Origin of the sequence: Halorientalis pallida, assembly GCF_004118325.1 — an archaeon.
GTDB lineage: Archaea > Halobacteriota > Halobacteria > Halobacteriales > Haloarculaceae > Halorientalis > Halorientalis pallida.
The window spans coordinates 649,062-698,741 of record NZ_RDFA01000001.1 but is presented as its reverse complement, the minus strand read 5'-3'; the positions used below and the strand labels follow the sequence as shown (position 1 = coordinate 698,741).

54 protein-coding genes and 1 pseudogene (1 of these 55 cut by a window edge) are annotated in these 49,680 nt (G+C 66.6%); 33 read left to right on the top strand and 22 right to left on the bottom strand.

The features are described 5' to 3' along the window. Window positions 1-1,359: pseudogene (locus EAF64_RS20775) on the top strand (hypothetical protein); the annotation flags it as partial. A 793-nt stretch (window positions 1,360-2,152) separates the two neighbouring features. Next, window positions 2,153-3,190 (top strand): right-handed parallel beta-helix repeat-containing protein, encoded by a 1,038-nt coding sequence (locus EAF64_RS03785; protein ID WP_129067624.1) that lies wholly within the window; start codon window positions 2,153-2,155, stop codon window positions 3,188-3,190. Window positions 3,191-3,213: 23 nt separating this feature from the next. Here EAF64_RS03785 and EAF64_RS03780 read toward each other — a convergent pair whose 3' ends face one another. Beyond that, window positions 3,214-3,432, bottom strand: coding sequence for a hypothetical protein (locus tag EAF64_RS03780; RefSeq protein WP_129067623.1), 219 nt, complete (start codon window positions 3,430-3,432; stop codon window positions 3,214-3,216). 117 nt (window positions 3,433-3,549) lie between these two features. Beyond that, window positions 3,550-5,286, bottom strand: a complete 1,737-nt coding sequence (gene ilvD / locus EAF64_RS03775; protein WP_129067622.1) for a dihydroxy-acid dehydratase — start codon at window positions 5,284-5,286, stop codon at window positions 3,550-3,552. A gap of 142 nt (window positions 5,287-5,428) precedes the next feature. Here ilvD and EAF64_RS03770 point away from each other — a divergent pair, with 142 nt between their 5' ends. From EAF64_RS03770 to EAF64_RS03750, 5 genes are all read left to right on the top strand, one after another. Further along, window positions 5,429-5,776 carry a DUF6114 domain-containing protein gene (locus tag EAF64_RS03770; protein ID WP_129067621.1) on the top strand — a complete coding sequence of 116 codons (348 nt, stop codon included), beginning with the start codon at window positions 5,429-5,431 and terminating at the stop codon, window positions 5,774-5,776. A gap of 39 nt (window positions 5,777-5,815) precedes the next feature. Continuing rightward, entirely contained in the window at window positions 5,816-6,778 is a 963-nt protein-coding gene (locus tag EAF64_RS03765; RefSeq protein WP_129067620.1) for a beta-ribofuranosylaminobenzene 5'-phosphate synthase family protein, read from the top strand. Between the two features lie 63 nt (window positions 6,779-6,841). Further along, the gene (locus EAF64_RS03760) at window positions 6,842-7,678 is read left to right on the top strand and encodes an RAD55 family ATPase (protein ID WP_129067619.1); all 837 of its coding nucleotides are present in this window, start codon (window positions 6,842-6,844) and stop codon (window positions 7,676-7,678) included. Between the two features lie 132 nt (window positions 7,679-7,810). Then, window positions 7,811-8,752, top strand: a complete 942-nt coding sequence (locus tag EAF64_RS03755) for a CopG family transcriptional regulator (RefSeq protein WP_129067618.1) — start codon at window positions 7,811-7,813, stop codon at window positions 8,750-8,752. After that, window positions 8,745-9,377, top strand: a complete 633-nt coding sequence (locus EAF64_RS03750; RefSeq protein ID WP_129067617.1) for a hypothetical protein — start codon at window positions 8,745-8,747, stop codon at window positions 9,375-9,377. Before EAF64_RS03755 ends, EAF64_RS03750 begins: the two co-directional genes overlap by 8 nt. Here the strand turns inward: EAF64_RS03750 and EAF64_RS03745 are convergent. After that, window positions 9,369-9,956, bottom strand: coding sequence for a response regulator transcription factor (locus tag EAF64_RS03745; protein WP_129067616.1), 588 nt, complete (start codon window positions 9,954-9,956; stop codon window positions 9,369-9,371). The two genes, EAF64_RS03750 and EAF64_RS03745, sit on opposite strands and share 9 nt — an antisense overlap. Before the next feature lie 130 nt (window positions 9,957-10,086). Between EAF64_RS03745 and EAF64_RS03740 the strand changes: the two genes are divergently transcribed. Continuing rightward, on the top strand, window positions 10,087-11,100 hold the full coding sequence (locus EAF64_RS03740; protein WP_129067615.1) for a sensor histidine kinase: 1,014 nt from the start codon (window positions 10,087-10,089) through the stop codon (window positions 11,098-11,100). Between the two features lie 54 nt (window positions 11,101-11,154). After that, window positions 11,155-11,478 carry a transcription factor S gene (locus EAF64_RS03735; protein WP_129067614.1) on the top strand — a complete coding sequence of 108 codons (324 nt, stop codon included), beginning with the start codon at window positions 11,155-11,157 and terminating at the stop codon, window positions 11,476-11,478. Here the strand turns inward: EAF64_RS03735 and EAF64_RS03730 are convergent. The 4 genes from EAF64_RS03730 to EAF64_RS03715 form a co-directional block, all read right to left on the bottom strand. Then, a complete protein-coding gene (locus EAF64_RS03730) occupies window positions 11,475-11,933 on the bottom strand; it encodes a pyridoxamine 5'-phosphate oxidase family protein (protein WP_129067613.1) in 459 nt (152 codons plus the stop codon). The genes EAF64_RS03735 and EAF64_RS03730 overlap by 4 nt on opposite strands. Window positions 11,934-12,026: 93 nt before the next feature. Further along, the gene (locus EAF64_RS03725; protein WP_129067612.1) at window positions 12,027-12,326 is read right to left on the bottom strand and encodes a hypothetical protein; all 300 of its coding nucleotides are present in this window, start codon (window positions 12,324-12,326) and stop codon (window positions 12,027-12,029) included. Window positions 12,327-12,503: 177 nt separating this feature from the next. After that, on the bottom strand, window positions 12,504-13,367 hold the full coding sequence (locus EAF64_RS03720; protein ID WP_129067611.1) for a ZIP family metal transporter: 864 nt from the start codon (window positions 13,365-13,367) through the stop codon (window positions 12,504-12,506). Window positions 13,368-13,436: 69 nt separating this feature from the next. Then, window positions 13,437-14,129, bottom strand: a complete 693-nt coding sequence (locus EAF64_RS03715; protein WP_129067610.1) for an SDR family NAD(P)-dependent oxidoreductase — start codon at window positions 14,127-14,129, stop codon at window positions 13,437-13,439. A 107-nt stretch (window positions 14,130-14,236) separates the two neighbouring features. Here EAF64_RS03715 and EAF64_RS03710 point away from each other — a divergent pair, with 107 nt between their 5' ends. Genes EAF64_RS03710 through EAF64_RS03695 form a run of 4 tightly spaced genes read left to right on the top strand, consistent with a single transcriptional unit; the run spans window position 14,237 to window position 17,774 of the window. After that, the gene (locus EAF64_RS03710; RefSeq protein WP_129067609.1) at window positions 14,237-15,751 is read left to right on the top strand and encodes a phytoene desaturase family protein; all 1,515 of its coding nucleotides are present in this window, start codon (window positions 14,237-14,239) and stop codon (window positions 15,749-15,751) included. Next, window positions 15,748-16,650: a prenyltransferase gene (locus EAF64_RS03705; RefSeq protein WP_129067608.1), complete on the top strand. Its 903-nt coding sequence runs from the start codon at window positions 15,748-15,750 to the stop codon at window positions 16,648-16,650. The genes EAF64_RS03710 and EAF64_RS03705 overlap by 4 nt, the downstream gene beginning before the upstream one ends. Continuing rightward, window positions 16,640-17,494, top strand: coding sequence for a bisanhydrobacterioruberin hydratase (gene cruF / locus EAF64_RS03700; RefSeq protein ID WP_129067607.1), 855 nt, complete (start codon window positions 16,640-16,642; stop codon window positions 17,492-17,494). Before EAF64_RS03705 ends, cruF begins: the two co-directional genes overlap by 11 nt. Before the next feature lie 52 nt (window positions 17,495-17,546). Next, on the top strand, window positions 17,547-17,774 hold the full coding sequence (locus tag EAF64_RS03695) for a DUF7860 family protein (RefSeq protein ID WP_129067606.1): 228 nt from the start codon (window positions 17,547-17,549) through the stop codon (window positions 17,772-17,774). Between the two features lies 1 nt (window position 17,775). Here the strand turns inward: EAF64_RS03695 and EAF64_RS03690 are convergent, their stop codons facing one another. Then, complete coding sequence (locus EAF64_RS03690) at window positions 17,776-18,732, bottom strand: phytoene/squalene synthase family protein (RefSeq protein WP_129067605.1); 957 nt, start codon at window positions 18,730-18,732, stop codon at window positions 17,776-17,778. A gap of 188 nt (window positions 18,733-18,920) precedes the next feature. Between EAF64_RS03690 and EAF64_RS03685 the strand changes: the two genes are divergently transcribed. The 3 genes from EAF64_RS03685 (at window position 18,921) to EAF64_RS03675 (ending at window position 20,112) form a co-directional block, all read left to right on the top strand. Beyond that, complete coding sequence (locus tag EAF64_RS03685) at window positions 18,921-19,190, top strand: DUF7553 family protein (RefSeq protein WP_129067604.1); 270 nt, start codon at window positions 18,921-18,923, stop codon at window positions 19,188-19,190. A gap of 50 nt (window positions 19,191-19,240) precedes the next feature. Beyond that, entirely contained in the window at window positions 19,241-19,507 is a 267-nt protein-coding gene (locus tag EAF64_RS03680; protein WP_129067603.1) for a DUF7553 family protein, read from the top strand. 71 nt (window positions 19,508-19,578) lie between these two features. Beyond that, window positions 19,579-20,112, top strand: a complete 534-nt coding sequence (locus tag EAF64_RS03675; protein WP_129067602.1) for a hypothetical protein — start codon at window positions 19,579-19,581, stop codon at window positions 20,110-20,112. A 17-nt stretch (window positions 20,113-20,129) separates the two neighbouring features. On the opposite strand, the gene EAF64_RS03670 is transcribed toward EAF64_RS03675, so the two are convergent. From EAF64_RS03670 to EAF64_RS03625, 11 genes are all read right to left on the bottom strand, one after another. Beyond that, window positions 20,130-20,459: a hypothetical protein gene (locus tag EAF64_RS03670; RefSeq protein WP_129067601.1), complete on the bottom strand. Its 330-nt coding sequence runs from the start codon at window positions 20,457-20,459 to the stop codon at window positions 20,130-20,132. Between the two features lie 60 nt (window positions 20,460-20,519). After that, complete coding sequence (locus EAF64_RS21560) at window positions 20,520-20,642, bottom strand: hypothetical protein (RefSeq protein WP_267899419.1); 123 nt, start codon at window positions 20,640-20,642, stop codon at window positions 20,520-20,522. 84 nt (window positions 20,643-20,726) lie between these two features. Then, window positions 20,727-22,541: a hypothetical protein gene (locus EAF64_RS03665; protein ID WP_129067600.1), complete on the bottom strand. Its 1,815-nt coding sequence runs from the start codon at window positions 22,539-22,541 to the stop codon at window positions 20,727-20,729. A 3-nt stretch (window positions 22,542-22,544) separates the two neighbouring features. Next, a complete protein-coding gene (locus tag EAF64_RS03660; RefSeq protein WP_129067599.1) occupies window positions 22,545-23,558 on the bottom strand; it encodes a right-handed parallel beta-helix repeat-containing protein in 1,014 nt (337 codons plus the stop codon). A 348-nt stretch (window positions 23,559-23,906) separates the two neighbouring features. Further along, window positions 23,907-25,133, bottom strand: a complete 1,227-nt coding sequence (locus EAF64_RS03655) for an ornithine cyclodeaminase (RefSeq protein WP_129067598.1) — start codon at window positions 25,131-25,133, stop codon at window positions 23,907-23,909. Window positions 25,134-25,191: 58 nt separating this feature from the next. After that, window positions 25,192-25,584, bottom strand: a complete 393-nt coding sequence (locus tag EAF64_RS03650; protein WP_129067597.1) for a hypothetical protein — start codon at window positions 25,582-25,584, stop codon at window positions 25,192-25,194. Window positions 25,585-25,695: 111 nt separating this feature from the next. Then, on the bottom strand, window positions 25,696-26,295 hold the full coding sequence (locus tag EAF64_RS03645) for a hypothetical protein (RefSeq protein ID WP_129067596.1): 600 nt from the start codon (window positions 26,293-26,295) through the stop codon (window positions 25,696-25,698). Beyond that, the gene (locus tag EAF64_RS03640; RefSeq protein WP_129067595.1) at window positions 26,292-26,981 is read right to left on the bottom strand and encodes a DsbA family protein; all 690 of its coding nucleotides are present in this window, start codon (window positions 26,979-26,981) and stop codon (window positions 26,292-26,294) included. The genes EAF64_RS03645 and EAF64_RS03640 overlap by 4 nt, the downstream gene beginning before the upstream one ends. 69 nt (window positions 26,982-27,050) lie before the next feature. Continuing rightward, window positions 27,051-29,564 carry a PAS domain S-box protein gene (locus EAF64_RS03635; protein WP_129067594.1) on the bottom strand — a complete coding sequence of 838 codons (2,514 nt, stop codon included), beginning with the start codon at window positions 29,562-29,564 and terminating at the stop codon, window positions 27,051-27,053. Window positions 29,565-29,660: 96 nt separating this feature from the next. Beyond that, window positions 29,661-30,176, bottom strand: a complete 516-nt coding sequence (locus EAF64_RS03630) for a gamma carbonic anhydrase family protein (RefSeq protein WP_129067593.1) — start codon at window positions 30,174-30,176, stop codon at window positions 29,661-29,663. Window positions 30,177-30,220: 44 nt separating this feature from the next. Further along, window positions 30,221-30,541 carry a hypothetical protein gene (locus EAF64_RS03625; protein ID WP_129067592.1) on the bottom strand — a complete coding sequence of 107 codons (321 nt, stop codon included), beginning with the start codon at window positions 30,539-30,541 and terminating at the stop codon, window positions 30,221-30,223. 131 nt (window positions 30,542-30,672) lie between these two features. On the opposite strand from EAF64_RS03625, the gene EAF64_RS03620 reads away from it, so the two are divergent. The 4 genes from EAF64_RS03620 (at window position 30,673) to EAF64_RS03605 (ending at window position 37,324) form a co-directional block, all read left to right on the top strand. Further along, window positions 30,673-31,383, top strand: a complete 711-nt coding sequence (locus EAF64_RS03620; protein ID WP_129067591.1) for a fumarylacetoacetate hydrolase family protein — start codon at window positions 30,673-30,675, stop codon at window positions 31,381-31,383. Between the two features lie 363 nt (window positions 31,384-31,746). After that, window positions 31,747-33,459 (top strand): type II/IV secretion system ATPase subunit, encoded by a 1,713-nt coding sequence (locus tag EAF64_RS03615; protein ID WP_129067590.1) that lies wholly within the window; start codon window positions 31,747-31,749, stop codon window positions 33,457-33,459. A 2-nt stretch (window positions 33,460-33,461) separates the two neighbouring features. Beyond that, a complete protein-coding gene (locus EAF64_RS03610; protein ID WP_129067589.1) occupies window positions 33,462-35,606 on the top strand; it encodes a type II secretion system F family protein in 2,145 nt (714 codons plus the stop codon). Further along, window positions 35,603-37,324, top strand: coding sequence for a DUF7289 family protein (locus tag EAF64_RS03605; RefSeq protein WP_129067588.1), 1,722 nt, complete (start codon window positions 35,603-35,605; stop codon window positions 37,322-37,324). Before EAF64_RS03610 ends, EAF64_RS03605 begins: the two co-directional genes overlap by 4 nt. Before the next feature lie 6 nt (window positions 37,325-37,330). Here EAF64_RS03605 and EAF64_RS03600 read toward each other — a convergent pair whose 3' ends face one another. Continuing rightward, the gene (locus EAF64_RS03600) at window positions 37,331-37,774 is read right to left on the bottom strand and encodes a universal stress protein (RefSeq protein WP_129067914.1); all 444 of its coding nucleotides are present in this window, start codon (window positions 37,772-37,774) and stop codon (window positions 37,331-37,333) included. A gap of 173 nt (window positions 37,775-37,947) precedes the next feature. Between EAF64_RS03600 and EAF64_RS03595 the strand changes: the two genes are divergently transcribed. The 3 genes from EAF64_RS03595 to EAF64_RS03585 all read left to right on the top strand — a co-directional run bounded on the left by EAF64_RS03595 (window position 37,948) and on the right by EAF64_RS03585 (window position 39,977). Beyond that, entirely contained in the window at window positions 37,948-38,199 is a 252-nt protein-coding gene (locus tag EAF64_RS03595; RefSeq protein WP_129067587.1) for an MTH865 family protein, read from the top strand. A 101-nt stretch (window positions 38,200-38,300) separates the two neighbouring features. Beyond that, window positions 38,301-38,708, top strand: coding sequence for a peptide-methionine (R)-S-oxide reductase MsrB (msrB, locus tag EAF64_RS03590; protein ID WP_129067586.1), 408 nt, complete (start codon window positions 38,301-38,303; stop codon window positions 38,706-38,708). Between the two features lie 96 nt (window positions 38,709-38,804). After that, the gene (locus tag EAF64_RS03585) at window positions 38,805-39,977 is read left to right on the top strand and encodes a sensor histidine kinase (RefSeq protein ID WP_129067585.1); all 1,173 of its coding nucleotides are present in this window, start codon (window positions 38,805-38,807) and stop codon (window positions 39,975-39,977) included. Here the strand turns inward: EAF64_RS03585 and EAF64_RS03580 are convergent. Beyond that, window positions 39,974-40,957, bottom strand: coding sequence for a hypothetical protein (locus EAF64_RS03580; RefSeq protein WP_129067584.1), 984 nt, complete (start codon window positions 40,955-40,957; stop codon window positions 39,974-39,976). The two genes, EAF64_RS03585 and EAF64_RS03580, sit on opposite strands and share 4 nt — an antisense overlap. Before the next feature lie 124 nt (window positions 40,958-41,081). On the opposite strand from EAF64_RS03580, the gene EAF64_RS03575 reads away from it, so the two are divergent. Continuing rightward, complete coding sequence (locus EAF64_RS03575) at window positions 41,082-41,687, top strand: GAP family protein (protein WP_129067583.1); 606 nt, start codon at window positions 41,082-41,084, stop codon at window positions 41,685-41,687. Window positions 41,688-41,782: 95 nt separating this feature from the next. On the opposite strand, the gene EAF64_RS03570 is transcribed toward EAF64_RS03575, so the two are convergent. Continuing rightward, a complete protein-coding gene (locus tag EAF64_RS03570; RefSeq protein ID WP_077207119.1) occupies window positions 41,783-41,977 on the bottom strand; it encodes a cold-shock protein in 195 nt (64 codons plus the stop codon). Window positions 41,978-42,237: 260 nt separating this feature from the next. Between EAF64_RS03570 and EAF64_RS03565 the strand changes: the two genes are divergently transcribed. The 9 genes from EAF64_RS03565 to EAF64_RS03525 form a co-directional block, all read left to right on the top strand. Then, window positions 42,238-43,302 (top strand): amidohydrolase family protein, encoded by a 1,065-nt coding sequence (locus tag EAF64_RS03565; protein WP_129067582.1) that lies wholly within the window; start codon window positions 42,238-42,240, stop codon window positions 43,300-43,302. Beyond that, window positions 43,299-43,658, top strand: coding sequence for a metal-sulfur cluster assembly factor (locus EAF64_RS03560; RefSeq protein WP_129067581.1), 360 nt, complete (start codon window positions 43,299-43,301; stop codon window positions 43,656-43,658). The genes EAF64_RS03565 and EAF64_RS03560 overlap by 4 nt, the downstream gene beginning before the upstream one ends. 74 nt (window positions 43,659-43,732) lie before the next feature. Beyond that, window positions 43,733-44,392 carry a hypothetical protein gene (locus EAF64_RS03555; RefSeq protein WP_129067580.1) on the top strand — a complete coding sequence of 220 codons (660 nt, stop codon included), beginning with the start codon at window positions 43,733-43,735 and terminating at the stop codon, window positions 44,390-44,392. Window positions 44,393-44,478: 86 nt separating this feature from the next. After that, entirely contained in the window at window positions 44,479-44,763 is a 285-nt protein-coding gene (locus tag EAF64_RS03550) for a translation initiation factor eIF-1A (RefSeq protein WP_092656660.1), read from the top strand. 118 nt (window positions 44,764-44,881) lie between these two features. Then, on the top strand, window positions 44,882-45,502 hold the full coding sequence (locus EAF64_RS03545) for a class I SAM-dependent methyltransferase (protein ID WP_129067579.1): 621 nt from the start codon (window positions 44,882-44,884) through the stop codon (window positions 45,500-45,502). 84 nt (window positions 45,503-45,586) lie between these two features. Beyond that, window positions 45,587-45,913, top strand: a complete 327-nt coding sequence (locus EAF64_RS03540; protein WP_129067578.1) for a hypothetical protein — start codon at window positions 45,587-45,589, stop codon at window positions 45,911-45,913. A gap of 164 nt (window positions 45,914-46,077) precedes the next feature. Beyond that, window positions 46,078-48,174: a hypothetical protein gene (locus tag EAF64_RS03535; RefSeq protein ID WP_129067577.1), complete on the top strand. Its 2,097-nt coding sequence runs from the start codon at window positions 46,078-46,080 to the stop codon at window positions 48,172-48,174. Window positions 48,175-48,315: 141 nt separating this feature from the next. Continuing rightward, complete coding sequence (locus EAF64_RS03530; protein ID WP_129067576.1) at window positions 48,316-48,831, top strand: hypothetical protein; 516 nt, start codon at window positions 48,316-48,318, stop codon at window positions 48,829-48,831. Further along, a protein-coding gene (locus EAF64_RS03525) for a tyrosine-type recombinase/integrase (RefSeq protein WP_129067575.1) crosses the window boundary here: on the top strand, window positions 48,821-49,680 show its 5' portion. Its footprint extends 76 nt past the window's final position; 860 of the gene's 936 nt are visible here — the first part of the coding sequence; the start codon lies at window positions 48,821-48,823; its stop codon lies beyond the right edge, outside the window. Before EAF64_RS03530 ends, EAF64_RS03525 begins: the two co-directional genes overlap by 11 nt.

Sequence of the window (49,680 nt, the reverse complement as noted above, 5' to 3'; positions counted from 1 at the left end):
TACCAGTACGACAAGTACGGTACCGGCACGTTCGGCGAGTACACTACCCAGAGCACGAGAGTGGTTTCGTACTCCGAACCGGGCACCTACGACCCACAAGTGAAAGTCTGGTCGTACAGCGACGGTGAGAACAGTGACACCGCAGCCTGTGGCACGGTTAGCGTGACCGAATCGACGTCGACGCCTACTCCCACGCCGAAATCTACTGCAGACGCCAGCTGTACGGTCTCGGAGACGAACGTTCGGGTTGGCGAATCGGTGACGATCGATGCATCGGGGTCGGAGAACGCCGACGACTTCCAGTACGACAAGTACGGTACCGGCACGTTCGGCGAGTACACTACCCAGAGCACGAGAGCGGTTTCGTACTCCGAACCGGGCACCTACGACCCACAGGTGAAGGTCTGGTCGTACAGCGGTGGCGAAACGAGTGATACCGCGGGTTGTGGCTCGGTCAGCGTGACCGAATCGACGTCGAATCCCACTGCCACGCCGACACAAACGGACACTCCCACTCCGACACCGGCTGTAGCCGCCAGCTGTAGGGTATTGGAGACGAACGTTCGGGTCGGCGAGTCGGTGACGATCGACGCATCGGGGTCGGAGAACGCCGACGACTTCCAGTACGACAAGTACGGCACCGGCTCGTTCGGCGAGCTCACTGCCATCCGCTCGAAAGTGGTTTCGTACTCCGAACCAGGAACCTACGAACCGCAGGTGAGAGTCTGGTCGTACAGCGGCGGCGAAACGAGTGACCTCGAAACCTGTGGCACCGTCGGCGTGACTGAACCGACGCCGACACCTACGCCGACGCCGACACCTACGCCGACGCAAACGGCAACGTCCACCCAAGTCGAGCCGGAGACACAGTCACCCTCGACCGAGACCCCGCTGCCGACGGCAACCACGACGACAACGACGACAACGACGGCCCCGGCGACGGGAACGGGAACGAACGGTGAGGCGTGGTTCCGGTATAGCCCGAGCGATCCGAGTGCGAACGGTTCGGTCCGGCTCGTCGCACAGTCGGGGGTGTCACGGGCGTCCGCCGAGGCGCACGGCTGGGACGTCGACGGTGACGGCACCGTCGACCGACGCGGACGAGCGCTAGAACTGTCCGCGAAGCCGAGTGGAGAAACGGCCGTCACGCTCTCGATCGAGAGCGCTAACGGAACCACGACGAGTGTCACGAGAGTCGTACCAGCGACCCTGATCCTCGCCAACGAAACAGCGACGCCGGACGAGGCCGGGACGCCACCGACTGACACCGGTGGCGGGGTCCCGGCCGTGGCGCTCGTGGCTCTCCTGCTCGTCGTCCTGGTGGCCGTGCTCGCCGCTCGGTCACGGATGGATCGGTGAATCACCGCCCCGGTTTCCCAAATCGGTCAGACAGTGGCACTCTCGGGCCGGAGAGACGTCCTCAACTTAGACTGTGCCGTGTTCGTCTCAGCGAGGCTGTCGCGGAGCTACACGGACCGCACTTGCTGTCGGGACTTCGGCGTACCGCTCGGTGAGCGAGCGAACTACGATCGGACCGGATGACACTCGAGGACACCGAATCGACGGCAGTGACCGTCGATCACCGTCACATCGTCAGCCGGTGGAGTGGTCCTGATTCCGGGACGGGAGTTCATCGAGACCGTCCCAGCGCGTGCTTTTTTGCACCGATACCACCGCAGACACCGTGGCACGTGACACGGCTTCTGGAACTTCCGGAATCGACCCCACTAGCATCATATCTCTCCCCCTCGTTCGTTCAGTGCGGAGGGCCCTCCGACGGCATCGCCGGCAGTACACGTCCGTCGCCGGCGGGTACGCGAACGGAGACACACATGTACCGGAACGACGTTCATCGATCACGAACCGTACTGCGAGACCATCGCGTCCGGCCAGGACCGGGTGGGAGAGCAGGGCGATGATGCTCCTCGTCTACCTGGCCGCCGGAACGGTCGTCCTCCTGGTCGGGATGGTCCTCGTCGCTATCGCGAAAGCAAACAGGGACGTCGAGATCGACCTCACACTGATCCGGCTGTGAGCGAGCGGCCCGCAACTCGTCTCGACCGCCGGAGCGCCGACACTCCGCCGAAAAAAGCCGAGCTTACTCGCCAACACGCCGTCTGTAACTAACGGTCGGGCAACCGTTGCGGTGGTCATGACGCGACGACTCGGACGGGTCTCCGCACGTCGGCTGTTGGCGGCGGTTACGGTCGCCGCGGTGGCACTTGCCCTTCTCCCCGCCGGCACCGCGGCACAGGCGACACCGGTCGATAGCTGCCGAACCATCGAGGACGCCGGGCGGTACACGCTCGCGGGGAATCTCTCTGCCAACGCCTCTGACCCATGTCTCAGGATCACCACCAGCGACGTGACTCTCGACGGTCGGGAAAACGCAGTCGTCGGGAGCGACACCGACGCCGCCGGCGTGCTGGTCGAGCCAACGAACGACGGCACGCTGCGGAACGTCACCGTCTCGAACCTCACGACGACGGGCTGGGAGGCCGGGTTGGCCTACCGTGGCGGGGTGGCGACCGGAGCCGTCCGCAACGTCACGGCCGCCGACAACCGGGACGGCATCGTGATCGACCCCCGGTTTCGCTTCCAGGCCGCCAGCGGAACGATCTCCCTGATCGACAACACCGCGGTCGGCAACGAGCGGTGGGGGGTCACCCTGCGGCCCGGTGCGGACAGCGACCGAGTCGTCGGCACTCGGGTCCGGGACAACGAGATCGGCCTCGTCGTGGTCGATCTCCGGAACGTCACGCTCGCGGACACCCACGCGGCGAACAACTCCTGGGGCGTCGTGATCGGTGACACGACCGCGACGACGCTCCGGAACACCACGGTCCGTGACAACGAGCGCGACGGCCTGCAGGCCGGCAACGGGTTCGACGACAGCCGAATGGTCGATACCACCGCACGGGCGAACGGCGGTGCCGGGGTGCGACTCGGCCCCGCGTCGAACGTGACGCTCCGGAACGCCACGGCGGTCGACAACGGCGAGAGCGGCCTCGTCGTTCGGGACGCTAGCGACCTCCGGGCGACGACGCTGACCGTCACCGGGAACGGACGGTGGGGGCTCGACTTCGACGGCCTGGCGGACGCGCTGCTGGTGAACGTGACGGCCGGCGAGAACGCTGCCGGGTTCTACACCGCGACCGACAGCGGCAACGTGACCATCGAGTCGGTCTGACGGCCCGATACCGCGGTCGGAACCTACTCCAGGAACAACAGGAAGATGCTCGGCGCGACGAGCAAGACGAGGCCGACGACCATCAGGGCCACCGGCAGGACGAGCAACGACATGTCGGCGACGAGCCACATGCCCGCCCCCGCCAGTAGCGCGAGCAGCCCGATGAGTCGGACGATCCAGGCCATTACACCCTCTAAGCCGAAGTCGGCTGCCACTTCCGCTACTTCGAGTAGTTCGTCCATGGCATCTCGGGCCTGGATTATCTATCCACTTATATCTGGTTGAGGGACTGTATCGTTGGCTGTCGGTTTCGACTGGTGATCCGGACGTGAACCGCCCGCGCGGATGCCGGAGCTGTATCAGTCCTGCTTCGCGCCGGGGTTGGTCACCGCGCCGTTGGCCGCCGAGTCGAACATCTGCCCGTATTTCGCCAGTACACCGTTCGTGTAGTTCGGCTCGGGCAGGTCCCGCTCGTCGAGGCGGCGCTCGATCTCCTCGTCCGTGAGGTCCACCGACAGTTCGAGATCGTCGATGTCGATGGTGATGGTGTCGCCGTCCTCCAGCGCGGCGATGGGACCGCCGACGTAGGCTTCGGGGGCGACGTGGCCGATGGAGAAGCCACGCGTCGCGCCGGAGAACCGGCCGTCGGTAAAGAGCGCCACGTCCTCGGCGTGGCCCTGGCCGGCGACGGCGGAGGTGACGCCCAGCATCTCCCGCATCCCGGGGCCGCCCTGTGGGCCCTCGTTGCGGATGCCGATCACGTCGCCGCTCTCGACGTTGCCCTCCTGGACGTACGCCATGGCGTTCTCCTCGTCCTCGAAGATCCGGACGGGGCCCTCGTGGTGGAGGTGGTCCTCGCCGGTGATCTTGATGACCGCGCCCCCGGGCGCGAGGTTGCCCGTCAGGATCCGGATCGCGCCGCGCTCGTGGATCGGGTCGTCGACGGTTTCGAGGAAGTCGGCGTCCAGGTCGCTGATCGCGGGCGGGTCGTACGCCTCGATGGCGTCGGCCATTGTCTCGCCCGTGACGGTCAGGGCGTCGCCGTGGAGCAGGTCGGCGTCGAGCAGTTCCCGGAGGACGACCGGCACGCCGCCGACTTCGTGGAGGTCGTTCATCACCTTCTCGCCGCCGGGCTGGAGGTCGGCGATCTTCGGCGTGCGGGCGCTGATCCGGTTGAAGTCCTCGATGTCGAGTTCGACGCCGGCCTCGGCGGCCATCGCCAGCAGGTGGAGGACGGCGTTGGTCGAGCCACCGACCGCGACCTGCAGGGCGATGGCGTTCTCGAAGGACTCCCGGGTGAGGAAATCGGAGGGCTTGCGCCGCTCCTGGACGACTTCGACGGCGAGTTCGCCGGCCTCGCGGGCGACCTCGTAGCGTGACTCGTCCTCGGCGGGTGGCGAGGCCGAGCCGAGGGGTGCGAAGCCAAGCGCCTCGGAGATGGAGGCCATCGTGTTGGCGGTGAACATCCCGCCACAGGAGCCAGCGCCGGGGCAGGCGTTACGCTCCAGGTCGTCGAGTTCGTCCTCGGTCATGTCGCCGTCCGCGACCGCGCCGACACCCTCGAAGACGTTCTGGATGGTGACCTCGCGCCCGTCGTGTTCGCCGGGCATGATCGACCCGCCGTAGCAGAACACGGAGGGCAGGTCCGTCCGGATCGAGGCCATCATCATCCCGGGCATGTTCTTGTCACAGCCGCCGATCGTGACCAGGCCGTCCATGCGCTCGCCGAAGGCGACGAGTTCGACGGAGTCGGCGATCACTTCCCGGGAGATCAGCGAGGCCTTCATCCCCTCGGTCCCCATCGAGATGGCGTCGGAGATCGTGATGGTGCCGAACTCGATGGGCATCCCCTCGCCCTCGTCGATGCCGTCGTAGGCCGACTCCGCCACGTCGTCCAGATGCACGTTACAGGGCGTGATGTCGGCGGCCGGGTTGGCGACGCCGACCATCGGCGAGGACAGGTCCTCGTCGTCGTAGCCCATCGCGCGGAACATCGCGCGGTGAGGCGCCTTCTCGGTCCCTTCGGTGACCTCGTTGCTCGGGAGGTCGTCGGGTTTCCCCTCCCTCTGTTCGGGGTCCTGCGGTTGCTGGCTCATGACCGTAGGATTGCCACCCTGGCGCTTTAACTTCCCGGATTCGGGGACCGTCTCCCGCTCTCGTCGCCGAACCGGCTCGGTCACGCACGCCGCCGCGTAATTAATCACTACCCTTTTTGACCGTAATTATCACTGGTGACATATGAGCGAGTGGGTGACGCGGGCCGGCGGAGGTGTGTTGTGGATCGCGAGTGTCATCATCGGAGCGGTCCCGGTGGTGTTTCGCGCCGAACTGGCGGTCATCGGCGGGAGTTTCACCATCCTCGGACTGGTGTTCGCGGCGCTCGTCGGCGCCTGTGGGCTGGTCGCGCTCGCCCGTCCCGGGTACGCGCTCTGCGTCGGACCGCTGGGTGTGCTGTTCTCGCTCCTGTCGATGATCGGCGCGCTCGGTGGCCTCTTCGTGGGGATGTTCCTCGGAATTCTCGGGGGTCTCGCTGTGACGGTCAGCGGTGGCCTCCAGCGGTCCGAGTCCGATTCCGACCCGGCCTGACCCGCAACTGCCATGCCGGGCGAGTGACTAGCCTGTCCCATGACTCGCGTCGCCGCCGGTGCGCGCCTGCACTTCGGCTTCCAGAACCTCTCGCTGGCCCGAAACCGCCTCTACGGCGGCGTCGGCGTCGCCCTCGACGAGCCACGAGTCGTGATCGAGGCCGACCCCGCCGAGGGCGTCCACTGCGGCGACGCGGCTGTGGCCGACCACGCGCGGACCGCGGTCGACCTGCTCGAGGTGTCCGGTGTCGACCTGACCGTCGTCGAACGCCTTCCGCGTCACGTCGGCCTCGGGAGCGGGACGCAACTCGCGATGGCGACGCTCGCGGCGGTCGCGACGGCTCACGACCGCGACCCGTGCCTCCGCGAACGCGCGCCGGCGCTCGGCCGTGGCGGACGGAGCGGTGTCGGCGTCGCGGCCGCCGAAGGCGGAGGGTTCGTCGTCGACGGTGGCCACCCCACCGAACTGTTCACGGCCGCGCCGCCAGCCGACGGTGCGTGGACGGTCCCGCCGGTGACCGCCCGCCACGAACTCCCGGCCGACTGGCGGTTCGTCGTCGTCGTCCCCGACGCCGACCCGGGCCGGAGCGGCGAGGCCGAAGACGAGAGTATGCGCACGGTGGTCGAACGTGCCGATCCGGGCATCGCCGACGAGATCGGCGGCGTCCTGCTCCGGCGGGTCCTCCCGGCGGTCGCCGAGGGCGACCGGGCCACCTTCGGGGCCGGCGTGGCGAAACTCGGCCGGCTCAACGGCGCCTGGTACGCCGACGAACAGGGCGGCGTCTACCGCCCGCCGGCGGGTCGGATCGTCGACGAACTCTCGGGCCACCCCGTCGTCACCGGCACCGGCCAGTCCTCGTGGGGGCCCGCCGTCTACGCGCTGACCGATGCCACGATGGCCGCGGACGCCCGGACCGCCGCACGGGACGCGCTCGACGCGGTGGGCGTCGACGGCCAGGTCGTCGTGAGCGCGCCCGCGAACCGCGGGCTCCGGATCGACTGACGCCGCGTTTCGACGGCCGAACCCGTCGCAAGTAGTAAATCGTCCCGTCCGTTTGGTGGGGGCATGGACCGCATCCCCTTCGGTATCCGGCAGTTGGATACGATCATCGACGGGGGGGCACCGCCGGGCAGCGTCGTCCTGCTGTCGGGCCAGGCGGGGGCCGGGTCGCGGGAGTTCATGTACACGAGCGCGATTCTCAACGGGCTCGCCAACGCCGATCGGGAACTCCACGACCTCTACTACGGTGACGTCGCGGCCGGCGCGAGCGTCACCGACGAGATCCACTACGTCTCCTTCACGGCCGACAGCGACCAGCTCTACCGCGAGATGAACCGGACCATGGACACCGAAGTCGTCGAGTCGGGCTTCGAGGCCGTCGAGTTCGTCGACATGGCCGAGTCGTACTTCCACACCAGCAGCGTCCCGCGGGACTGGTACGCCGAGGAGACCGGCCACATCCGGGACATGGCCGGCCGGCACGACCGCGAGGACCTCTTCGCCGCGCTCGGACACTACCTCAACGAACACGCGGAGGGGAACTTGATCGTACTCGACTCGCTGTCGGACCTCATCAACGCCCTCGGCGACGACCGCGACTGGTCGGACGTGGTCTACCTGGTCAAGGGCCTCCAGAAGGCCGCCCACTCCTGGAACGGGCTGATCCTCGTCCACGTCAACCACGAGACCGTCACGCCCGAACAGCACGGCCAGCTGGTCGACGCCGCCAACGGGACCATGACTTTCGAGTGGGAGCAGGGCGGCTCCGAACGCGCCCGGACCCTGGTGTTCAAGAAGTTCCGCGGCGTCCTCTCGCGGATCGAGGACGAGAACATCATCCGCTTCGAGACCGAGATCGGCGACGCCGGCTTCGACATCAGCGACGTTCGGAAGATTCGCTGACACCTTCAGGACCGCCCGTCCGCTCGAACGCCATTTCCGGCGCGAGCGCGCCGCTCTCGCGCCCGTCCGTTGTTTTACGAACTGATAAACTGTGGCAAACCCTTAACTGGCGAAGGGGCCAACGTCGGTTAGATGGCCAGTGAGCCGACGGACGAGCCGGTGACGGTGTCGCTGCCGCCGGAGTTGGCGGCCTGGATCGACGAACAGGCCACCGACCGCGGTACCGACCGCGAGACCGTCCTCGCCCAGTTGCTCGCCGCCCACCGCGCCACCGAGGGCATCGACGACGACCCCGAGGCGCTGGCCGAGGTCGTCGACGTAGAAACCGCCGTCGACGACGTCCTCGCCGACAGACTCTCCGGTATCGTCGACGCCGTCACGGACCAGCTGGAGGTCGAGGCCCAGGTGCAAGATGCCGTCGAGCGGCACCTCCAAGACGCCCTCGAAGACCAGCTGGCGGACGTCTCGAAGTCGGCGGCCGACAGAGCCACCGAGCAGGTCGGTGACCGGCTCGACGATCGCCTCGGCGCGGTCGAAGACGACTACATGGAGAAGATCCAGGACGTTCGCCAGCGCGTCATCCAGGTCAAACAGGAGGCCGACGGCAAGGCACCGGCCGACCACGGCCACCCCGACCTGGCCGACCGCATCGACGGACTCGCCGGAGACCTCGAGACGGTCGCGGGAGACGTCGAGACACTCCGGGCCCAACTCGACGAGCGGACCGACGACAATGCCGATCGACTCGACGGCCTGACCGAGACCGTCGAGGACCTCGAGGAGAAGGTCCGGACGGTGGCTCACGTCGTCCGCGACCTGCGGGACGACACCCGGACGGACTCGAAACGCGCCACCTCCGTCGAGGGGATCAAACGCGCCGCCGCCGAACTGGACGTGGACCGCGCGAAGTGTGGCGTCTGTGGCGAGGGCGTCCAGATCGGGCTCATGACCGACCCCGAGTGCCCACACTGTGAGGCCGTCGTCACCGACGTCGAACCCAAGGACGGCTTCTTCGGCAGTCCGAAACTCGTCAAGGCCCAGAGCATCGAGGCCCCGGAGGACGACGATGACTGAGGACGAAGACGACCCCTTCGACGCCTTCGAGGCCCCGGACGACGAGGACGACCCCTTCGAGGAGCTGGCGCCACCCGACGCCGACGACGCTGCCGACACTGCCGGGGACCACGCTCCCGACGAGACCCTCGACGACGACCCGACGCCACCGGGCCGACTTCGCGACGATCCCTTCGATACCGCGGACTCGGCCGACGCCGATGCCCACGCTGGTGGCGAGGTCGGGTCGCCGACGCCCGACGAGGCGGACGGCGACACCGTACAGGAACCCACGGACGACCCCTTCGCGTCGTTCTCGACGACCCGCCGAGACGAGGGAGACGACCCCTTCGACGCCTTCGAGTCGGCCGGCGTCGACGAGATCGACCCCGACGCCGTCTGGGAGGACCTGGAGAGCGGGGGCGCCGAGGCCGAGGAACGGACCTACTCCGAGGTGTCGAAACACCGTTTCTGTGAGGGGTGTGAACACTTCAGTCCGCCGCCCGAGATCGAGTGTACTCACGAGAGCGCAGCAATCGTGGAGTTTCTGGACACGGAGACGGTCCGGTTGTTGAACTGTCCGGTCGTCGCGGAACAGCGCGCCCTCGAAGGGAGCGGCGTCGACCTCGGTGACGACTCAGAGTGACGAGCGGGACCCGCGGTCGACCGACCGGTGGGTCTCGACGATCTCCTCGAAGTCGTCCATCGACCCCCGGAGGTCGTCACTGAGTTTCACCGCACGGCGTTTGAGCTGCTGGAACTCCTCGTCGTTCTCGAGTTCGCTCGGCTGGAGTTCCGACTCCAGCACGGAGAGTTTCGACAGCAGGCTGAAAAACTCGTCTAGCTTCGGGTCGGTCCCGTTCCGGTCGACGTGCTGGTCGAGCGTCTTCTGGAGCGTCTCCTTGTCGACCGGCTTACAGAGGTAGTCGTCGAAGTCCATCTCCAGAATGTTGAGATCGGGGTCGACCGCAGTCACCATGATGATCGGGAAGTCGTAGCCCTGGTCCCGTAGCTCCTCGAGGACCTCGTCGCCGTGGATGTCCGGCATCCGCCGGTCCAACAGCATGGCGTCGGTGGTCGCGTCGGCTTTCTCGAGGGCCGCCTCGCCGCCGAACGCCAGTTCGGTGTCGTAGTCGCCGCGGAGTTTCAGGGCGTACGCCTCCGCGACGTCCTCCTCGTCGTCGACGACGAGAACGTTCGGCGCGGTACTGGACTCGTGGGGCACAGTCGCAGTGAGTCGTATCGGAGGCGCGCTGAAATACCTTTGCGCGGTTTCGGCACCCGAGCCGTCGGCTCACCGCTCGTAACGGCCGACAGCTACTCTAAGTGGCTGTCCGAAGTCCGGAGCGACACACATGGCCGAGGGGGACGGAGCCGACGACCTGCTCAGCGCCCACCCCGACCCCGTGGTCCAGTACGGCAAAGGGGCCGAGGGCATCGTCGTCGAGGCTATCAACTCCGCGTTCCGGGAGACCTTCGCCGTCGACGGTGCCGAGGTGTCCCTCCAGGCGACGCTTTCCGCCGAGGATGCCCTGTCGGCCGTCGCCGGCGCCATCCAGTCCGGCGACGCCCTCGACCGCGAGACCGTCTGTGACACCACCGACGGCGACCGTCGCTTCCGGCTGCGCAACGTCCCGACCGACGACGGCGGCTACCTGCTCTACACCGCACTCGGCGACGGCCACGAACGTCAGGCGAAACTCCAGGCCGAAGTCGACCGGCTCGAGGACCGGAACGAACGCCTGGAGACGTTCGCGAGCGTCGTCTCCCACGACCTCCGGAACCCGCTAGAGGTCGCCGAGACCTACCTCGAATCGGCCCGCGAAACTGGCGAGGACGAACAGTTCGACCGCGTCGGCCAGGCGCTCGACCGGATGCGCACCCTCATCGAGGACGTCCTCGAACTCGCCCGCGAGGGCCGGGCCATCGACGAACGCGAGCGGAGCACGCTCGAACCGGTCGCCACCGCCGCCTGGGAGACCGTCGACGGCGGCGCGGCCACCCTGACCGTCGAGAACGGCGCGGCGACACTCCGAACCGACCCCGACCGCCTCCAGCAGGCGCTGGCGAACCTCTTCAGAAACTCGCTCGAACACGGAGGGACCGACGTAGCGATCCGGGTCGGTGCCCTCGGCAACGCCGACGGCACCGGCTTCTTCGTCGAAGACGACGGCTCGGGCATCCCCGAGGACGAACGCGAGGACGTGTTCGAGCCCGGCGTCACGACCGATCAGGACGGGACCGGCCTCGGACTCGCCATCGTCGAGCGGGTCGTCGACGCCCACGGCTGGACGATCGCGGTGACCGAGAGCGACACGGGCGGTGCCCGCTTCGAGATCCGTGGCGTCGAGTCGCTCCAGCCGCTCTGAACCAGTCGAAAGAGCCAAGTGTGGTTCGGGGCCGTAGTTTCTGCAACGCCGATCATGCAATTCTGTGACGACTGCGGGTCGATGATGCACGCGGACGGGGACGTGATGGTCTGTTCCTCGTGTGGTGCCGAACAGGCGAAAGACGAAGCGGCCGCCGAGAAGTTCGTCTCCACGGAGGAACAGAGCGGCGACGAACTGATCGAGACCGAGGAGGGGGCCGACTTCGAGGGGAAACCGACCGCCGACGACGTGACCTGTGACGACTGCGGCCACGGCAAGGCCTGGTACACGATCAAACAGACCGGTTCGGCCGACGAACCGCCGACGCGATTTTTCAAGTGCCAGGATTGCGGGAATCGCTGGCGCGAGTACAACTAGTCTTCTTTGACCTGCAGACCCCGCACTTCGTCCGGTTCGAGCCGGAAGCCGTGCATGTCCTCGATATCGCCCGCGCGCTGGAAGTCACTGGAGAACCAGGCGTTGTCGTCCATCGTCTCCATCAGGCGGTCCCAGTCCTTGCTGTCGGTCGGGATCCGACGGATGGGGCCCGTTACAGCGATGCTCTCCCAGTCGAACCGGCCGCCGATGTCGGTCACGAGCAAGCGCGCCGTCCCGCCTTCCTCCACGAAGTCGAACTTCCGTCCGTTCGGACTGTCCTCGAGAAACACGAAGTACACGTCCGATCCGTCGTAGCCGAACGAGATCGGCACGCTGTACGGCTCGTCGTCACTGGCCAGCGAGAGGATGCCGTACCCTTTCGCCGTGAGCAGGTCGTCGATGTCGCGCTGGTCCATCGGCGTGCCCATCCACTGACCGGTCGTGTCTATGGTCATACCCGAACCTTGGCACGGCACGGCCTTGTAAGTACACCCCACAGCGTGCGTTTCGGTCCCGACACACGCCGTCGTCGACCGTCTCCGGCTCGCTCAGTTGACGCCCGTCCAGCTACAGGACAGGCACCCGAACACACCCTGCCCGTTGACTGTCTCGCCGCCGCAGGTCGGGCAGGCGAACTGTCCGCCGTCCGTGACGACCACTTTGTCCTCCGTGGTCGCGTCCGTCGGAGCCTCGGTTTCGGTATCGGTATCCGTCCGGAGCGTACTCGCAAGCTTCGGGTGGCAGTCCGCACAGACCCAGCGCTGCTCCCGGTGCGTGACGGTCTCGGTGATCGCGCGGTGTCTCCATACGTGAAGAACCTCGTCTTCACAGGCGTCGCATTCTACCATGCTTACTACAACGAGTGTCCTGGTATAGTAAAAATCTTACCCTGAATGTACAGCAATAGTCCTCAGAATAGATATATTGTCCTTATATTCTCCGAGCCACGGCTACGGACGTGTTATTTTGACGTGGACAATTCGAAGATTCGAAGATCGGTCGGCGTCGACGCGGCGGGAGTCGGGTCAGGGGCCGACGGCGAGCCAGCCGAGAAAGACAGCGAGACCGCCAAGCAGGGTGCTCACAACGGCGTGTATTCGGAGGCGGTCGAGCAGTTCGTGGGCGTGGTCGGAGACCTGTGCGACTTCGCCGACCTCGCCGCCGACCTCACAGCGGGGGAGAAAGTCCATGGCGACGTGGAGGAACACACCGGCCGCGAAGCCGAAGACGGCTGCGTTGACGGCCGGGATCGCCGGCAGATCCAGGAGTGCGGCCGGGATGGCGGTAATGCCGACGCCGGCCGCTGGCAGCAGGATGACCGAGGCCGACCGGTTACCGGCGGCCAGCCGACGCGCCGCGGCGTAACCAGCCGGGCCCTTGTGCGAGACGATGGCCAGCCCGAGCAGGAGTCCGAGCTCTGGCATCGCCGCGTACACGAGGCCGATGATGACGCCTGCCGAGAGCGCGTGCGCCGACAGCTGGACCGCCGTGTTGTCGAACGCCGCGTTCACGTGCGAGAGCCGGTGCCCGAGGACGTGCGAGCCGAAGCCGACGAGAATGCCCGCGGCGATGCCGAATCCGCCGACTCGCGGATCGAACCCCATCGCCTGTGGCACCAGGAAGACGGCCGCGCTCGTGATCATCGCGCCGCTGGCCAGTCCGTACCCCCAGACCAACCGCCGTGCACTGCCGGTCTCGGCCGCCCGGACGCCCAGCGGAATCGACCCCGCCATCGCCGCGAACGCGACCCACGCGATCACCAGTACCTTCCACAGGTTCGAGACCACTGCGAGCCCCGAGAGCGCCAGCAAGAGCCCCACGCCGGCCAGCCCTACCAGCGACGGCCGCGCCCCGAAGTTAATAATCTTGGAGTCGGTGTTATTAGACATATTGTTATAGAACTAGTGAAGATAAGAATAAAACCTCCGATCCGGACGCTGGTCCGAGACGCGAGACCGTCAGCGCGTCGCGCGTTTCCAGGCTTTCAGGTCGAGGACGCCGCCGTCGAGGTCCTCGGCGGGGGCGGCGGTCGCCGCCCAGCGGAACATCCCTGCCACGTCGGCGGGGTCGCGGCCGGTGCCACCGGTCAACTCGGTCGAAACTACGCCCGGATCGACGACGGCGACGGGGTGGTCGAGGTCGGCCGCGAACCCGCGGGCGACGGCTTCGGCGGTCGCCTTGGAGACGGCGTAGGAGCCGTACCCCGGTTTCGGCTCGCGGGCGACGCTCCCGGAGGTGACGAGGATGCGCGCGTCCGGAGCGAGATGCGGGAGCGACTCGCGAACCGTAGTGAAGGTTCCGCGGCCGTTCGTCCGGAGGTGGTCGTCGAAGGCCGCGTACGACTCCGACGTGAGCGGCGTCTCGCCCGGCTGTCCGTGGTAGACGCCGGCGTTCGCGACGACGGTATCGATGCCGCCGCCCTCGCGGGCCGCCGTCTCCATCAATCGCTCCACGTCGAACTCGTCGCGCACGTCCGCTCGCTGTGTCGTCACGGTCCCGTCGGCCGATTCGACCGTCGCCGCGAGCTCGTCGAGTTCGTCGACGTCGCGTGCACAGGCGACCACGTGTGCACCTGCGTCTGCGAACTCGCGGACGACTGCGGCACCGATACCCCTGCTCGCGCCGGTGACGACCGTCGTGTCCCTGTCCATCTTTTCCTCCTTGGGGCGTGACCCTCATGCCGGTTTCGTGTGACCGCCTGTCGAACCACACTGGTGAGCCATCCCATTTATCCCGGCTCCGGACCCTATATTCGCCAATGAGTTCGCTCGCTGGAACGACCATCGACGTAGTCGGCGGTGGGTTCGGGGGACTGTCGACTGCCTGTTATCTCGCCGACGCCGGTGCGGACGTCCGGGTACTCGAAAAGAACGAGCAACTGGGTGGACGCGCCAGTCGGCTCGAAGTCGACGGCTTCCGCTTCGACATGGGTCCGTCCTGGTACCTGATGCCCGACGTGTTCGAGCGCTTCTTCGGCCACTTCGGGAAATCGACCGACGACTACTACGACCTCGAACGTCTCGATCCACACTACCGGATCTTCTTCAAGGACGGCGACGAGGTCGACGTGTCCGCCGACCGCGCCGAGGTCCGGGAGCTGTTCGCCGAGTACGAGGCCGGGGGCGGTGAGGCCTTCGACGCCTACCTCGAAGAGAGCGAGTCGAACTACGAACTCGCCATGGACAACTTCGTCTACGAGGACCGCCCGCGCCTGCGCGACTGGGTGGACCTGGACGTGATGAAAGCCGCGCCCGTCGGGCTGAAGCTCATGGGCAACATGCAGGGCCACGTCGAGAAGTACTTCGAGAACCCCAAGCTCCAGCAGATCATGCAGTACACCCTCGTGTTCCTCGGCGGTGCGCCCCACAACACGCCGGCGCTGTACAACATGATGAGCCACGTCGATTTCAACCTCGGCGTCCACTACCCCGTCGGCAAGGACGGCCGTGACAACGGCCTCGGCGCGGTCGTCGACGCCGTGGTCGACCTGGGCGACGAACTCGGCGTCGAGTACGTCACCGACGCCCCGGTCGCCGAGATCACGCGCCGGAAGGATGGGTTCCTCGTCGCCACCGAGGACGGCACCGAGTACCACCCCGACCTCGTCGTGAGCGACGCCGACTACGCTCACACCGAACAGGAGTTGCTCCCCGAACACGAGCGCCAGTACGACGCCGACTACTGGGAGTCGAAGACCTACGCACCATCCGCCTTCCTGCTCTACATGGGCGTCGAGGGCGATGTCGACGAACTCGCCCACCACACGCTCGTCCTCCCGGAGGACTGGGACCCACACTTCGAGCAGATCTTCGACGAGCCAGCCTGGCCGGACGACCCGGCCTACTACCTCTGTGTCCCCTCCGAGACCGACGAGACCACGGTGCCCGATGGTGACACCGACGAGTACAGCAACCTGTTCGTCCTCGTCCCCATCGCGCCCGACCTGGAGGACGGCGAGGCCACTCGCCAGCGCTACCGCGACGAAGTCCTGGCCGACATCGCCGAGAACACCGGCGTCGACCTCCGGGACCGGATCACCTTCGAGAAGCAGTTCTCGGTCTCGGACTTCGGCGAACGCTACAACTCCATCCAGGGGACGGCCCTCGGGCTGGCCCACACGCTGAAACAGACGGCGCTCCTGCGCCCGTCCCACCGGTCCTCTGCCGTCGACGGGCTCTACTTCACCGGTTCGTTCACGACACCCGGCATCGGCGTTCCAATGTGTCTCATCAGCGGTCAACACACCGCAGACGCCGTGATCGACGACAGATGAGCGACAACGCCGTTCGCACACGACTCGAATCGGTCGCCAGCTACCTCCCCTCCGAGGAGACCCGGCTGGGCTACCTGTTCTGGCTCTCCCGGCCGCGGTTCTGGCTCTACCTGGGCGGTCCCGTCATCGTCGGCGCGACCTTCGCCGCAAACGACGTGGCCGAACTGTTCTCCCCCATCGCCGTCCTCTTGCTGGCGTACTTCACCGTCCCTGCGAACGTCTTTCTCTACGGCGTCAACGACGCCTTCGACGCCGACATCGACGAGGAGAACCCGAAGAAAGACGACCAGGAGGTTCGCTACCGCGACGACATCTGGGTCGCCGTCGCCGTCGCGATGAGCGGCGCGCTCGGCGGCATGTTCATCTTCCTGTTGCCCTCGGCCGGGACGCAGGTGCTGGCGCTGTGGTTCCTGCTCGCCGTCGAGTACAGCGCGCCGCCGCTGCGGTTCAAGACGACGCCGTTACTCGACTCGATCTCCAACGGCCTCTACATCCTCCCGGGCGTGATCGCCTTCACCGCCGTCGCCGGCGAGTTGCCGCCGCTCTTTGCCATCGTCGCCGGGTGGCTCTGGACGATGGGGATGCACACCTTCTCAGCGATCCCCGACATCGAACCCGACCGCGAGGCGGGCATCCGGACCACCGCGACCGTCCTGGGCAAGCGACGGACCTACTACTACTGTGCGGCCTGCTGGCTGGCGGCCGCGGCTGCCTTCTCACAGGTCCACGTCCTGTTCGGTGCGCTCCTCTTACTGTACCCCGTCCTGGTGTTCGGCATCGCCTTCTCCGGCATCGACGTGGACGACGCTTACTGGTGGTACCCCGCGATCAACACGCTGATCGGCATGACGATGACCATGGGTGGCCTCTGGGTTCTCCTGTTCGGCTATGGCGGTTGAGACGCCGACCCGGGCGGCCGTCGAGGCCCGCCTCGACGACCTCGTCCGTGACAACCGCTTCACCATCGCCGTTTTCTTCCCCGCCGTCGGCGCGATCATGCTCCTGGCCAGCGCCGAGGCCCTCTTCCCCGACCCGCTCAACTTCAACCCCTATCTGGTCCTCTTCGGGACCTTCGTGATGCGCCTGCCGCTGATCGCCGGCGTCGCGCCGCTGGTCGACCGCCGGGCCACCGCCGCTCTGCTCGCGCTGACGGCCTACTCCTACGGAATCGAGTACGTCGGCGTGACGACCGGCTGGCCCTACGGCTTCTTCGAGTACGGCGTCGAACTCGGGCCGATGCTGCTGGACACCGTGCCGCTCGGCCTGCCCATCTTCTTCTTTCCGCTGGTTCTGAACAGCTACCTGCTCTGTCTCCTCTTGCTCGGTGACCGGGCGAGTCGCTGGGCGATCCGCCTCCCCGCAGTCATCGCGACCGTCCTCCTGGTCGATCTGGTCCTCGATCCCGGGGCGGTGGCGCTGGGCTTCTGGGCCTACGAGGGCGGCGGGGCTTACTACGGCGTCCCGTGGTCGAACTATCTGGGCTGGGTCCTCTCGGCGACCGTCGCCGTGAGCCTGTTCGACGTCGCGTTCGACTGGACCGAACTGGTCGCTCGCGTTCAGTCGTGTGCGTTCATGCTCGACGATCTCGTGAGCTTCGTGATCCTCTGGGGGCTCATCAACGCCTACTTTGGCAACTGGATGCCCGTGGCCCTCGCCGGCCTGTTTTTCGCCGGGCTGGTCGAGATCGACCGGTTCGACTTCCGGGTCCTGCGGACGGTGCCCGGCCTCTCCGGCCGGTGGTGAGGCCGGTGCAGAAACCGAAAGAAATTCAACGGTTCATCGGAGTCTCCGGAGTATGGGACACAGTGCGACGTTCGACTACCAGACGTACGCGAAGGGTGGGTTCTTCCTCGGTCTCGCCCTGCTCGTGATCGGTGTCGTCGGCTCCGTCGTCGGCCACACCTTCTTCGAACCGCTTCCCGCCTGGGAGAACACGCTGTTCGTCGGCGCCGAGTTCACCGGTCTCGTGATCGGGTTCTTCTCGCCAATCGTGTTCGGCATCGTCCTCCCGCTGATCGAGTGAGCTACTGCGTGGGGGTCCACTCTGGTGGTTCCGGACCGGCCGAGGGAGTCGGCGCGTCGCCGATGGTCGAGACCCGCTCGAACACCGCCTCGGGGTCCTTGTTCCAGTGCCAGTGCCACCGCGTCTTGGCGATCAGCCAGAGCTTTCGCGTGGTCGAGAGACTCGGCGTCTCCGAGAACACGTCGTAGTCCCGTTCCCGGACCAACCGGTGGTGGTCGGCGTAGAGCACTGCCGCCAGCAGGACGGCGAACTGGCAGTCCTCGGGCAGGTACTTGATTCCGGCGACCCCGTCGCGGTAGAGCTTCTCGGCGCGAGCCATCTCGTGGATCATCGCCGACCGGAACCCGTCGGACATCTCCAGGTTCTCGATGTCGGCTTCGGTGACGCCGTACTGTTCGAGCGTCTCTCGCGGCAGGTAGATCCGGTCGCGGTCGACGATGTCCTCGCGCACGTCACGCAGGAAGTTCGAGAGCTGGAACGCCTCTCCGAGCGCCCTGGCGTGTGGCCGCGCCACCTCCGGGTCGTCCACGTCCATGATCCCGGTCATCATGTACCCCACTGCCGACGCCGAACCCCGCATGTACGCTTCGAGTTCCTCGTAGGTTTCGTAGCGACTCTTCTCGATGTCGGTCGCCATCGCGTCGACGAACAGTTCCACGTCCGCCTCGGTGATGTCGGACTCGCGGCGGACTTCGTCGAACGCCTGTAGAACCGGGTCGTCCGTCTCGCGTCGACCCAGCGCCGCCTCGCGGAACTGCTCCAGCCGCTCGCGTTGCTCGGCGGGCGAGAGGTCGTTGTCCTCGTCGTCGACCACCTCGTCCGCGATCCGGAAGAACGCGTACAGCACGTAGGTCTTGTGACGGATCCGCTCGGGCAACAACCGTGTCGCGTAGTAGAACGTCTTGCCGGTCTGTCGGTGGATCTCCCGGCTCTCCTCGAGTGAGTCGTTCGTTACCATTCTCTAGTAGTGCGTATAATTCGACGGGCGCGGCTCTCGCTGGGGAGACAGGGATGGGGCTCGTACACGTGTCTAGAGGTTAGAACCGAACCGGTTTAACAACGGTACCTTACTGGTTGGTACCGACTGCCTTCGATTCCGTACACGTTCGGAAAGTGTTTTTGCCGACGTTGGTCGAACGGACACGTATGGCTCGACAACAGCTCGAAACCGCAGCGACGAACCTCCGGACAGCAAGCGACGCCACGGCCGAGGAGGCCAGCGACCGCCTCGACGAACTGGCCGACCAGCTCGACGATCTCGCGACCCGCGAGTCCGGCCCGGACCACGGCCGCCTGGCCCGCATCCAGTCCGCCCTGGCCGACCTCGACGACGAGGTGGGGGCCGACGCCGGCGCGGCCATCGACGACGCCGACGACGCGATCAACACCTACCGCGAGACCCTCGAGGGCGTCTAGGTCCCGGAACCTCTTTCTCGCCGGGCGCCGGAGTACCAGTAGAGGGGAGTATGCGACACGAACTGACGGGACTCTCGAAGGCACACCGCCAGCTGTTGCTCGCGTCCGAACTGACCGTCGACCGTGCACTGGCCGAACGGCTGGCCGACCTGGCTCACCAGGTGGGCGAACTGTCCGCCGACGGTCCGAACCACGAGGCGGTCCGGACGATCGAAACGCAACTTCGCGACGTCGGCCGTGACTCACACCCCGACGTGCGCGCCGCTATCGGCCGCGCCCGGACGCTGTTGACCCCCTACCGCGAGCCCACCGACTGAAGCCGCCGACTCCCGCAGGCGAATCTGACTGTTCAGGGGAGTTTTATACTCGCGACGAACTACCCGCGCTCATGTCAGACGGTGAGACGGGGATCACGGGCCGTGACCGCGAGGAGATCGCCGAGCGGGTGCGCGCCGTCATCGCAGCCGAACTGGGGGACGACGAGGCCGAAGAGATCGCACGAAGCATCGCCCGGGCTATCGGCGAGTACGTCGAGCGAGAGGGGGACGCCGAACAGCTGGTCGCTGCGGTCGGCGACGAGGTCGTCGTCAGACTCGACGGCGAGACCGCAGACGAGGTCGTCGAGGCCGTCGCCGACATCGTGATGGACAACCTGCCCGGCCTCAGACACTCGGTCGCGATCCGCCAGTCGGTGCGGCGGATCGTCGGACGACTCACCAGCGGCCGAGCCGACACGATCGTCCAGCAGGTCGGCGACGAGGTCGTCGCGACGCTGATCGAGAACGGTCACGCCGAGGACCTGGTCGACGCGGCGCTGGAAATTGCCATCGAGGCCGCCATCGAGGGCGACTACGCCGAAGCGTTGATCCGGGAGATCTTCGACGACGGCGTCACGCAGATCATCGAGGAAGACGCCGACTGACGGAGGACTCCACCCGGTCAGGAGCCGGCCGAACCCCGCCCCAGCAATCGGTCCGACAGACTCCCGAGTGACTTCACCGCGACGTCGACGTACAGGCCGACCAGAAAGGAGAGCCCGGCCGCGTACTGCTGACCCGACCCGCCGCCGGCGAAGGCGGTGCCGGCCGCAAAGAGCAGGTAGATGCCCGCCGCCAGCAGCCAGGCCGCCGGGATGCGAAGCGCCATCTCGACCAGTTCTCCGAACTCGTCGTACTCGTCGTAGCCCTCGACGTTCGTCATCAGCTTGGTGAACACGTACCCCAGCGCCCCCAGCGACGCGTAGAGGTCGACGTACGGCGGGACGGTCACCGCACTCCCGGACGCCGTGAGCCACCCCTCGACCGGGACCAGGCCCCCCGAGAGCGCGATTCAGACGAGCGTGAGGAGCGTGAGCGCACCGATCAGGAGCCAGTTCCCCGACCACCACCCGTCGACCGCTTCGGATTCCCCCACAGTCCCCGCCTCCGGCGGTTGCGTGTCCGCGTCGGCCATATCGAACTGACACCACCACGGAAAATAAGTGTGGGTGATACACACACGATCTCGGCGCGGCTCGCCGATCGAGTGGGGGCGGCGTTACTCCTCGACGATTCGGATGCCGGCCCGTCCGTCGACGTCGATGGACTGGATCGGACCGCTGATGCGGTAGACGTCGGTTCCGTTGCCCACGATGCCGACCACGCGACTCCCGTCGATGTGATCGGTCATCGTGTCCCACGGTGACTGGCCGTCGACGCTCGAGGAGTGGTTCTCCGCACGGTCGATCGTACCGGATACCGTGACGTCGTACTTGGCGATCTGATCGGGGTCGCTCGTCCCGTCGATGACGAGCAGGCGGGCCCCTTCCGATCCGCTGCCGACTCCGGGTCCGCCATCCGATGCGCCGGAGTCACCGGCATCCGACCCGTCGGAGTCGCTCCCGGACCCGTCTTCGGCACCACTCCCGGCGTTGCTGGCGCTGTCGACGAGTGCCTCGAACGTCGTCGCCGTGCCATCGGCCGTGATCGACACGTCGTATCCCTGGGTCACCGAGTAGCCGGTGATGGGTCCCGAGACCCAGTAGGAGTCGACCGCGCCGGGGTCCATGCTGACGCTCGTGGCCCTGTAGCGGCCGTCGCCGTCGGTTTCGATGCGGTCGGTGCCGGGTTCGGACTCGCTCCCGAAGGTCACCTCGCCCTCGACCGTCATCGAAACGTCGCAGTCGTCGTCCGGGTTGGCCTCGCTCGCCGTCAGAACGATCTCCGTCCCGGACGCATCCGACTCGTCGTCGGAATCCGGGGCCGTCGCGCCATCGGCCGGTGTCCAGACGTCCCCGCTGCCCGAACTCGGGGGCGTCGCGTCACTGCCCGTCTCGGTGTCGAAGGAGTCGCCGGGGTCGACACTCCCGTCGAGCGGGTTCCAGCGTCGCGACTCGACGTCCGTCCGCGGCGCGTCCCCGTTCGAGATGTCGCCGGGGATCGAATCGCCCGAGAAGTACGGCTCGGTGACACAGCTCACGTTCGAGAGCGAGGAATCCGATGCGACCGCGGTCGGTCCGCTCGCGGTGTCGAAAATCTCCCGGTCGATTTCGTTGCCAAAGCGGGAGTTCCTGACGACGACGGTGTTCGAATCTGTCGAGTCCGGTCCCCAGTCGATGCAGGGGCCGTCCGCACCGCTCGCGTCGCCGTTCGGGCCGATGTAGGCGTCGCAGTTCTCGATGATGGTCTCGCCGCCGCCCTCGAACTTGGTCATTCGCGGGGTCCCAGGGCCACCCGGGTCGCCGTCGGGTTCTTTGAAGTCCGGGACCGCCCCGTCCACGAGGTAGATGCAGTCACGGAGCACGGCGTTGCCGCCGCGCCACGCGCTCGCCGTGTTGTGGTAGGCGTTGCCCTCGAAGACGACTGGCATGTCGTCCTCGTCGCGCTGAGAGTAGTAGAACAGCGAGTTACCGTGGGGGCCGAAGTAACAGTTCTTGACCACGTGTTTGCCCTCGCCGCTGTCACAGCGGGCCACGTAGGAGTCCGACGGGGAGACGGTCCCGTCGGGGAAGTTGAAGTTCACCCACTCGAGGGTCCCGCCGTCGCAGTCGACGTCGATCTTCACCTGCTCTAGGGGCTTGATCCCCCGGATGTCGATGTTCTCGATCCGGAGTCGGGTACTCGTCCCCTGTTCCGCGTTCGAGTCCATGTCACAGTCGATGGACACGCCCTGCGGGTCGCCGTAGATGGTCGCGTCGTCGGCCTGGAAGTCCAGGTCCGAGTGATCGCCCGTGTACTCGCCTGGCGGAATGTACACCTGGACGCCGTCGTCCAAGACGTCCTGAATCGCGTTCGGCAGATCGTCGCCGTCGCTGACGTCGCCTGTGAGATCGCGCACTTCGCTCCCCGGTCGTCCTGCTGGAATCGTTGCCATGTATTAGACCTCCGTCACGTTGATGTTCTCGCCAGTCCACGTCCTATCGACGTCCCAGGCAGCCGAAAGCAGGCCACTGCCGGGGTCGGTCACGCGGAGGTCGCTGATCGTCCCGTCACCGCCCGTGCTCGGCAGCGTGAACTCGATGGGCGCCGACGCGACGCCGGTCCAGTCGACATCGCAGTCGTCGATCTCGACGTTCGTCCCGGGACCGTCGACGACGATCGCTCGTCGGGCCTGTCCACCCGCCCCGGTGGAGACGGGAGCCGTCGCCTCGAAGTAACAGCCACGCACGACGCTGTCGTCCCCGCCGACACTGATCGCGGCCGTGCCGGTGTTCACGAAGTCACAGTCCTCGACGACCACGGTGCCGTTCGAGCCCTTGTAGGGGTCGGAGACGTCGAGTGCGGTGTCTCCGAAGTTCGAGAAGTGACAGTGGCTCACCCAGAGCGTTCCAGCGTGTTCGGTCCCCGTGTAGATGCCCGTCGCGTTCGCGCCGTCGACGGCTCCGTCCGGCATGTTGACGTTGAGCAGCTCCATGCGAGCCCCCGCATCGGCACCGACGCGCCACCGGGAATTGGGCTGTCCGTGTGCCCCCTTGATCGTGAGATTCTCGAGTCGGACCGACCCGTCAGTCGCCGTGATCGTCGGACCGACTGGTGTGTCGGAATCGCTCGCTCCGCGCAACACGACACCCTCCGTCGAGCCGAGTAAGGCGGCATTACTGTAGGAACCACCCAGTCCGGAGCCGGTGTAGGTGTACTCCCCGGCCGGGACGTGCACGACCGTATCCGAGTCGAAGTGGGTCTCCAGGTAGGGATCGATCGAACCGCCGTCGGTCAGCCCCTCCTCGCCCAGGTCGACCGTCTGCCCGTTCGAGGCTGGGGTCGCTCCCGCAGTCCCCACCGCAGTCCCTGCACCGAACGCAAGCGCGGACACGCCAGCCGCCTTCATCAGTGCCCGTCTGGTGGTAAGCCGACCTTTCCCGCTCCGGCCGTCGTCGTCGTCACGTGCCATACAGGGTAAGCAAAGGGTATTAAAATAAGATTTCTGACTAATAAGTGATCAGGTAGATATGGGTGAAGGCCGATCAGCCATCCGACTGCTACTGCTTCGCCTTCAGTTCACCCAGTCTTCTGTCCTTTCAATTGCCGGACGCTAACCGTTCACGCACCCTCGCTCCACTATAGCCGAGACATTACTGGCCGTTGGTGCGGTCTGGACGCCCGATCGACGCCGATCATGGCTGAACGTGAACCCACCACTTGCCATGCAAAAAAGGCGTCTCTCGGACGGTTGTACGAGCTCCGTCCTCCAGTGAGCGAAAAACCACTCGGTCGGTCCCCACCCTCGCGGACGGAGGCGCTACTCGTCCAGGACTTTCTCCGCGAGAATCGGCACGAACGTCCCAATGTCGGTGACCATCCCGACGGCCTGTGCGCTCCCGCGGTCGAGCAACTGCGTCACGGTCGCGGGGTTGATGTCGACACAGACGACCCGGGTCGTCGAGGGCAGGCAGTTGCCGACGGCCACGGAGTGAAGCAGGCTCGACAGCATGAGTACCATGTCGGCCTCGTGGGCCTGCTCGCGGATGGCGTTCTGGGCCTCCACGGCGTCGGTGATCGTATCGGGCAGGGGGCCGTCGTCGCGGATCGACCCCGCCAGCACGAACGGGCGGTCGTTGTCGACACACTCGTACATCACGCCGGACTCGATGGTGCCGTTCTCGACGGCGTCCTCGATGCCGCCCTCTCGGATGACCTCCGAGATGGTGTAGATGTGGTGTTTATGCCCCTTCCGCGGGTGGTCGAGGCTCTCGGTGTCCATCCCCAGGGAGGTGCCGTAGAGGTCCCGCTCGATGTCGTGAACGGCGAAGCCGTTGCCGGCGGAGATCGTGTCGATGTACCCTTCCCTAACTAAGCGGGCGAGGTCCTCCCGTGCGCCGGAGTGGATCAGCGCGGGGCCACAGACCGCGAGGATCTTCCCGCCCTCGCTTTTGATCTCCTCGATGGCCTCGGCGACGTTGGCGATGGTCGTCTCCGACGGTCGCTCGGAGGAGACGCCGCCCTGCATGAACCCGAAGGCCCCCTCGGAGCCACGGGGGCGCTCGGGCGGGCTGACGCGGATGCCGGCCTCGCCGGTGACGATCAGGTCCCCCTCCTCGACGGCGTTGAGGACCTTGGTGTAGGCGCAGGGGTCGTCCCCGTCCTCTACCACCACGGCGCAGTCCATCTCGATGTCGTCGACGTCGATCCACTCGCCGTCGTAGCGGATCACGGTGGGATGGTTGGTCGTCGAGTAGAAGCCCTTCGGGACGACCTGATCGGCCGGGGCGGGTTCGAGGTGAGCGTCGCTGGGATCGGCCGGATTGGCCCCGTTCTGGTGGAGTTCGTGGACGATAGACTGGAGTTGCGCCTCGTCGTCGGCGCTCACGAGCAGTTTCGCGTAGGAGCGTTCGTCCTTGTGGCGGCCGATCTCGAACGTCTCGACCTCGAAGGACCCGCCCATGTCCATGATGATGCCGAAACAGGTCTGCATCATCCCCGAGTCGATGATGTGTCCCTGCAACTCGACTTCACGGGAGACAGTCATGCTCGGGCAATGGACACTCGGTGATAAGTCCGTTGCGTGTCCGCAGCTGTCCGAGTTCTCACCCCTCGTCCTCGACCCGTCGGCTCACGTCCCACTCGACCCCCTCGGCGCTGTCCCGGAGCCGGTCGAAGAACTGCCGGAGCCCGCCCGACTCCGTGGCAGGCAGGACGTGCAACCGGACCCGCGAGTTCCGGACGCTCACCCGGAACACGTCGCCGGTCGCCTCGTCGTGGACCAGATACAGCGGCATCGGCAGGTCGAACCAGTCGCCGTACGTGTACCCCTCGCCGTCGAGGACGCCCTCGACGACCCCGCGGAGCCACGCGTCCTCACGCTCCGGAACCGGCGCGAGCGAGAACGTCGTGCCGCCCTCGTACTCGACGCCGCCACCCCGCGGGTAGCGCCGCTCCGGCCGACTCGGAATGGCGAAGGGGTCGTCGTCGACTGTCATGCCGCGCTCGACTTCCTCTATGTCGTCTTCCTTTTTAAGTACGTGGCCGCGCCCCGTCTCCTAAACGTCGACAGGACACCCTCAGAGCAGAGCTCTGACGAGCCCCGTCTCCTAAACGTCGACAGGACACCCATTGATCTCGCCACCACGCATCCCGTCGGCCAGCCAGTAGATCGAGAGGATCACGACGACCAGTGCCAGCAACGAGATTTCCAGCCCCTCCAGGGGCAACAGCGTCACCAGCCCGGTCGCGCCGAACAGCGAGAGTAGGCCGGCCAGCAGGGCTGTCCCGCAGGCCGCACAGCCAGCGCCGAGCGTTCCGAGAATCAGTCCGAGCGCGCCGCTCCCGCTCTCCTGTACCGAGAGGCCGTGTTCGCGCAGGTGATAGGTCACCATCGCCACGTCGACGCCGATCAGCGCCGCCAGCACCACCAGCACGACCGCCGTCGGGAGCGAGTAGATCGATCCCAGGAACGGGTACAGCCCCTGCAGGATGGTCAGCCGGGCGGACAGCGGCAGGTCGCCCGTCAGTGCGAACAGCGCCGGTTCGAGGTTCTGGGTGAGGACGAACAGCGTCAGCCCGGCCAGCGCCGCGACGACCGCCACGGCGGCGTACAGCGGCCCCGTCAGTACCAGTCGTGCGGTCCGTCCCATCAACCGCCAGTCCTCGCGCCGGGTCGGGAGCCGGGGGAGTCGACTGGTGACGCTCATAGCCCCAGCGTCGACCGCACGGCGTCGAACCCGACGCTCCCCGAGTACGACGTTCGGTACTGCCCGTCCCGGAAGAGGTAGACGGCAGGTGTCGCACTCGCGCCCGCGGCCTCGCCAGCGTCGAGGTCGGTCTGGACTGCACTCTCGGCGTCGCCGTTCTCGACGGCCGTTACGACCGCGTCGGCGTTCACCTCGGTCTCGGCCGCCAGGAACTCTCGGGTTCTGTCCAGCACGGCGTCCCGGCCCGCGCTCCGGAAGCCGTCCTGCTCGGTGAAGTAGTGGTCGACGAGCGCCCAGTGGGCGTCCTCGTTCCGTGCGTAGGTCGCCTCCAGCGCCCGCGTGCCCGGCTTGCCCCACTCGTAGACGATGGGGTAGCCCCGGAAGACGAACGTCGCGTCGCCGGGATCGACCAGTTCCGAGCGGATCTTCGGAACCGTCTGCTCCTCGAAGGTCTTGCACCGTGGACAGGACGGATCCTCGAAGGCGACGATGGTACCCGTGGCCTCGCCGGGTGCCGGGCCGAGGTGTGGCTGACTGTCCAGCCCCTGTGCGGCCGGGTGCGAGTCGAGTGTCCGTCCGCCGTTCTGACCGTCGCCATCCTCCGAGCCGCCGCCGAGACAGCCGGCGACGAGCGTTCCGGCGACCGCCGTGCTCCCCGTCAGAAACCGTCGACGCGTTCCCTGCATGGATGGACGAAGGCGGGCACCGGGGAAAGGTGTTCTCCGAACTCCCTTCGGGAGCAGTGCCGAGTCCGTCTAGAATTCACCCGTGCCGGCCCGGCCGGGCTGACTGTCGACGGGCGGGCTCGCGCTGTCGAGGACGAGGCGGACGACGCTGCCACCGTCCTCGGGAGCCTCGAAGACGACCTCGCCGCCGGAGTCGTGGGTGATCCAGGTGACCAGCCACAGGCCGAGGCCGCTGGCGTGATCCAGCGGCGTCTCACTGCCCTTCCCGACGATGCGCCGTTCCTTCTCGGGGATGCCCGGGCCGTCGTCGGCGACGGTCACGGTGACCGACTCTTCGTCGGTCGAGACCGACACCTGGATCCGGGGTTGCTCGGTGTGTTCGATGCTGTTCTCGATGAGGTTCTCGACGGCCGTGTCGATCAGCGGCGTCGCCTCGACCCAGGCGTGGGCGGGCAGGTCCGTCTCGAAGGTCGCGTCGGGGTACTGGTCGCGAAACCGCTCGACCTGCGTCGCGAGCAACTCCCCGAGATCGATCGGTTTGCGTGTCTGTTCGTGGTTGGCCAGCGTCTGTTCGATCTCGCGGGCCTTCTCGCTCAGACTGTTGATCTGCTCGGCCCGGTCGACGATAGTGTCGAGTTTCGCCTGTGTCTGAGCGTCCGAGACGGCCCGCGAGACCAGTTCCGCGTTGGCCATGATGACGTGCATGCTGTTTCGCAGGTCGTGTCGGAGCGCCCGATTGAGGACGGTCAGTCGGCGCTCCCGTTCCTGGCGGTCGGTCACGTCACGAAGGACGCCGACCGAACCCCGAAACTCGCCGTTCTCGTCGGTCAACAGAGCGACGTGGTTCTCGCTGGGGATCGAATCGCCGTCGACCGGTTCGAGATCCATCTCGTAGATCGCTTTGGTCTGTTCGCTGGTGAGCAGGTCACGGATCAAGTCCCGCCCGCGCTCGATGTCGCGCTCGTCCATACAGATCGACACGTGGGTCCCGACGAGGTCCGCCGCGGGCATGCCGACGACCTCGTAGGCCGTGTCGTTGAGCGCCACGAACCGCCCGTCCTCGTCGACGGCGTAGACCCCGTCGGGGACCGCGTTGAGCATCTCCTCGTACAACTCCAGCTCCTGCTCGCGCTCTTTGCGGTCGCCGATGGCCCGGACGATGGCCATCTCCCCCCGTTCACCCTGGTACTGGACGAACGTCGTGCTGACTTCGACGGGCACTCGTTCACCGCCGAGTGTCTCCAGTTCGATCTCGTAGCGGCCGGTTTCGCTCTCCCCGTCGAGACGTTCCTCGTAGTTGCGCCGAACGACGTCGTGGTCCTCCGGGGTGATCAGGTCGAACACGTCCGTCCCCTCGATCTCGGCGCGGGTACCGCCGACCAGCGCCGCAAACTGTTCGTTGACGAACTGGAGTCGCCCCTTCCGCGTGATCGCGATGCCGTCGTTGGCCTCGGTCAACAGCGTCGAGTAGAGCTGTTCCTGTTCCTTCCGGTCGGAGATGTCCCGGACGATCCCCGCGGTCCCGCGGAACTCGCCGTCGTCGCCGGTCAGGGTGGCGACGTGCACTTCACACGGGACCGTCTCGCCGTCCTGTGTGGGGAGGTCCACCTCGAAGGTCGCGCTGTCCCGGTCGGGATCGGCCCGCAGTTCGTCGACGATCTCTCTGCTCCGGGCCACCGCTTCGTCGGAGATCATCTCCGCGGGACTCTCGCCGATCAGCTCCCCGGCCGCCAACCCGGTCCGGGACTCGTGGGCCTCGTTGGCGAACGCGAACCGACCGTCCTCGTCGAGCGCGAACACCAGGTCGTCGACGGCCTCGACGACGGTCTCGTACATCCGGAGTTCGCGCTCGCGGTCCTCGCGCTCGGCCACGTCCCGGATGCTGATGACCGTCCCACCGACCGCGGGGTCGTCGATGAAGCTCTGACCCCGGCTCTCGACCCAGCGCCAGCCGCCGTCGGCGTGTTCGGCTCGATACACCGCCTCGACGGTGTCCTCGGGCTGAGACAGACTGTCGGCCAGTCGGGCGAGGACCTCGTCACGGTCCTCGGGGTGGATGACGTCGGTGCCGCGCCGCCCGATCAGTTCCGACGGGCTGTAGCCCAGGATCCGTTCGACGCTTGGGCTGATGTACCTGATCGTCGCGTCGGGGTCGATGATCGCGATGGCGTCGGTGGCCTGTTCGACCAGCTTCCGGTAGCGCCGCTGTTCGGTGCTGACCGTCTCGATGGCCGCCAGGACACGCTCCCAGAGCTCGGCGGCGTCGGTGAGCGTCCCTGCCGGGACGTACTCGTCGACCCCGGCCGAGACCGCCTCCCGGGCCAGGGCGTCGCTTCCCGACGCCGGAACGAGGACGAACGCGACGTCGTCGAACCGTCGCCTGACGGTCCGACAGAGGTCGATGCCCGTCCCGTCGTCGAGATCCGCCTCGCTGACGACACAGACGACGTCGCCGAGTCGGTCGGTCGCGTCCGACAGCGTCTCGACGCGCTCGACGGTCGTCGCGTCGCCACTCTCCCCCCGCAACGACGACGCCTGGGCACCGTCGGTCCCGACGTACAGCACGACCCGACCGGTCTTCATGCGATGTCACCACTTATCGGGGTTGCGTACAAAAACCTGTGGCCGAGTTTGCCTCCCGAAGGCTGCTACCGGTCGATCACGGGACGGCGGGCCGGCCTACTCGAAGAGGTCCTCGTGGCGCTGGGCCAGGTTCGTGTAGTCGCCGGAGCTGTACGCCTCGAAGACGGTCTCGGGGTCGATGGTCGTCTCCGAGAGTGGTGTGACCGACGCCGGCATCCCGCGGACGAACGAGTGGGCCGGTACCTCGTACCCCTCGGGGACCACGGTGCCGGAGGCGACGATGCTCCGCTCGCCGATGACCGACTCCGTCACCGTGGAGTTGAAGCCGACCAGTGCCCCGTCCTCGACGGCCGTGTCGTTCAGCACCGCGCCGTGGCCGACCAGCACGTGATCACCGACCGTCGACGCGTGCAGGACGGCGTTGTCCCCGACGTGGGACTGCGCGCCGACCCGGACCGGCCCCACGTCACCGCGCAGGACGACGCCGGGCCAGACGCTGGCATCGGCCGCAACCGTCACGTCTCCAACGGCCGTCGCTTCACGGCTGACGCGGGCCGCCTCGTCGATCTCCGGTCGCTCCCCCTCGAACGTGTACTGGCGACTGTCCGCCATGGTGTGTGATACAATATCACGGCTCAAAACCGTTGGGCCCCGTCTCAGTCGTCTTCCCCGTCACCATCGGACAGGCGACGGACCGTCTTCAGCCACCGCTTTTTCGCCGCGTGTCCGGGGTAGGCCACGGGGTTCCACGTGATGCCCGCCTCGGCGTGAGAGTACTCCGATTCCCGGCCGGTCCACTGTCGCCACACCGCCACCCCGCTCGCGACAAGCAACAGCGCGAGCACGACGGCGAGCCCGATACTCGCGGGATGACTGGACCGGGACACCGAGCGGAAGAGCAGGAACACCATCGGTGGCAGCGTGACCGCCGCGAGGAGATACATGAGGGACTTGCCCGGTATCTCGACGTGGCCCATTGCCGCGTCGACCTTCGAACGATGTACTGTTAGTATTTTTGATAAGTCTCCCGATACCACCCGAGTGCGCGGCGGTCCGCCCGCCGTTCGAGACCGGACCAGCTAAACGGCCGGGGTGGAAACCCCGGCGTATGAAACTCGCACGTGCTGACACACCCGACGGTGTGGTCGAGGGCGAATACGTCGACGGCGTGATCGAGACCGACGACGCGACCTACGAGATCGGCGACGAGGCGACCCTGCTCGCGCCCTGCGATCCCGACGCGCTGTTCTGCGTGGGACGGAACTTCGGCGAGAAGGTCGACCAGATGGACTACGACATCCCGGACGTGCCCGACTGGTTCATCAAACCGCCACACAGTCTCCACCCGCCCGAACAGCCTATTCCCTACCCCGAGTGGACAGAGGAACTGACCTACGCGGGTGAACTCGCGGCCGTCATCGACGAGCCCTGTCACGACATCTCCGAGGACGAGGTGGACGATGTGCTCCGTGGCTACACTATCCTCAACGACATGGACGCGCTCGACCAGGAACGTCGCACCGCCCGCAAGGCATTCGACGGCTCCGGCCCGCTGGGTCCCTGGATCGAGACCGAGTACGAACCGGTGGGCAAGGAGATGGAGACCCACATCGACGGTGAGCGCCGCCAGCACGACAACACCGAGAACATGTTCAACAAGCCCCGCGAGACCGTCGCCTTCCTCAGCGAGCGGTACACCTTCCGCCCGGGCGACGTGATCTCCTTCGGGAGCCCCGCCAACCCCGGCCTCGTCGAACCCGGCGACGAGATCGAGATCCGCTACGAGGGCATCGGCACGCTGCGAAACACGATCGAGTGACCGTCACGCGCGGCGAACACTCCCGGATCGGTACAGTCCCGATACATTTTTGCGAACTGTTATGTACCCTTACGTACTCTTATATCGAGAGAATCTATGGATGGAGAATCGGGCAGTTCAGGGGGTAAGGGCGAACAATACGGCGGTACTACCGACGATAATCTAACCGAAGACGGGACCGTTAATAACACAAATACGACAGGCGTGGGGGAGGGAGTGAGTGACCGGCGATCGGACGCCGGCGAGGCCGCGTCGCCGTCCGAGGACGAGGTGGGTTCGGGTGCTGGGGCGGCCGATCGGGAGACCGTGTCGCTCGCCTAGGCGGTCGACCGTCACGCGGCCGTCGACCTCACGGCCGAGGACGTGGGCACCGATCTCGTGATCTGGGAGGACACGACAGTCACCGAGATCCTCGCGGAGGTCGTCGAGTACTTCCGGACCGCCGATCTCGGCGACGACTTCGCCGGCCCGGCCGACGAGGCGTTCGTCGTCGACCGGTTTTTCGACTTCGACTACCTCGACCACTACGAGGAAGTCGAGCGGACCTGGCTGCAGAAACCCTTCGCGTACGCCTCGATCCTCTACGACCCCGCGGAGAACGAGTACCTCTATCACGTCAACGAGCCGACGCTCGACGAGTTCGAGCGGTTCGTCCAGCAGGACCTGGTCGACCTGCTCCGGGATACCCTGCTGTACCGTGACTTCGACGGCGAGCAGGACCGCGAGACCCTGTTCCAGCAGGAGGCACGCGCGCTCATCCTCGATCACGCCGCCACCGTCGACGACGGCTCCCTGCACAAACTCCTGTACTACCTCCTCCGGGACTTCCTCCACTACGGACCCGTCGACCCGATGATGCGCGACCCGGCCATCGAGGACATCTCCTGTGACGGGACGGACGTGCCCGTCTTCGTCTACCACCGCGACTACCGCGACCTCGTGACCAACGTCAGTTTCTCCCGGGAACGGCTCGACTCCTTCACGTTCCGGCTGGCACAGCGCTCGGGCAAGCAGATGACCGTCTCCAGCCCGCTGGTCGACGCCAGCCTACCCAACGGCTCGCGCGTCCAGTTGACGCTGGGCGGCGAAGTGAGCACGCGGGGCTCGAACTTCACCATCAGGAAGTTCGCCGACGTGCCCTACACCCCGGTCGATCTCGTCACCTCGAACACCTTCTCGGTCGAGCAGATGGCCTACTTCTGGCTCGCCATCGAGAACAACAAGAGCCTGATCTTCGCCGGCGGCACGGGGTCGGGGAAGACATCCAGCATGAACGCGGTGTCCTTTTTCATCCCGCCCCGGAGCAAGGTCGTCTCCATCGAGGACACGCGCGAGATCGACCTGCCCCACGAGAACTGGATTCAGAGCGTCTCCCGCGGCGGCGCGTCGGCCGACGGGCGCGGTGACGTGTCCATGTTCGAGTTGCTCCAGGCGGCGCTTCGCCAGCGGCCCGAGTACCTGCTCGTCGGCGAGATCCGGACCGAGGAACGCGTCGCGCTGACCTTCTTCCAGGCGATGTCGACCGGACACACGGCGTACACGACGTTGCACGCCGACACGGTCGAGACGGCGATGAGCCGCCTCCGGAACCCGCCGCTGAACGTGCCCGTCCAGATGTTACAGGACCTGGACATCGTCTCCATCCAGTCACAGGCGTTCGTCGACGATCAGCGGGTGCGACGCAATCGGACCGTCGCCGAGATCGAACCCGGTGCGGACGACACGACTGTCGACATCTCGCCCGTCTTCGGCCGTGACGCCGCCAGCGACGCGCACGAACGCGCGGGTGAGTCCCGCGTCCTCGCGGAGATCGCCGAGGACCGCGGCTGGTCCGACGAGCGCCTCCAGCGCGAACTCGACGATCGCGAGACCGTCCTCGGGTACCTCGCCGAGCACGACATCACGAATTACGACGAGGTCGCCCGGGCCATCCACCTCTACTCCCGGGACCCCGACCGCATCCTCGCGGAGGTCGAGGCGGCCGAACTCGACCGGCAGAGCCTGCTGGAGACCGGGCCGGACATCGACGAGATTTCGCCCGTCGAACTCGGCGTGAGCGAGGGGCCACTGGACTGACGATGGCCGAGAGAACGCGCGATCCAGCGACCCCAGTACAGGCAGAAACGACCGAAGCCGACAGCCGCCAGTTCCCCCCAGTCGGGCGGCGAGGAACCGCCGACGCCGAACGCATCCGCGCGGAGTTCGGGCGCGTCCGGGCTTACTTCAAGCAACGCCCGGCGCAGTACCGCGACCTCCAGCGGGCGCTCAACCAGGCCCGTTCCGGCGTCGGCTACGACGTGTACCTGGAGCGGACCGCCTACTACGCGATCCTGACGGCCGTCGCCGGCGGACTGTTCGGCGTCTTCCTGACGCTGTTGCTGTCGAACCTGGGCGTGATCGCCGGCATCCGGAATCCGCTCGCGTTCGACGGCGGCCTCGTGCGGTTCGTCGGCCGCAACCGGTCGCTGGCGTTCGGTGCCGCTGTGACGCTCGTCCTCGCGGTGCTCTCGGGTGGTGCGGTCTGGTACGCGCGGGCCGCGTACCCTCGCTACATCGCCGGCAACCGACGACGGAACATCGACGTCACGCTCCCGCACGCGATCACGTTCCTCTACGCGCTCTCCCACGGCGGGATGAGCCTGCTGGAGACGATGCGCGGGCTCGCCGAGGCTCAAGACAGCTACGGCGAGGTGGCAAACGAGTTCGACATGATCGTTCGCGACGTGGACCTGTTCGGGAACGACCTCTACACCGCGATCCGGAACGCCCGGAACGTCACGCCGAGCGATAACCTCGAAGGCTTCTTCGACGACCTGCTCGCGGTGCTTGACGCCGGTGGCGACGTGACCGCGTTCTTCCAGGACGAGACGGACACCTACCTCGAAGACGCCCGCGAACAGCAGGGCAACTTCGTGTCGACGCTGGAGTTGCTCTCGGAGGTCTTCGTCGTCGGATTCGTCGCCGCGCCGCTGTTCCTGGTCGTCATCCTGCTCGTCATCAGCCTGCTCGGCGGGGCGACGCTCGGCCAGCTCACGCTGTTGATCTACGCCATCCTCCCGCTGGGGATGATCGCGTTCCTGGTGGTCATCGACGTCCTCTCGACCCCGTACCGGGTTCCCCGGACCGAACTCGAGGCCGAACCCGGAATCGGCGGCGACCGGTTCGGGCGACTCGCGGCCGCGGTCGTCCGCGACGCCGTCGCGGACCTCCTCGACTGGCTCGGCGTCCTGAGCCGGTCGGTACCCGACGAGGCGACCCTGCCCGCCTCGGACCGGCAGGCGTACCGCACCCAGCAGTACCGCCGCACGCGCCGACGACAGGAGTTCCGCAAGCGGCTGTCGGACCCGTTCGCGTTCGTCCGTCGGAGCCCGCTGTGGTCGCTCCTGTTCACGGTCCCGCTGGCGCTGGTGGTCGTCGGTGTGTCGCTCGCGACCGGTATCGTCGAGTCGACCCCGACAGCCTTCCTCGCCGAACCGGTCACGACGACGACGCTCCTGTTCGTGGTGCCGCTGTTGATCGTCGCGATCCCGCTGTCGGTGTTCCACGAGCTGAAGGCGCGGCGAGAGACCGACTTCGCACGCCGGTTCCCGGACACGCTGAACGTCCTCTCCGGCGCCAACCGGATGGGGATCGAGTTCACCGACGCGCTGGCGATGGTCGGACAGTGGTCGCGGGGACCGCTGGCCACCGAACTCCGGATGGTCCGTAACGACATCCGGTGGCACTACGACACCCGGGCGGCGCTGCTGGGACTGGCCAACCGGGTGCAGGCCCCGTCGCTCTCGCGCACGCTGAAACTCGTCGCGGAAGGGACGCGCTCGTCCAGCGACGTGGCTCGCGTCCTCGCGGTCGCCGCCGACGACGCCCGCGAGCGGTTCAAGATCGAACGCCGCCGCCGACAGGATCTCTCCGCGTACACGACCGTCGTCGTCGTCGGCTTCCTCGTGTACATGCTGGTGATCGTCCTGCTCGACACCAGCTATCTGCAACCGATCGCCGACACGCCGTCGGTCCCGGAACCAGAGGGTGTGACGGGCACGCCGGTGAGCGTGGTGAACCTCCCCGTCGAGGCCTACCGGGCGTTGTTCTTCCACTCGGCACTCATCCAGGCTACCGGCGTCGGCCTGATCGCGGGGAAACTCTCCCGCGACAGCGTCCTGAGTGGTCTCAAGTACGGCATCGCCCTGATCGCACTCACCCTCGTCACCTTCGCACTCCTATGACCGACCAGAGAGACACCACGGACGGACAGCACCCGACCACGAGCGCCGCGACCCGCTCGCGCCTGCGGACCGACCGGCGCGGGGTTTCGGAAGTCGTCGGTACGCTCCTCATGTTCGGTCTGCTCGTCCTCTTGCTCGTCCTCGTGCAGGTGAACGCGGTGCCGGCGGCCAACCAGCAAGTCGAGTTCGAGCACGACCAGCGCGTGCAGGGCGACCTCCAGGAACTGCAGGAGGCGATCCTGCTGACGGCGTCGACCGGTCGCGAAGGCGTCGTCAGCGTCGAGACCGGGACCGGCTACCCGTCGCGACTGTTCCTGTTCAACCCCCCGCGGGCGTCCGGCACCATCGAACGCACCGCGGTCGGGACCGTCGAGGTGCGGAACGCGCTCGCGACCGGTGACACCGGCGACTACGTGGACGGGACCCTCCTCTCGTTCGAGTCCGGCGGCCTGGCCTACCGGCCGAACTACAACGAGTACGGCGGCGCGCCGACGACGGTCTACGAGAACGGCGTCCTCTACAGCAACTTCACCGGCAACCGGTCGGTGATCCAGGAACGGGGCGCCATCGTCAGCGGTCGCGATCTGTCGCTGGTGGCGCTCCAGGGGACGCTCGCGACGTCGAGCTCGCGGTCGGTGTCGGTCGGTGTCACGCCGCTCAGCGCCCCGACGCGGACCGTCAGCGTCACCAACGTGGCGCCCGGTGACCCGGTCACGATCACGGTACCGACCCGACTCGGGCCCGACGCGTGGCGGGCACTCCTCGAGGAAGAACGCGAAGCCAACGGCGGGCACGTCACGCGGATCGAGCGCGCGTCGAGTTCGACCGTTCGGATCACGCTCGCAGAGGGCGTGGTCTACGACCTCCGGATCGCCGCGGTCGGCGTCGGGACCGGTTTCGACCGGTCGACCGACGCGGCGTACATCACGACCGTCTCGGGCAACGGCTCGACCGTGCCCGAGGACGGCAGCCATCAGGTCGTCGCCGAAGTACGCGACGCCTACAACAACCCCGTCAGCAACGAGACGGTGAGCGCGGAGGTCGTCCAGGGCGGCGGAACCGTCCTGGTCGTCGGCACCGACCGGACCGACGACGACGGCCGGAGCACCCTCGAGTACACCGCCGACGGGATCAACTCGCCACTGGAAGACGTGGTCGTCGACGTGTGGATCGGCGACGGGTCGGCGACCCCGAGCGACCCGGCGCGGGTCAGTGAGTTCTCGCTCACCGTCTTCGACGTGGACGGGACCGGTCAGACGGGCGGCACGCCCGGCGGGAACCCGGTCAATCCGGGTATCAACCTCCAGCTGACGGGTGCCCAGGCCGTCGGGAGCGGGCAGTGTAACTCCCGGAACGGCTGTGACGCGGCGGTGACGGTCACCAACCGGAACGCACAGACCGGCTGGACCGTCGAGGAACTGCGCGTCAGCGTCTACGCCGCGCAGGGTGACGGCGGGCCAACCAGTTACGTGGTCTCTGACACCCGCGGTGCGAGCGGGACGACGCTGTTCGTCGGCGCCGATTTCACCCCCGCACCGCTCGACGACTTCGGGCCCGACGGTGCCAGCGACGACCAACAGACGTACTACTTCGACTTCGCCGGCTTCTCGACCCCACAGGACGGGGTTCGGACCGGCGACACGTTCGTCCTCGAAGTCGTCTACGAGGACGACGACGGGACGCCGACCGTCGTGACGTACTTCGTGCCGGTGAGCTGATCGGCGTCAGTCCTCGCCGTCGCCGATGTCGACCACGAGCGTCGGACGGCCCACGTTCTCGACGACGCGTTCGGTGACACTGCCAAGCGAGGCCAGCCGGTCGCGCCCGGTCCGGCCGTGGGTCCCCATCACCAGCAGGTCGGCCTCGATCTCCTCGGCGTAGCTCATGATCTCGGTGTGGGGGATTCCCTCCCGGCGCTCCCCGACGACCTCGACGCCGGCGTTCGCGCCGCCGGTCTCCGTGGCGTCCAGTGCGGCCTCGCCCTCCTCTTCCAGCGTGGCGATCACGTCGTCCTGCGTGTCCTCGTCGGCCGCGAGGAAGAGCCGGCGGTCGACGACGTACAGCGCGTGGACCGTCGCGTCGTTGTCGGCCGCGATGTGGAGCGCGTGGCCGAGCGTCTCGTCGGTTCCGCTGCTGCCGTCGGTCGGGACGAGTATACGGTCGTACATGTCGACGCCGTTCTCCGGGCTCACACTTGAATCACCGGTCCGATCCGGCCCCGGAACTGCGTGTGACACAACTTCACACAACAAATGAGGAGTTTACACTGTTAGCCCGTGAGGAGCCATTTCTTCACGAAAGAACCACCAATTTTAGTAAGGAGGGTTACGAGGCGATGTGTATGGTCGACAAAGATGACCTGCGACAGCAGCTGATCGAAGGCTTCGAAGGCGCAGATTACCCCGTCAACAGCCCGATGGACCTCGTTCCGGCTCTGCCGAACGGTCCGTCCACCACGTTCGAGTCCGGTGACGTGAGCTTCACAGCCATGGAGCTCAACCAGAAGGGCGGTGGCGGCGACTTCCCCTACGACGACGTCGAGACCCTCGTCGACGACATCATCGAAGGTCTCGAAGACGAAGGCCACATCTAACGCCCGCAAACCGACCTCGTTTTTTCGCGATCGATCCGACCAGCGACGCGACTGTCGGCGTCGGGGGAACCGGTATCAACGTCCAGCCCTTAGCGTCGTGCATGTCACAGGACGCCGAACGTGACCTGCCCGACAGCGACGAGGAGTGGCGCGACGTGCTCGACGACGACGAGTACCGCATCCTCCGCGAGGCCGGGACGGAACCGAAGTTCAGCGGCGAGTACGTCGACCAGAAGGCCGACGGTGCCTACGTCTGTGCGGGGTGTGGGACGGAACTGTTCGACTCCGACACGAAGTTCGAGTCGGGATCGGGCTGGCCGAGCTTCTACGACGCGGCGAAGGACAACGTCGAGACGCGACTGGACACGAGCCACGGGATGCGCCGGACGGAAGTAATCTGTGCGACCTGCGAGGGTCACCTCGGCCACGTGTTCGAGGACGGACCGGAGCCGACGGGGAACCGCTACTGCATCAATTCGGCCGCGCTGGACTTCGACCCGGCGGAGTAGTCGCCGCGATACCTGTCTGAGTAGTATATCTTATACGTGATGATACACTGACCTTGCCGTGTGGTCGTCGCGGATCGGTCTGGGGACAGCGGGGGGATGTCCGATTCCGATTCCGGCGTCGCCAGCCGCGTGGCCGGCGCCGGTCGGGAGCGTGTCGAGCGCCTCGTACCGTCGACGCCACGCGGGGGTCCCGCGGTCGTCGGTGCTGTCGGAATCGCCCTGTTTCTGATCACGCTGCTCAACTTCTTCCGGGAGCTTCGACAGTTCGGCTTCGGGTGGCCACAGGTCGCGGCGGTCCTGCTCGGCGCGTGGCTATCGGCCGTCATCGTCTACGGCGCGATCTACCTCCAGGGGACGCCGTACACGCCCCGCCAGCGCTGGCAGGTCGCGGCCGCCGCGCTGGCCGGCATCGGCTTCGTCTACTTCGTGATGTACTTCACCGTCTTCGTGCGTCCCTCGGTCGGCCTTCGTCTCGGCGGACCGACGCTCCAGTTGCTCGCCAGCGCCCACGCCGGCGCCGTCGCCGGCTACCTGATCGGCCTCCTCTACGTCAAGGCCCGACGTGACGCCCAGCAGGCTCGACAGGTCGGCCAGCAACTGGAGTTCATGCATTCGATCCTCCGGCACGACGTGCTCAACAGCATGACCGTCGTCCGGGCGCGCGCCGAACACCTCGATCAGCAACTCGACGGGCGACACCGGGAGTCGCTGGACGCCATCCGCAACCAGACCGAGAGCGTCATCGACCTCTCACAGCGGGCCCGCGCCACGGTCGACGCCCTGGCGGCGGAGGCAGACGTGACACCAGAACCCGTCGACCTCTCGGCGATACTTCGCGAAGAGGTCGCCACCGTCCGCTCGACCTACGACGCGCTCTCCGTGACCGCCGACCTGCCCGACGACGTGGTGGTCCAGGCAGACGACATGCTGTCGGCGGTCTTCGGGAACCTGCTCTCGAACGCCGTCCAGCACAACGACGCCGACGACCGACGCATCCACGTCGCCGCCCGGGTCGGCGCCGAGTCGGTCGTGGTCCGCGTCCGCGATAACGGCCCCGGGGTCCCCGACGAGGAGAAAGACGCGGTGTTCGAGCAGGGCCACAGTTCGAGCGGCGGCGGCTTCGGGCTCTTTTTCGTCCGCACGATGATCGACCACTACGGCGGGTCCATCCACATCGAAGACAACCAGCCACGGGGCTCCGTGTTCGTCGTCTCCCTCCCGCGGGCCGAACAGGACCGGACGAGTCCCTTCGCCGGCGCCGGCGTCTAGAGTTCCGTGTGGGTCGGATACCCCATCTCGGTCGTCGGAATCGACCGCTCGGCGACCACGACGCCGCCACCGCGCCGGAGTCGCGGCGACGCCTCGAACTGCGACTCGGTGAACGACTCGACCGCGGACACCGACGCCGCCTCGGGGTCGAACACCGACGCGTACCGGAGCGTCGTCGTCTCAGACCCGTACGTGTACGTTCGGCCGTAGGCCCGCAGGCCCGCCACGTCCTCGTCGGGCCGGAGGATGCCGCCGACGGCGTCACCGCCGCCGAGCGCGTCGAGCAACGCGGCGAACGTGTCGTTCGTATCGGCGTATTTCGGGGTGCCGGGCCGAACCGCCGACTGCACCACGTCCGCACCGTTCGTGACGCGGGCGGCGGCGACCTGTGTCGAGCCGGCGACCGCGTAGGCACCGGCGTCTTCGGCGGCGACGACGGTGAACCCCTCGACCGTCCCGCGTTCCGACAGGTTCGGGTTCCCGGTCAACGCGTCGACGCGGGTCGACCGCTCGACCCCGCCGTCGAAGAGGAAAAAGTACGGCGCGTCCGTCGGGCCCGCCTTGATGTACAGGCTCTCGGTCAGGTCCACGCCCGGTCGTCCCTCGCTGGTCGCCGGGTCGAAGACGCTCTGGTCCTCCTGTGGCGTCCCGAGGGTGTCGGCGTACTCCAGAATCGCCGGCACGTCGATGGCCGTAGCGTAGGACGCCCCCGTCTCGGGTTCCGTGACTCCCGAGACGAACGCCGGAACCGTTCGCGCTGGAACCCACCGCGCGAGGTCGGTTCCCACACCCCCGATGCCAGGCCGTAGTTGGGGTTCGTCCCCAGTCCCGGTCGCATTCCCCCCCGCCGTTCGGTCGGTTCGCGTCGCCGGCGCGTCCCCGGTTCGGGTTCCCGTCGACGAGCGCGGTGCCCCCTGACACCCCGCCAGCAGCGCCGATGCCCCCGCGATACCCCCGAGCAGTTCCCGTCTCGTCTGCATACATCGACACGATAGTTTTCACTGATATATAGTTTGGTTCGAAGGGGCCGTGGGTCGGGGCAGGGAGGGCCGGTAAGGAGATCTTTCTCTTCCGTTCAGCGTCCCATCGTTCCTCCGCCTCAGTATGAGCCTCCGCACGGTCCTCCCGCTCGCAATCGTGATGGTCGCCGGCCCGCAGTTTCTGAGTGCCATCTTTCTCGCGACGAGCGGGCGCTGGCGGCGCAACTCGGCCGCCTACCTGCTGGGCGCGGCGCTATCGATCTCGCTCGTCGTCGGGATCGTCTACGTCTCGGGAATCGAGTTCGCCGGCGGTGACCGGTCGCGGCCCGTCCTCGAAGCGGTCGCCGTCGCCGCCATCGTACTCGCCGTGGGGTACGTCTTCTGGACACGGGAGACGGCCGAACCCCCGGAGTGGATGGGCCGGCTCGGCACGGCGTCCCCGCGCTTTTCGTTCCGGCTGGGGTTCCTCCTGCTCGGCTTCTTCCCGACCGATCTCCTCACCTCGGCGGCGGTCGGATCCTTCCTCGCCGCCGAAGGCCGTCCCTGGACGGACGCGCTCGGGTTCGTCGCCGCCACCCTGCTGCTCCTGGCGCTCCCGTCACTCGCCGTCCTGACACTGGGCGAGCGGGCCGAGCAGGCACTCCCCCGGGTTCGCGACGCGATGGAGACCAACGCGTGGCTCGTCAACGAGGCCGTCCTCCTGTTTTTCCTCGTCCTCGTGGTCACGTGAGCGGCCGGGACCGATCACCGTAGCCGTCGCTCGAACCCAAGCGTCGAAAGAAACGAAATTGTGTGTGTCGCCGTGTGGCGACGGTACGAAACGAGTTACGTACGAACGACGTTCGACGCGCGCGGGCCCTTCTCGGCCTGCTCGATGTCGAACTCGATCTCGGTCCCCTCGGTGAGGTCCTCGCCGCCAACGTCCTCCATGTGGAAGAAAACGTCCTCGTCCGCGTCCTCTGTGTCAATAAAGCCGTAACCGCCAGTGTCGTTGAAGAAATCAACCTTACCGTTTGCCATTGCAACTAAACGAACATCGGGTACACGGTTAAGGGTTGCGCATCTGTTTTCAAATACCGATATTTTCTATACGAATAGCTTGACAACAACTATCATAGTGGACGAATAGACACGTACGGTCGGTTCCGACGTGAATGCTGTCCGATCCGTCACATCGACCGGGAAATTCGGGCGTATCGACAGTTCCCGGCCTGGCCGGTTTAGTAGCCCTCAGGCTTCGCGGGGAGGGCTTAACCGGCAGAACTGTGTTACGTTCGATCATGACATCCCTGGACGACGTGTTCGTCGCCGACGCGGTATCACACGCGTACAACCTGCACCCGTCGAACTACGCCATCGAGCGGTACGCCCAGCCCGTGGTCGATCTGATGACCGGCCAGGAGAAGGCGATGCCGGATGGCTACCAGCGGACAGAGGAGTCGTTCCTGACCGACTGGGACCCGCAGGTGACCGCGAACATGCTCTTTCGCGAGAGCCAGGTCGACTTCACCGTCTTTCACCCCCAGTCGATCACCATCTTCGAGGACGGCCTGACCGCGCTGGAGAAAGGCGAGCGGTTCGTCGAGGCCCACCCCGACCGGAGTGCCCCGCTCGCCAGCGTCGACATCATCGGCATGGACGACCCCGGAGACGAACTCGCCCGGCAGGTCGACGCGTTCGGGGCCCACGGCGTGAAGGTGTACCCCTCCTACTGGAGCGACGACGGCCACCACGGGTTCCAGATGGACGACCCCGAGCAGGCCTTTCCGCTGTGGGAACGGGCCGCCGACCTCGGTCTGGACGTGATCGCGGTCCACAAGGCCGTCCCGTTCGGGAACGTCCCCCTCGACCCCTACCGCGTCGAGGACGTGAAGGAGGCCGCCGAGAGCTTCCCGGACCTCAACTTCGAGATCGTCCACGGCGGGTTCATCCTCGCGGAGGAGACCGGCTACCGGATCGCCGAACACGACAACGTCTACGTCAACCTCGAGATCACCGCGGCCGACGCCGCCACCCGGCCCGACGCCTTCGTCGAGACCATGGCGAACCTGCTGTGGGCCGGTGGGAAGGAGGCCACCGACAAGATCATGTGGGGCTGTGGGACGCCCCAGTACCACCCGCGACTCCTGCTCGAATCGTTCTGGAACCTCGACTTCCCGGAGATGGAGTCCCGCGACGGGACATTCACGATCACCGAGGAGGACAAACGCAAGATGGTCGGCGCGAACCTCGCGGAGGCCCACGGCTTCGACCTGGACGAACTGCAGGCGTCGATCGGCGACGACGAGTACGCGGGCCCGCTCGAAGCGCCCTACTCGACGACGCCGTTCGAGGTGGTGGCGTGACGACCGAAGCGCGCGTCCGCGAGGAACTCCGGGAGATCGTCGATCCCTGCACCGCCGCGACCGGTTCGAACCTCGACGTGGTCGAGATGGGACTCGTCGATACCGTCGAGGTGACCGAGGGCCAGGTTCGAGTCGCGTTCCGACTGACGACGCCGGCCTGCCACATGGTGCCGTACTTCATCGAGGAGATCGAGTCCCGCGTCGAACCCCTCGGCGGTGTCGAGTCGGTCACCGTCGACACGGACAACGGGATGCAGTGGACACCGGACATGATGACCGAGGCTGCGCGCGAACGGCGTCAGGCGACGCTCGAGGGGTACGAGTCCTACTACGGCGAGGAGGCCTCGGCGGAGTGACTTCGGGGCGTCGCCCACTCACCCCGGCGTCCGCGGCGAGATAGTCTTATTTCGCCTCGCGCTCTCGAGGAGGCATGGACGAAGCGAGCGGGCCCTGGCTCACGCGTCGCCACGCGCTGGCCGGACTCGCCGTCGGGGCGCTGGCCGGGTGTACGAGCGCCGACACCGCCGACGGAGACGCGGCGGGCGGAACGCCCACGCGCGACGGGGCCGGGAGCGACGTGCCAGGTGGGACCGACGGGGGCCGGGCCGGCACGAGTCTCGCCGGGAGTTGCGCCAGCGTCTTCGGCGACACCGACCGGCGCTACGCTGGCCCGGTCGCGGTCGCCACCTTCGCCTATCCGATGGGCGGGACTGTCGACTACGCGGCCGAGAGCGAGTCGGGGACGGTCCTCAGCGTCGGCTATCCGGGCCCGGTCGAGGATCAGTACTACTCCCTGCTGACCGTGGCTCAGCGCGGGCCCTACGGCGGCGACGTGGACCGCGGCGCGCGCTATCTGGGGGACGATCGCTACGTGGACGGCGGGACCGTCGGCTACGACGGGAGCGAGCGCACGGTGGCGGTCCTCCGGTACGAGGGCGGCGAGATCAGGCTGTTCGGCGCCGCCGGACCGGACGGTAACTACGAACTCGAAGCGAAGGCCACCGTCGCGGGGGGCGACCCCTGCCCCGAGGCGTACACGCACGTCACGGAGCGAGTCGTCCGGTCGTTCCGGCCCATCTATGGCCGCTAAACACGCGTTCCGTCTTGCGAAACGGTCGTGGTACACGCTATCGCATCTTCCGGATCACTTTAATGTGCTCGGTTCGTATTTATGGTGTGAGTGAAGAAACAGGGCGACGGAATCTCCGCATGCCCAACGACGACGAGCTGTTCGCGGTCGTGACAGAACACAACGGTGGGAACCACGTCCGCGTGCAGTGTGAAGACGGTGAAAACCGGATGGGCCGGATCCCCGGCCGCATGAAATACCGGACCTGGATCAACGAGGGCGACGTGGTCCTCGTCGAGCCCTGGGACTGGCAGGACGAGAAGGCCAACATCGAGTGGCGGTACGACAGCCAGGACGCCGATCAGCTCCGCGCTGAAGGCCACATCCAGTAGATTTCTACTATCCCGTACCTCGACGCACCCCCCGAGAGACATCAATCGCGGCCGTTCGGACCCCGGCCCACGCTCGCGACTCCGACGAGGCTATACGTGTGCGCGGTCGTTGCTACGTGTGGATTCTCACGAGGTTCGCCGACAGTGGGCAGACCGCTCGGGCGAGTACTCCCCGGAGTACTACGCCTACTACGGCCCGGACGAGACAAGCGAGGCACTACGGGCCACCTTCGAGGATCACCTCGACCGCGACGCCCGCGTGCTGGAACTGGGCTGTAGTTCCGGCCGCCACCTCGCCCACCTCGCCGACCACGGCTTCGGGAACCTCGCGGGCATCGAAATCAACGCCGCGGCCTTCGAGACGATGGAAGACACCTATCCCGACCTCGCGGCCGACGGCACCTTCTACTGCGACGCCATCGAGGACGTCGTCACGGAGTTCCCGGCGGATCGTTTCGACGCCGTCTATTCCGTCGAGACGCTCCAGCACATCCACCCCGACGCCGACTGGGTGTTCGCCGAACTCGCCCGGATCACGGCCGACCTCCTCGTCACGGTCGAGAACGAGGGCGACGACGGGGAGGGCGACGTGAACTACGTCCACGACGACTTCCCCCTGTACTACCGGGACTGGAATCGCGTGTTCACCGACCTGGGCTTCGAGCAGGTCGACGCCGATCGGGGCGAGCGCGACACCATCCGAACCTTCCGCGCGCCCGACGCGCCGACCGACGCCTGAGCAGGCGTCCCTCCCCCGCGACCCGTTTTCACCCGCTGGGAACCCACGTCGGTGTACAACTCCGTCCGTCGCCGACGGGCAGGTATGAGCACCGACGACACTCGCGTCGAGGGCGACGACCCGACGGAAGGGGAGGGGCCGACCGAGCAGGTCTGGATGGTCGAACGGACGTTCTCGGCGGACTCACCGCACATCCTCGTCGTGATCTACGCCACGCTGGACGGCTCCCGCTATCTCCGGAAAGAGCGCGCGTTCAACCGCTTCGGCGCCACGCCGGGCCCGGAAGTGACGGCGGCGATCACCGTGCCTGCCGACCGTCTCGAACCGGTCGACGAGCCCGGGGACCGGGACCGCTACGCGTCGGAAGCCGCCCGGATGGCCGACCGACACGACCCCGACGACGCGGTCTGACTCGGCCGTGGCCGAACTGATCGTCGGCCATCACGCGGCCCGCCGGCCACAAGCGATATGCCCAGCCGTCCGCTGGTAAGCACATCGTAATGCGAGACCACACCGAACCAGACGGCGGGTGCACGACGTACGGCCCTGTCGTCGTGGCCCGGAGTGTGTGAGCGATGGGCGACGACCCCTCGTGGCCGGTCGACCGCCGCCAGGTCCTCACGGGTGTGGCCGGCGGTGCGGTGGCATCGATGGCCGGCTGTTCGCTGTTCGAGGACGGCGAGGACGGCGACGTCTCGTCCGTCGACGACGACCGAGCGCGGGCACTGGCCGAACGGTTCGCGCCGACGCTGTACTTCGACGAACACGAGCGGTGGTTCCCGACGGACCCGCGACTGTTCGAGCGCGAACGCGATGGCACCACCGTCGTCGACGGGTTCGACGCCCTCGACGGCTACGTCGAGCGCGGCGGGGCCGACGAGCCGCCGGCCCCGACCTGCTTCTACAACGTCGTCGAGTACGAGTCGTCGTCGCTGGCGGTCGTCCAGTTCTGGTTCTACGCCGTGTTCGACCAGTTCACGACGAACTTCCACTGGCACGACTGGGAACTCCTGCAGGTGTTCGTCGACACCGACACCGACGAGCCACAGCTTCACGTCGCGAGTTCCCACTCCCGGTCGGTCCCGAACAACGAGTTCCTCGACCCCGAGCGCACCAGGCCGCGCATCCTCTCGGAACTCGGGTCACACTCCAGTGGCCTCTCGGTCAACGACGACCCCGACGGGTTCCAGCGCCTCCCGCTGGACGGCAGCGTCGCCGACATCACCAACAGCGTGATCGACGGCATCGACGCCGTCGCCTCGATCCCGCTGGCCTACGGCCTCCCACGGGACGAAGGGCTCGCGCTCCCCTACGCGGTCCCCGAACTCGACGGGAAGCCGGTGTACGAGGACGACCGCCTGCCCGCCGTCGACGCCAGCGACCTCGTTCCCGAGGCCCTGACCGTGCGCTCGTTCAGCGCACTCCAGTCGCCGCCGGACCTCCCCGGACGGCGGACCGGCCGGCGCTTCGACTACGCGGGCAGCGAGGGCGGCGAGGCGGACGTGACTTACGAGCTACAGCCGACCGCGGACCTCGAACACATCGCGGACTTCACCGGGCCACAACTGAGTTTCGAGTTCTCCATTCCCGGGTTCGTGGAGGACGCCATCGCCAGCCACATCACCACCGCTGGCGTCCCGTGGGACGATCCGCGCTACGAGACTCCCGCGTCCGACATCAGCGAGCCCGACCACCGGCAGGCGCTGTCCGACCGCTACGACGCCATCGGTGACCCCTCCCCCGTCAGCCAGGTCGTCGCCGGCGTGAGCAACGCCGTCGCCGACGACGACGCACCCGAGGGCGAGGGACTGACGACCGTCTCCTCGCCGCTGGAACTGTTCGCCCTGTTCCGGAGCGAACCACGGGCCGTCCCGACGTTCGACGGCATCGCCGTCGTCCAGGACGTTCCCCCGGGCGACCACGAGTTGACGATCAACGGCGCGGGCGTCGCGCCCCACGCCGAGACCGTGACCGTCGACGCCGAGGCCGAGGTGACGCCGGCGAGCGTCGAGGGCGAGATCCCCGTCGTCGCCAGGGAGAACGCCGTGAAACTGGAAGTCGATCCGACCGAGGCCGACAGCGACCTGCGAGCCCTCGCGGTCGAGGACGACTTCGCGGGCCGCCTGTACGACGCACCGCTCTCCGGTCCAGACGCCGTCTACGTCCACGAGGGCGGGGCGTACACGACCGAGGTTCGGGACAGCGACGACGAGATCGGCGCGTTCCGCGTCAACCCCGGCGAACAAAAGCGCGTGCGTCTGGAGGACCCCAGAACCGGAAAGGCGTCGCTCGCGACCTACCTCGCGGACCTGGCGGCCGAGACTCGCGACGAGGTGGCGGCCGTCGAGACGGCGGGGGACAGCGACGACGATGACGACGACCGACCTGGTGGTGGTAGCGGTGGTGGCCAGCAAAACGCCGTCACGGGCCTGGCGAACGCGCTGGCGGCGGTCGCCGAGGCCGCCCAGCGTGCCGCGGCGGCCGCGGAGGCCGGAAACCGCGGACAGGCCGATCAGCGCCTCGCCACGGTGATCGAACGGCTGGAGCGCGTCTCGTCCCGACTGGACGCCGCGAGCGCCTCGATTCCCGCGCCGCTCGCGCGCGCCACGAACAATCGCCTCGATCAGGCGCGTCGTCGGAGCGAGCAGGCCAGAACCGCCGAGAAACTCTGACGTGTGTCGCTGAGAAAGCTGGCCTCGGCACTCTGGTAAATATCAACATACATAAGATATAAAATAGTTGATAGTAAATCAGAGCATGTAGAGGCCTGAAGCGGGGCGACCCGTTCTCTTCCTCCTGCAAGAGGTGTCAGTATGTCCGACAACAAAGACCAATGGAAGCAAACGTCCGGCCTTGCAGCCGATTCCACAGTCGCACAGATCGTCTGCAAGGAACCCGATAAGCAAGAATGGGACGAAGAAGCAGAGGAGAAAGGCTACCGCAGTACCAGCAAGTACCTCTACGAACTGGTGCAGGAGGCTCGTGCCTACCGACAACAGGGCTACCTCGCTCACCACCAGAGCGAGGAAAAAATAGCGGAACTCAAGAGTCGTATCAAGGAACTGGAAATCCAGTTGGATCGAAAGCAGAACCGAGATAGCGACACGACGGAGATTGCTGATATAGATTTCTTGGAGACTGTTCTCTCAGCAGAGTACCAGACACTCCCAGAGATCGTGAGCGCGATTGTCGAAAGTGGGGTGTTGGATACTCAGCTACGGAAGCCCGTTGAGGATGAACTCTACTACCTGGCATCTCAGGACCAGGTGGAGTACGAGAGAGGTCACGGGTGGCGGCTTACTGACGGAGGTGATGGCGATGGCAGATGACTGGTACGAGACAGTCTACGAAAACGAGCACGACGTGGTGAACGAGTTCATCCGGAAGAAGCAGAGCACCGGCTGTAGCCACCGAACGCTCAACTCCTACAGCCGGACACTGAAGAAATTCTTTCACGAGCAGTTTCCGGATCTTTCACCCTCGGAGGTGACGGTGCGTCACGTCGAAGATTACGTTGTTACGCTGGATCAGCGCGGGCTGTCACAGAATACGAAGCGGCGGTACCTCGAATCGTTGAGTGCCTTCTACGACTGGACGATGAAACGCCCACGGTTCGAGGAGATCACCGGGAATCCTGCTGCTGTCGTCTTGGAGGACATTCCAAAGAAGATCCGGAAGCGACCCGACTGTGCGACTTGGGAGAATGGTGCCAAAATCATCCGGAACATGACTGACCCTCGGAACAAAACCGTGGCAGTCCTCCTCGCTAAAACCGGTTGCCGGGTCAGCGAAGCGTTAGAAGTGAAGATGGACGACCTCATGCTTGATGAGGGCTTCATCAGGCTGAGAAAGCGGAAGGGAGGGAAGCAGACGGTGGTTCCTGTCGATGAGGAGACAATCCAGGCCATCGAACGGTTCAAATTCACTCGCCCGAGTCACGGTGATTCAGACTACCTGTTCCTCAGTATCCGTGGGAACCGTGTCTCGAAAACACAGGTGCAGCGGGCGGTAAAGCAGGCGGCTGTCCAAGCGGATGTGATGGAGCGTGGCGAAGACAGATTCCACAAGAAGTTCACGCCACACACGTACCGAACAGTGTTCACGACGCTGATGCGGAATCAAGGAATGAAACAGCACGTCCTCCGGTACATTCGGGGTGATGCTGCGAGCGAAACGAT

What these genes read in the sequence shown, in the direction of transcription:
- EAF64_RS03690 (WP_129067605.1), bottom strand. Translation starts at nt 18,732, where the DNA reads ATGGTAACGAACGACTCACTCGAGGAGAGCCGGGAGATCCACCGACAG.
- EAF64_RS03530 (WP_129067576.1), top strand. Translation starts at nt 48,316, where the DNA reads ATGTCCGACAACAAAGACCAATGGAAGCAAACGTCCGGCCTTGCAGCC.
- EAF64_RS03725 (WP_129067612.1), bottom strand. Translation starts at nt 12,326, where the DNA reads ATGGTAGAATGCGACGCCTGTGAAGACGAGGTTCTTCACGTATGGAGA.
- EAF64_RS03665 (WP_129067600.1), bottom strand. Translation starts at nt 22,541, where the DNA reads ATGGCAACGATTCCAGCAGGACGACCGGGGAGCGAAGTGCGCGATCTC.
- EAF64_RS03540 (WP_129067578.1), top strand. Translation starts at nt 45,587, where the DNA reads ATGAGCACCGACGACACTCGCGTCGAGGGCGACGACCCGACGGAAGGG.
- EAF64_RS03750 (WP_129067617.1), top strand. Translation starts at nt 8,745, where the DNA reads ATGACTGAGGACGAAGACGACCCCTTCGACGCCTTCGAGGCCCCGGAC.
- EAF64_RS03610 (WP_129067589.1), top strand. Translation starts at nt 33,462, where the DNA reads ATGGCCGAGAGAACGCGCGATCCAGCGACCCCAGTACAGGCAGAAACG.
- EAF64_RS03695 (WP_129067606.1), top strand. Translation starts at nt 17,547, where the DNA reads ATGGGACACAGTGCGACGTTCGACTACCAGACGTACGCGAAGGGTGGG.
- EAF64_RS03765 (WP_129067620.1), top strand. Translation starts at nt 5,816, where the DNA reads ATGACTCGCGTCGCCGCCGGTGCGCGCCTGCACTTCGGCTTCCAGAAC.
- EAF64_RS03565 (WP_129067582.1), top strand. Translation starts at nt 42,238, where the DNA reads ATGACATCCCTGGACGACGTGTTCGTCGCCGACGCGGTATCACACGCG.
- EAF64_RS03635 (WP_129067594.1), bottom strand. Translation starts at nt 29,564, where the DNA reads ATGAAGACCGGTCGGGTCGTGCTGTACGTCGGGACCGACGGTGCCCAG.
- EAF64_RS03580 (WP_129067584.1), bottom strand. Translation starts at nt 40,957, where the DNA reads ATGCAGACGAGACGGGAACTGCTCGGGGGTATCGCGGGGGCATCGGCG.
- EAF64_RS03555 (WP_129067580.1), top strand. Translation starts at nt 43,733, where the DNA reads ATGGACGAAGCGAGCGGGCCCTGGCTCACGCGTCGCCACGCGCTGGCC.
- EAF64_RS03730 (WP_129067613.1), bottom strand. Translation starts at nt 11,933, where the DNA reads ATGACCATAGACACGACCGGTCAGTGGATGGGCACGCCGATGGACCAG.
- EAF64_RS03785 (WP_129067624.1), top strand. Translation starts at nt 2,153, where the DNA reads ATGACGCGACGACTCGGACGGGTCTCCGCACGTCGGCTGTTGGCGGCG.
- EAF64_RS03740 (WP_129067615.1), top strand. Translation starts at nt 10,087, where the DNA reads ATGGCCGAGGGGGACGGAGCCGACGACCTGCTCAGCGCCCACCCCGAC.
- ilvD (WP_129067622.1), bottom strand. Translation starts at nt 5,286, where the DNA reads ATGAGCCAGCAACCGCAGGACCCCGAACAGAGGGAGGGGAAACCCGAC.
- EAF64_RS03655 (WP_129067598.1), bottom strand. Translation starts at nt 25,133, where the DNA reads ATGACTGTCTCCCGTGAAGTCGAGTTGCAGGGACACATCATCGACTCG.
- cruF (WP_129067607.1), top strand. Translation starts at nt 16,640, where the DNA reads ATGGCGGTTGAGACGCCGACCCGGGCGGCCGTCGAGGCCCGCCTCGAC.
- EAF64_RS03585 (WP_129067585.1), top strand. Translation starts at nt 38,805, where the DNA reads ATGTCCGATTCCGATTCCGGCGTCGCCAGCCGCGTGGCCGGCGCCGGT.
- EAF64_RS03675 (WP_129067602.1), top strand. Translation starts at nt 19,579, where the DNA reads ATGTCAGACGGTGAGACGGGGATCACGGGCCGTGACCGCGAGGAGATC.
- EAF64_RS03605 (WP_129067588.1), top strand. Translation starts at nt 35,603, where the DNA reads ATGACCGACCAGAGAGACACCACGGACGGACAGCACCCGACCACGAGC.
- EAF64_RS03720 (WP_129067611.1), bottom strand. Translation starts at nt 13,367, where the DNA reads ATGTCTAATAACACCGACTCCAAGATTATTAACTTCGGGGCGCGGCCG.
- EAF64_RS03535 (WP_129067577.1), top strand. Translation starts at nt 46,078, where the DNA reads ATGGGCGACGACCCCTCGTGGCCGGTCGACCGCCGCCAGGTCCTCACG.
- EAF64_RS03780 (WP_129067623.1), bottom strand. Translation starts at nt 3,432, where the DNA reads ATGGACGAACTACTCGAAGTAGCGGAAGTGGCAGCCGACTTCGGCTTA.
- EAF64_RS03600 (WP_129067914.1), bottom strand. Translation starts at nt 37,774, where the DNA reads ATGTACGACCGTATACTCGTCCCGACCGACGGCAGCAGCGGAACCGAC.
- EAF64_RS03595 (WP_129067587.1), top strand. Translation starts at nt 37,948, where the DNA reads ATGGTCGACAAAGATGACCTGCGACAGCAGCTGATCGAAGGCTTCGAA.
- EAF64_RS03735 (WP_129067614.1), top strand. Translation starts at nt 11,155, where the DNA reads ATGCAATTCTGTGACGACTGCGGGTCGATGATGCACGCGGACGGGGAC.
- EAF64_RS03660 (WP_129067599.1), bottom strand. Translation starts at nt 23,558, where the DNA reads ATGGCACGTGACGACGACGACGGCCGGAGCGGGAAAGGTCGGCTTACC.
- msrB (WP_129067586.1), top strand. Translation starts at nt 38,301, where the DNA reads ATGTCACAGGACGCCGAACGTGACCTGCCCGACAGCGACGAGGAGTGG.
- EAF64_RS03715 (WP_129067610.1), bottom strand. Translation starts at nt 14,129, where the DNA reads ATGGACAGGGACACGACGGTCGTCACCGGCGCGAGCAGGGGTATCGGT.
- EAF64_RS03705 (WP_129067608.1), top strand. Translation starts at nt 15,748, where the DNA reads ATGAGCGACAACGCCGTTCGCACACGACTCGAATCGGTCGCCAGCTAC.
- EAF64_RS03630 (WP_129067593.1), bottom strand. Translation starts at nt 30,176, where the DNA reads ATGGCGGACAGTCGCCAGTACACGTTCGAGGGGGAGCGACCGGAGATC.
- EAF64_RS03760 (WP_129067619.1), top strand. Translation starts at nt 6,842, where the DNA reads ATGGACCGCATCCCCTTCGGTATCCGGCAGTTGGATACGATCATCGAC.
- EAF64_RS03755 (WP_129067618.1), top strand. Translation starts at nt 7,811, where the DNA reads ATGGCCAGTGAGCCGACGGACGAGCCGGTGACGGTGTCGCTGCCGCCG.
- EAF64_RS03770 (WP_129067621.1), top strand. Translation starts at nt 5,429, where the DNA reads ATGAGCGAGTGGGTGACGCGGGCCGGCGGAGGTGTGTTGTGGATCGCG.
- EAF64_RS03640 (WP_129067595.1), bottom strand. Translation starts at nt 26,981, where the DNA reads ATGCAGGGAACGCGTCGACGGTTTCTGACGGGGAGCACGGCGGTCGCC.
- EAF64_RS03570 (WP_077207119.1), bottom strand. Translation starts at nt 41,977, where the DNA reads ATGGCAAACGGTAAGGTTGATTTCTTCAACGACACTGGCGGTTACGGC.
- EAF64_RS03575 (WP_129067583.1), top strand. Translation starts at nt 41,082, where the DNA reads ATGAGCCTCCGCACGGTCCTCCCGCTCGCAATCGTGATGGTCGCCGGC.
- EAF64_RS03625 (WP_129067592.1), bottom strand. Translation starts at nt 30,541, where the DNA reads ATGGGCCACGTCGAGATACCGGGCAAGTCCCTCATGTATCTCCTCGCG.
- EAF64_RS03645 (WP_129067596.1), bottom strand. Translation starts at nt 26,295, where the DNA reads ATGAGCGTCACCAGTCGACTCCCCCGGCTCCCGACCCGGCGCGAGGAC.
- EAF64_RS03710 (WP_129067609.1), top strand. Translation starts at nt 14,237, where the DNA reads ATGAGTTCGCTCGCTGGAACGACCATCGACGTAGTCGGCGGTGGGTTC.
- EAF64_RS03685 (WP_129067604.1), top strand. Translation starts at nt 18,921, where the DNA reads ATGGCTCGACAACAGCTCGAAACCGCAGCGACGAACCTCCGGACAGCA.
- EAF64_RS03680 (WP_129067603.1), top strand. Translation starts at nt 19,241, where the DNA reads ATGCGACACGAACTGACGGGACTCTCGAAGGCACACCGCCAGCTGTTG.
- EAF64_RS03620 (WP_129067591.1), top strand. Translation starts at nt 30,673, where the DNA reads ATGAAACTCGCACGTGCTGACACACCCGACGGTGTGGTCGAGGGCGAA.
- EAF64_RS21560 (WP_267899419.1), bottom strand. Translation starts at nt 20,642, where the DNA reads ATGGCCGACGCGGACACGCAACCGCCGGAGGCGGGGACTGTGGGGGAA.
- EAF64_RS03650 (WP_129067597.1), bottom strand. Translation starts at nt 25,584, where the DNA reads ATGACAGTCGACGACGACCCCTTCGCCATTCCGAGTCGGCCGGAGCGG.